We start from the raw sequence: 57,671 nt of genomic DNA on the forward strand, positions 1-57,671 counted from the left end.
GGGGGGGGGGGTCGTCAGACCCCTCGCGTAGCTGAGCAAAATCCCGCCTCTTTCCCCAGCAGTGCATCAAATACTCAACTTCCCTCGCCATCGCCTCTGACAACAGCATCGCCGTTAAGCACCGCAACAGCAAGCCCAAATGCTCCCTCATCGCCGACGGGCAGTACAGGCAGCGGCGAATCGGCTCCGGCCAAATCAACAGAAACAACGGATGCTCAGGCCGCGCACGTGGTGCGTTTCGACCCGGCCGACGGGAGCAAACCAACACAGGCGAGCGTGAAGAATGGGATTCTCGCCTCGCCTCCGGAACGGAATCCGCAGCGTGAGGGCTTCCGGTTCGACGGGTGGACGCATGACGGCCAGCCGTTCGACTTGCAAACCCCCATCCTCCAGGACACGACCCTGAAAGCCCAGTGGACCAAAGTCACAGACTGGACGCTGAGCCCGGACCACGGGCCCGCCTCCGGCACCCGCCTGACCATCAACCCGCCCGACAAGCAAGAACCACGTTTCAGCAATATCCACGCCGCAGGCGAGCAGACTGTCAGCCTGACCGGCGACGGCAGCATCTACACATGGACGAAAGACAGCCCGCCCAAGCAGGTTCCCTTCCCCGCCCAGGCTCCCAGCGGGTTCCATTATCTGCAGGCCGCAGCCGGCAGCCGGTGGCAGGCGGCCCTCGGCTCCGACCAGCGGATCTACATCTGGAACAGCGGACAGACTGAACCCGTAATCCTCAACACCGACCGGAACACCGGGTTCACCAGCATCAGCACGGACAATGACCTGCTTCTGGCGGTGGACCGGCAGGGACAGGTCCACGCCTACCAGGCCGGCAGCCAGGACCAGACGGAATTCACCCAGCAGGCCGCAACCGGCCTGCCCGGGCAGACGCAGGCCGTCACCGCCGCCGCCTCCGACAAGCGGATCCTCATCCTGGACGCGGACGGGCAAACCTGGACCTGGAAAACGGCCTCGGGAAACGCCAGGCCTTCACGCATCGAACAGGAACCGGGCATGCGCATCATCCAAGCCCAAGCCCTCAACAAGGGGTTCCTCCTCCTGGATGCGGACGGGCAGACCCAGTACCTAAACGACAGCTCGACCAAAATAACAGCCGCCAGCCTGCCGGAAAGCATGAAAGCCCGATCAATCACCACCAACGGCAGCCAGGCCATCATCAACGGCACGGACGGCCAAGTCTGGACCTGGAAGCCCGGCAACAAACCCGAGCGGGCGGACGACGGCAGCCAGACCTACATGCAAGCCTCCGAAGCCGACGGCAGAATCACCGCCATCAGCAGACAAGGCAGCCTATACCAGTGGAAACTTGATGAGCAGGGCCAGCCTGACAAACCAAAAAGAACCATCATCACACAGGCACCAACACTGGAAACAGCCAGCCTGGACGGCCAGACACTCACACTCAGCAAGACCGGCGACGCCTGGCAGACGGACATGCCTGCCCGCAAGCCCGGACCAGCCTCAATCACCATCACCGGCAAACAATACGGCCAGCCCTTCACCAGGAGCCTCAACTACACGGTCGACCAGACCCTGACCAGAGACACCACTCCGGACACCACCCACACAGTCACCTTCGACATGGGCGAAGAAGGCACCAAGCCTGAAGACCAGAGTGTCCCCTACCCGTACGGCAGGGCCAAACGACCCTCCCCCGACCCGGTACGCAACGGCTACCAGTTCGACGGATGGTTCACCGGGCAGGTCGCCTACGACTTCAGCAAACCCGTCACCCAAAACCTCACCCTCACCGCCAAATGGACCCTCAAAGACCCCAACAACACCTGGAAAATCAACCCCGACAAAGGCAGCCAGACAGGAGGACAACAGACCACGATTACTCCGCCAGCGGCTGCCAACAGCACTAAATTCAACCAAGTCAGCAGCTCAGGCACCAACAACTTCTCCTTGGCTGTGGGCAGCGACGGCAATGCCTACGCCTGGGGATTCAACAACTACGGCCAGCTCGGCAACGGAAATACCAGCAACCGAAATACACCAGTCATAGTGAAGAAGCCTGCAGGCGTGTCGGCTGACTTCACCTACGTGCAGGTCAGCGCCGGAACCGATCATTCACTGGCCGTGGGCAGCGACGGATACGCTTACGCCTGGGGAAACAACAACAACGGCCAGCTCGGCAACAACACAACAAGCTTTTCGTCCGTCCCCGTGCGCGTATGCGATCCTTCCACAGGATCCAACGTTGATACGGGGCTGAAAGCCATACAGGTGAGCGCCGGAAGGTTGTTTTCGCTGGCAATCGACCAAGATGGGAACATATGGGCATGGGGATACAACGACAACGGCCAACTCGGCAACGGAAAAACCAGCGGCACTAACACCCCCCAGTCGGTGCTGCTCGATCCCAAGCATGCGAGCACGGTGCTCAAAGCTGTCCAAGTCAGCGCCGGGGATTTCCATTCGCTGGCAATCGACCAAGATGGGAACACATGGGCATGGGGACGCAACGACTATGGCCAACTCGGCAACGGAAAAACCAGCGGCACTAACGCGAATCCTACTCCCAGCTCGGTGCTGCTCGATCCCAAGCATGCGAGCACGGTGCTCAAAGCTGTCCAAGTCAGCGCCGGAGGCTCTCTTTCGCTGGCAATCGACCAAGATGGGAACACATGGGCATGGGGGCACAACGACTATGGCCAACTCGGCAACGGCAGCACAAGCAGCCTAAGGAATCCTGTCCCCAGTTCGGTGCTTCTCAACCCAAAGGATACAAGTACAGTGCTGAAGGCTGTGCAAGTGAGCGCCGGATGGGCTCATTCGCTGGCTGTCGACACGGATGGAAACGCCTGGGCGTGGGGACAAAACAACTATGGGAAGCTCGGCAACAACACCACGAGCGATCAACATTCCCCCGTGAAGGTGTTCGCTTCCGATCAATCTACAAGCAAGGCCGGCCCCTGGCTGAGCACAGCGCAAATCAGCGCCGGAGGGAATCATTCGCTGGCAATCGGCAAAGACGGTAACACAAGTGCATGGGGATTCAACCGGTACGGTCAGCTTGGCAACGGCACCACCAGCGGCAACGACGCGAATCGTGTTCCGGTGCCGGTGACGTTTGACCTATCTCCAGTAATCACCGGTGTCAGCTTCGACGGCATAGCCATCAAGAATATCTCTAAAAGCCAGGACGATGGCAGCGTCACCGTGACCACGCCCCCTCATGAACCGGGCGAGGTCACGGTCAGCGTGGACTACACGCTGGGCGGCACAGGAAGCACCCTGGCCTACGACTCCCTCAGATACACGTACACACCCTTGGGTGTGTTGCCTAAAGCCGGCGGTGAAGGCGTCCTGCTCGTCCTCGCCACCGGCATGACCAGCATGGGCGGGGTGCTGGCCTCCCGCCGCCATCTGAGAGAACAGAGACAGCTGCTACTAACTTTGCACGAGTAAGAAAGGCCGGGACGGATCAATCCCCCCGCCCCGACTTACAAGGGGCGCACGGAGGAATGTCATACAAGGCTCAACCCCAAGTGAGCCGACACGCCTCCCGCGCCCCACCACACTATTGTCAATTGCTGCCGACAAAAGTCGAGCGACTACCCAAGCGCAAGATAGGAAGCAACTCCTCTTTACACGCTCGGACGGTCGCCTACAACTGTTCTACTGCTGGTCTGCAGTCGTAGCGTAGATGGTCTTTTTGCAGATCAAATACACAACCAGACCCAGCAAGGACACAGCAGCCCCGATCAGCAGCAGGTTGCTGTAGTTGGCGGCCGGCCCGGTGGCACCCATGATGCTGAAGCCCTCCAGGCTGGGCTTGCCCATCAGACCGCCGATGATGGCGATGCCGATGGAGCCGGTCACGTTCATAACCAGATCGTTCATGCCCACGCCGCGGCCCGACTGGTCCTGAGGCAGGGTGTCAAGCACCGTGGAGACGATGGGCGAATACATCAGTCCGACCCCGGCATAGTAGACGCAGGCTGTCAGCGTCAGGGACAGCAGGCCGGAATTGACCACCAGTGCGGACCCTGCGAAGCCCAGAATCATCAGGCAGGCGGCGATGATGATGGCGGGCTTGCGGCCGATCCTGTCCACGATGGCGCCCGAAGTGGTGCCCAGCACAGCGGCCACCAGGAAGGCCCAGACCACATGCAGGGAGACCGTGGTGGTCGACACCTTGTAGACGTCACGCCCGATAGCGTTGAAGATGGGCGACATGCAGTAGTTCATGAAGTAGAAGATCAGGATCAACCCGATGCCCATCAGCCAGCGCTTGTTGCGGAAGAAGTCTGGAGTGATGAAGGGGCTCCGGGCCCGGCTGATGTACAGGGCGAAGATCAGGTAGCAGACAGCGGAGGCCGCCAGCAGCCACCATGCCGTGTAAGAGAAGAAGAGGGTCAGCAGGGCCGTGGCCAGTCCGAAGATGACGAAGCCCAGCCAGTCCACCTTCTCACCGTTGCCGCCGCCGGTTGGCAGGCTCTTGAGCAGGATGGGCAGGAAGATGATGGTGACCGCGGGAATCAGGAAGAGGTACTGCCAGGCTATGGAGCTGAGCAGGCCGGCGGCGAAGATGCCGATGGCTGCAGACACCTGGTAGCCTGCCGTGAAGATGCCGAAGAAGATCACCTTCAGGGAGGGCTTGAGGTACTTGGTGGCCACGACCAGGTAAGCTGAGCCAGCCACCTGCTCACCCGCAGTCTGCAGCAGCCGGGCCGCAATCACATTCCAGATGTTGGGGGCCATGATCGTGTTGGCCACGTACCCATACACGGACCCGACGAACAGTATGCACAGGCCGAAGGTGACCAACTTGCGCAGGGATACGAAGTCGCCCAGGGACCCGTAGATGAAGCAGACGATGCCCAGGACGATGCTGGGCAGGGCCGTAATCAGCGAGGCCTGGTCGGGAGCGCCGGCGTCCTTGCCGACCTGCTGGAAGACCAGGTTGAAGCCTTGCAGGCACAGGGTGCCCAGGACGAAGGTGATCAGCAGCAGGATCAGCGATCGTACGGCTGTCGAATCCTCGGTGGATTGCTTTTCGGACATGATGTCTTCAATTCTCTTTCTCTTGCGTGAACTTGCCGGGGATGGCGGACCTCAGTCAGCCCTGGAGGCCAGCTTCGTGATGCGGGTCATGAACTCGTCCAGGAAACGGGGCACGTCCACGCCGACGGCCACGCGCATGGTCTTATTCGGATCGTTGAGCCGCTGCTCGTCACCGATGGTGCGCCCGCGAGTGGCCCCTTCGGTCTCCACCTTCATGTTCATGGGCAGGGTGGTCACCAGGGTCGGATCCACGGCCACGCCCACGGCCAGTGGATCGTGCAGGCCGCAGCCACCCAGGTGCGGCGAGGTGGTCTCGTAGGCCTTGATGTAGAAGTCGGTCATATCCGCCAGGAAGGTGCCTGCAGCAGTACCCAGCTGCCGCCAGCGGGCGGTCTCCTTGTAGGTGAGCAGGGTCTGTAGCGTCACGTCCAGGCCGACCATGGTCACGGGCGCACCGGAGCGGAAGAGCACGTCGGCCGCGTCCGGATCCTGGGAGATATTGGCCTCTTGCCAGGCATCAACATTGCCCGGCACGGTCAGAGCCCCGCCCATGAGCACGATGGAGCCGATGCGCTGGGCAATATCAGGCTCCTTGGCCAGGGCGGCGGCGATGTTGGTCATGGGGCCGGTGGGCACGTAGACCAGATCCTTGCCGTAGGTATTGACCGCTTCGATGATGAAGTCCACGGCCGACTGCGTCTCCGCCTTGCGGTCGGAGTCAGGTATGGCTACGTCGCCGATGCCGTTCTCTCCGTGGATAAAGGCGGAGACAGGCAGCACCTCGAAAGAGTCCGCCTTGGATGCGTGGGACAGACCCGGATAGACCTTGACCTCGGGGTGGCCCAGCAGATCGGTGATGGCCAGATCGTTGCGGATGCCCTGCTCCAGCAGCACGTTGCCATAGGTGCCCGTTATGCCGATCAGCTCAACTTCGGGGCTGCCCAAGGCATAGGAGATGGCCAGAGTGTCGTCGACACCAGTGTCCAGATCGAGAATCAGCTTACGCATACAATGTTTCCTTTCATTGCCATGGCTGTATGGAACCATGGCCTTATACATCCACGATGTCCTTGTGGTGGATGCTTGTTTATCATATGCGAAATTGAGCAGTTTCGCTGCCCATGACAGGCGCAAGTCGTGGACAATATCCTCAATGTTCATGCAGCCGTCAACCAGGGCCTGGATAACGGATCCAGAAGCTGGTTTTTCGGACGATTCCCCGATTGACAATGGCGAGCCGGACCGACAGGCTACTCCCCCAAATGCCTATGATTACGCTGATCTTGCCCGGATGATCTGGCGAAAGGGGAACCCGAAGCCGCAATTCGAGGACGACGACACAATCTGCAACTGATGACCGCCCTGGCCCTGCTGGCCTGCTTCCTGCATGACAGCCCGGCCCATCTGATCCGCCACGGCCAACCGAACCAGGCAGAGGCCCGGGCCCGGGCATGAGACCAGACATAAGAAGAGGGCGGAACTGGATACCGGCCCGCCCTCATGGAATCTGATACCTCAGATTTTGATGCTTCAGATGTTGAAGACCTGCTTGGCCAGCTTGGCGATGGTGTCGCCGCCCAGCTGTGCGACATCATTCTTGCACTGGTTGATCCTGCCGAAGAGCTGGTCCGCGTCGTTGTATGACAGGGGCTGGCCGATTTCCTTGGACAGGTCAACCAGCTGGTCGATGGTCTCCAGGTTGCTCAGCTTCTCTACCAAGGTCTTCTCGTCCATGAATCACTCCTCTATAAGCGGCTGTGCAGACACCGGGGGCCTTGCGCCATCGATGCCCACCTTTCTCTTCCCATCATAGCCAGCGATTGGATGAACCGGGCGCGCAAAGAGGCTCAAATCAGGTCGTATGAGAAATCGCGAATCTGGTCCAGGGCCTGTCCGCTCTCCTCCAGCCAGGTCATGGCCACTGGATAGACGTGTCCCAGGGTCTGCAGGCGGTTGGGCCTCGGGTCGTGCAGCTCGAAGTCGCGGCCCTTCCTGCACAGGATCTGGGCCAGCTTCAGAGCATCGCCCTGCAGAAAATCGTCGGCACTGGTGTTCAGGAAGACCGGCGGCAGGTGGACCATGTCGACCATGGTCGTCAGGTCGGCCGCCTGGTCGCCCCCAGCATGCACAAAGCTTCTGAAGAAGGATGGAGCAACCATGGCCAGGTCATCGGTGGGTGAACTGGTTGGTTGGCCGTCTTCCGTATCCACTGATACGTAAGGAGCCAGATCGAAAAGCCCTGAAACGAAGGCAGCGCCCCGAGGCCGCAGACCGGCAGGTTTCAGCCCCAGCATCTGCGCGAATTGGTCATCGGACTCCACTGCCAGCGTATAGAGGGCCAGCGTGCCTCCGGCCGAGTCTCCCGTCAGAAAGATCCGATCAGGCGAAACCGGATACTCGTCCAGGTGGTTCTTTATCCAGGTCAGGGCCGTCAGCACGTCACCCAGCTGGCCCATGAAGTCCGTACTGGGAATCAGCCGGTAGTTGACCGAGAAGACCGCAAAGCCGCGCTGGGCCAGGTGGGTGCAGAAGTTCCGGTTGAGTTCCTTGTAGCCGTACATGAACCCGCCGCCGTGGATGTCGATGTAGACCGGGGTCACCTTGCCGTAGCGCAGCAGGGCATCATGAGGAAGGTACAGATCCAGCTTGTGGGCGCGCAGACCATCGTCCACATAGGCGATGTCGTTCAGGCAGTCCACCCCCTCGGGTACCTGCCAGTGACGGGAGCGGGGAGCATCCACGCGCCCGCTGGCCAGCCGGGAGCCCAGAACGACCTGAGCCACATCCGGACTGCAGCCATCAAGATCGCCATCGACCTCGGTCCAGCCCTCTAAAAGTTCGCGTTCCTTATCGGTTACAGTCATCTTTGCATCTTTGCTCATCATTCAGCCCTCATCATTCCAACCCACAGATCTTGCGCATGTCTGCAGCTCGTTCAGCTCCCGCATCCGCTCTTCCGGGTTTACAGCTAATATACATGCCGGCAAACGGACACTCTTGCCCCTGATCGCGCTCCTGCCGGTAGAATGACGGCAACAGCGACAGAAAGGCCAAGGATGACAATCGCAACCTACGAAGGCGTATCCGCGCTCTCCCTGGGCCTGCCGCCCACCACCGCCATTCCAGCAGCCAAAGGTGAACTGCCCATAAGGGCCTTCACCACGCGACCGCCCGTCTCCTCACGGCTGCGTCAGCACTTCTCCACCAGCGTCGACAAGATCGTCATGCTGGCCCTGCTGCGGCCCGGAACCATTCCTGTGACGGACGGCGCACACTGCCATGAGGTGCTGGTCATGGCCATCGGGCTGAAGACCCCCGATGTACCGGAGGACGTGCTGGAACATATCGCCGCCATGCGCTCCTCAGGCATGGTTTTCATCACCATTCACCAGGGTGAAAAGGGGCTCGTCTGCACGCCGGCCGTCCGCCGGGCCCTGCCCACCAAAGCCGGTCATGAGACCAGGCATGCGCTCCACCTGGGCAGACCCCGTCCTGCTGATCAGACCAACCTGGCCCTGGCCGGCGACGATATGGACCAGCTCTGGGACAGCCTCTGTGCCCAGGTGACCCTGGACCAGACTGACGGCAAAGATCTGGACAGCCGACTCGCCATCCGCGAGCGCATCGACCTGCTCAAGGCCCAGGAAGCCAAGTTGACCGGAGACCACGGCCGGGCCAAAACCACCCAGGACCGCAACACAGCCTTCGCCAAACTCCAGAAAGTCCGCGCCGAACTGAAGCAGCTTTCCGCAGATAATCAGACGGCAGAGGATTAGAACACAGAGTCTAGTCGGGCCTAGTTCGGCCTAGTTCATCCACCAAACTGACCAGGGGTCTCAGTATTGCCACTCAACTCGGCGCTTTCGTCGGGAATATCCTTGTAGGCCAGGTATTTGCGAAGTTCGAAGGCCGTGGCCAGGATGGGATAATCGCTCAGGCGACGGGGGTTGTAGCCTGTCTCTCTGGCCAGGGCATCCAACCGGTTCTGCATGGTGTTCTTGTGGATGAAAAGCTCTTGGGCGGCGTGGGTGATGCTGCCATTGTGACGGGTATAGGCGCTGAAAACACTCTCAAACCGATCGACACGATCCGGCGCCAGACCCGCAAAGACCTGCTCCACAAAGGCCCGGCATTGCTCGGTGGACAGTGAGGTGATCAGTAGCCCCGCGCCCATCTGTTCGTACCGATACCGCTGGTCATCGGCAGTGAACCCGGCCCAGCGCGCAGCGACGCAGGCCTGCCGGTAGCTGTGCCAGTACTGGCCCGGATTCGCCTGAATCATTCCCGCACCCAGCACCACCTTGGAGCCTACTGCCTGACCAAGGGCCTTGCGCAGAGCAGTCACGAATTCATCAAGCTCGGCATCCCCCATCCGCGGCGCATAGATGCGAAAGTCCCTTGGACTCACAGCGAAGAGGGGAACCCCGAAAGACAGACATGTCTGGCAGAGCCTCTCGTAGAGTCGATCCTGGTTGAGCCTTTCCAGCCGGATGCCTGGCGCCCGGCCGACCAGAGCCAGCCGTGGACCCGACAGATTCAGGTCGAGGGCCAGGGCCAGAGCGTTCATCAATTCGTCGTCCTTGTGCTCCAGGGTCAGCAGGTTGACCAGGTTGGTGGTCATGATCCGCCGGTTGAATCGGGCGATCTGCTCCATGCTGGCGCAGAGCATGAGCTCGGTCATGCGCTCGATGATCCCGCCCAGAGCGCCCACCTTGTTCACTGGTCCAGTGATTCCGATGACCGCCACCACCGCATCGTTGAGCACCACCGGCACGTTGACACCGTCACGGGCTCCCTGATAAGGATGCCGACGATCCACGGCAACGGTCTGGCAGTCAACGGCCGCCTGACGGGCCGCGTCATGGAAGCTGCCTATGCGCGAAGCATCAGTGCTGGCCACCATAGTTCCTTCGGTGTCGAAAAAGTTGATGTTGTACTCGATTACATCCTTGAGATTGTCGACGATTGTCTGCGCCGTCGCAGGATCTATGGTCATGGCTTGCCTCCCTACGGACATGGTACATGAACCATTTTTGCCAACGCCATCCATCCCTTTTCGAGTATGGGAGCCCTGGCAAAAAGAGCAAAACAGAGCCACAATGGAAGTGAGAAAAATCATGGGACTGTTACTGGTCTGGCAGCTACGACGATGCCAACCCTGGTCCCTGGCACAAGTTACGGATCAAAGGAACTGACATGGACATTACCCTGTCATGGTGGGCCGCCCTGCTGGGCCTGGCCCTGGCCATTATCCTCATTCTCAAGAAGCTAAACACCACCTACGCACTCATGCTGGGAGCCATCGTAGGATGCCTGATCGGTGGCGCCTCCCTGGGCCAGACCGTCAACATCGTGGTGGCCGGCTCCCAGAGCGTCATGGGCACGGTTATCCGGGTTCTGGCTGCTGGAGTGCTGGCGGGAGTCATGATGGAGTCCGGCGCGGCCAACCGGATAGCTCGAGCCATAGTGGACGGCCTGGGCGAGCGCATGGCCATCCTCTCCCTGGCCCTGGCCACCATGATCATCTGCGCCGTCGGGGTCTTCATCCCCGTGGCCGTTCTGATTGTGGCACCCATCGCCATCGAGGTCGGCAGCCGACTCAAGATCTCCAAGCTGGCTTTGCTGATCGCCCTGTCTGGCGGAGGCAAGGCCGGCAACATCATCTCCCCCAATCCCAACACCATCGCGGTGGCCTCAGGGTTCCACATACAGCCCTCGGCAGTCATGATCGGCAGCTTCATCCCGGCCCTATGCGGACTGGCCATGGCCGTCCTGCTGGCCACCATCATGCAGCATCGCGGGCGGATCGTCACCATGGACGACCTGGGCGAGGATGCGGCTAAAGCCTCCAAGGACAAGGACCTGCCCTCCTTGGGACGCTCACTGGTGGCTCCCATCACCGCCGTGGTCCTGCTCCTGCTCAACCCCGTGGGTTCCATTCTGCACATCGGCCTGCTGGAGCGGTTCCAAGTGGATGCCATGTACATCCTGCCCCTGGCATCCATCCTGGGCCTGCTGGCCATGGGACAGGGCGGCAAAATCCTCACATACACCAGCGCCGGTCTGCAGCGCATGGTTGATGTGGTTCTCATCCTGATCGGAGCTGGAGCCCTGGGCGGGCTGATCACCAGCTCCGACCTGCCCAAGCAGATCGTCAACCTCATCCATGCCATGGGCGTGCCCGGATCCATGCTGGCCCCCATCGCCGGCATCCTCATGGCCGCCGCCACGGCCTCCACATCCACGGGCGTCATCCTGGGCAGCAGCTCATTCGGCAAGTCCATCCTGGCCTTTGGCACCTCGGGGGTGGCTGCCGCCGTCACCATGCAGGCGGGCGCCACGGTCATCGACCAGCTGCCCCACGGCAACTACTTCCACGTCACCGCCAAGTCCATCAACATGACCCTGGGCGAGCGGATGAAGGTCGTCCCCTTTGAGTTCCTGGTAGGCCTGACCATGACCCTGGTGGCCATGCTGGTCTATCTGGTCTTCTGAGTCGACGAGTCAGGAAAGGTAACAACCATGAAAATCATCATTGCACCCGACTCCTTCAAGGGCAGCCTGACCGCCAAGGAGGCTGCAAAAGCCATCGAACACGGATTGCAACGCAGCCTCCTCAAGGCCGAAATGGTCCTTGTGCCCATGGCCGACGGCGGCGAGGGCACAGTCCAGTCCCTGGTCGATGCCACCGGAGGCCATATGATCCAGACCCAAGTCACCGGACCCCTGGGCCAGACCGTGGACGCCAGCTACGGCATCCTGGGCGACGGACGGACGGCCGCCATCGAGATGGCTGCGGCCAGCGGCATCCAGTTCGTCGACGAACAGACCCGAGATCCACAGGTCACCACCACCTACGGTACGGGCGAGCTGATCAGCAAAGCACTGGACCAGGGCGCACAGGAGATCATCGTCGGCCTCGGTGGTTCGGCCACCAACGACGGCGGTGCCGGCATGGCCCAGGCCCTGGGTGCCCGGCTGCTGGATGCTGACGGACGGGAATTGAGTCAGGGAGGAGCTGCACTGGCTCGACTGGACCGAATCGACGTCTCCGGGTTGGATCCCAGGCTTGCAAGCACCCGCATTCGTCTGGCCTCGGACGTGACCAACCCCCTGACCGGTCCCGAAGGAGCCTCTGCCGTCTTCGGGCCGCAAAAGGGGGCGGACCCATCCATGGTGGCCACCCTGGATGCGGCCCTGGGTCACTATGCAGCCGTCATCCGCAAGGACCTGCACCGGGAGGTGGAGACCAAACCGGGGGCAGGGGCCGCCGGAGGTCTGGGCGCAGGATTCCTGGCCTTCACCCCGGCCGTTATGGCCTCGGGCGTCAATATTGTCGTAGAGACCACCCGCCTTAAGGAGCTGGCCCGCGGCGCCGACCTCTGCTTCACCGGCGAGGGCGGCATCGACTTCCAGACCGGTTTCGGGAAGACCCCCATGGGCACAGCCCAGGCCGTCAAGGAGTCCTCCCCCGGCTGCAAGGTCATCGCCCTGGCAGGGAACGTGGGTGCAGGTACCGAAGAGCTCTACAAGGTGGGCATCGATGCCATCTTCAGCATCAGCCCTGGAGCCGTCAGCCTGGATGAGGCCATGGCCAAGGCCGCCGACAACCTTGCCGCAGTGGCCGAGAACATCGGCAGGCTCCTGGCCTGATCCGGCTCTCGGATTAGCAGAACACGAAAGGGGCTCCGGATGCCTTGCGCACCCGGAGCCCCTGGTAATCAGAACCCCTGTCAGAACTCCTGTTCGGCACAATCATCAGCAGTAATGCCGGACAGTTGGAAGGGATCAGTCGAATTCGGTGATGACCGAACGGATGACCTCGCCGTTGACCAGCTGCTTGTAGGCCTCGTCAATCTGGCTCAGCTTGATGTGCTGGCTGACGATGTCATGCATGTTCAGCCGCCCGTCCACAGCGAAGTCAGCGTACATGGGGATGTCGTGCTTGATGTTGGTGGAGCCCATCCACACACCCTTGAAGCCGCGCTGGTGGACCAGCAGGTCGGCCGGGTTGATCTCCAGGGAGACCGTGGCATCCGGCTTGGTCAGGCCGATCGGGTAAGCAGTGCCGCCCACGCCCAGCATGTCCCAGGCCTGCTTCATGGTAACGGGCAGGCCAATGGCCTCGAAGGCCTGGTCCACGCCGCCGTCAGTCAGCTCGCGCACCTTGGCCACAGGGTCCTCGTTCTTGGAGTTGATGACGTCGGTGGCGCCGAACTTGCGGGCGAACTCCAGCTTGTTGTCCAGCAGGTCGATGGCGATGATCCGCTTGGCGCCGCAAATCCGGGCTCCCGAAATGATGTTCAGGCCGATGCCGCCGGTGCCGATGACGGCCACGGTGTCGCCGGGACGCACATGGGCGGTGTTGATGGCCGCTCCGGCTCCGGTGATGGTGGCGCAACCGATGCAGGCGGCCTCATCCCACTTGACCTGGTTGTTGACCACAGCCAGCTGGTTCTCGTGAATCAGGGCCTTCTCGGCAAAGCCGCCGGTGCCGAAGGCCTGGGTGATGGGCCGGCCATCGGGGAAGGAAAGACGGGGCTTCTCGCCCGCGCCGCGCACGCACTCCTGCTGCTGGGTGCAGGATTGGGGCTGACCCTTGAGGCAGTTGGCGCAGTGTCCACAGACCTGCTCCAGGGAGGCCACCACGTGGTCGCCCACCTTGATGCCGGACACCTCGGGGCCCACGGCCTCGACGATGCCCGAGATCTCATGGCCGATCACAGCCGGGAAGGGGAAGAACTTGTCGTCATCCTCGACCAGATGCAGATCCGAATGGCACAGACCCGAGGCCTGCACGTCCACCAGGACCTCCGCGCCAATGGGGTCATCAATGATGATCTCCTCGGGCTGGGCAAACCCCTTGCCGATGCCATAGGCAATCGACGCCTTGATCTTCTGAGGCATAAACCATCTCCTAATCACCATGCCGCCGCCGGCCTCATGCCAGGCAGGGCAAAAACAACGTTGAATATTCCGCTGTGGCCACGGCCATCCTCAATGTATGCACCGCTGCCGCAGACCACCTTCATGCTAGCAGGAAAGAGGGGTCAATCAGCATTTAGACTGGCCCGGAAAAAGGCCTCCGGCGTTTCCTCGACGGGGACTCCAAGCATCCATAGAATGGGCTTCATGTGTGGACGATTCGCGGCTGATCTGGACTACTCAAGTCTGGCCCAACACTACGGTGCCCGGCAGGCTCCGGGACTGCCCGAGCCCTCTTGGAACATCAGCCCCGGGTCGGTCATAGCCCTGGTGGCCCAGGACCGACATGGGCAGCGGCACCTGCATCCGGCCCGCTGGAACCTGGTCCCCTCCTGGTCCGAAAGCGATCAGATGGCCTACCCCACCCACAACGCCCGGGTGGAAAGCGCCCTGACCAAGCGGACCTACGCGGACTCGGCCAAGAGTCAGAGGGCCATCATTCCGGCAAGCGGCTACTACGAGTGGACACCTAACCATCGGCCTTACTACTTCCAGGCCCCCGACGGCCACACCCTGAACATCGGCGGACTCTACTCCTGGTGGCGTGCCAGGCCTGGCCAGCCCTGGCTGCTGACGGCGACCATCCTAACGACGCAGGCCACGCCGGAGGCCGCGCGGGTGCACGATCGGATGCCTCTGCTGATCACTGATGAAAACCTGGACTCCTGGCTGGACCCAGGCATAGAGGGCACGGCGATCCTGCCCAAGGCCGTGGAGTTTGGCCGCCATGCCTCCGAAGCATTGACCATGCACCCGGTAGCGCCCTTGAAAGGGGACGGTCCGGAGCTGACAGAGGCTATGGCCCTGGACCAGAGGGTCAAGAGAATTTAGAGGGTTCGCAGGATTCAGATGGTGAAGCCCAGCTCCTCTGCCGCCTCGGTGGGGACCGGGTCGTAGGCCCAGTACTCGCTCAGGTTGTCGTCGGAGGACAGACTGCGAATCTCGGCCTTGTCGATGTAGACCTCGCCCGACAGATGGTCGGTCTCATGCTGGAAGATGCGGGCCGGCCAGCCGTGCATGCGCTGGCGGTGCTTGCGCCCGGAACGGTCCTCCCAGCTGGCCGTGATGTCCAGCCAGCGCCGCCGAACCGCCTGGAATCCTTCCAGGGACAGGCACCCCTCGTAGAAGGACGCAGTCTCCTGCCCGATAGGCTCATAGGAGGGGTTGATGATGACCCTGAAGGGCAGTTCGTCGATCTGACGCGGATCATCCTCGTCGTCGCGAATATGATCCTCTATGACGGCGATGGCCAGGCCCAGGCCCACCTGAGGTGCCGCCAGCCCCACGCCCGGTGCCTCAAGCATGGTGGCACGCATGGCCTTGAGCAGCCTGTTCAGGGTCTTGGCTGCCAGTTGGCCCTTGTAGGGCTGGGCCTGCTGACGAAGTACAGGCTCGCCCATCTGCACAATAGGCAAGAGCTCTTCTTTGCCGGCCTCGGCCAGCATGGATTCCACCCGGTGGTTGAGATCGGCGTCGAAGGCCACCTTTCTGCCGAACATGGATGATTCCGCCTTTCCTGGGTCGTCGGTTCAGATGGCCAGCTCGTCGGCCACGACTGAGGCCAGCCGCTGGCAGACCTGGTCGGCCTGCTCCTGGGTGGCCGCCTCGACCATGACCCTGACCAGAGGCTCGGTGCCCGAGGGCCGCAGCAGGACCCGGCCGGTGCTGCCCAGCATCCGCTCCTCCGCCTCGACCGCATCCTGGACCTTGGCATTGGTGCGGGCCGCGTTCTTGTCCACACCGGAGACGTTGATCAGCTGCTGGGGCAGCTGTGGGAAGTCGGCAGCCAGCTCCTTGAGGCTCTTGCCCGAGCGCACGACCTCCTTGGCCAGGGTCAAGGCAGTCAGGGTTCCGTCGCCCGTGGTGGCGAACTCGCGGTTGATGACGTGCCCGGACTGCTCGCCGCCCAGGGTATAGCCTCCGCGCAGCATCTCCTCAAGGACGTAGCGGTCTCCCACAGCCGTCTGGACGGTGACGATGCCCATCTGCTTCAGGGCCAACTTGAGTCCCAGGTTGCTCATGACGGTGACCACCAGGGTATCGTTGGCCAGCTTGCCCTCACGCTGCTTGGCGCGGGCCAGAATGCCCATGATCTGATCGCCGTTGACCATGGTTCCCTCTTCGTCCACGGCCAGACAGCGGTCGGCATCCCCGTCGAAGGCCACGCCCATGACCGCGTCCGAGGCCTTGACCATGGCCTGCAGCTGCTCGGGGTGGGTGGAACCGGCGTGTTTGTTGATGTTGTATCCGTCGGGCGAGGCATTGATGACCACCACGTCCGCCCCGGCCCGGCGCAGTGCCTCGGGGGCTACCACCGAGGTGGCTCCGTTGGCGCAGTCGGCCACGATTCGCAGACCGTCCAAAGGCTTGGTTTGGGTCTTGTCAGGGGCGACAGGGGCCACGGCCTCCACCAGATGGTCGATGTACATGTTGGTGGCGGTCACCGTGTCATGGGAGACGCGGCCCACGCCCTCTCCCACCGGGCGCTCCCAGTCCTGGCCCAGGACCGATTCGATGTCGTCCTCCTTGGAATCCTGGAGCTTGAACCCGCCCCGGGCGAAGAACTTGATGCCGTTGTCCGGCATGGGGTTGTGGGAGGCGGAGATGACCGCCCCCATCTCCACGTTGAGCACGCTGGTCAGGTAGGCGATGCCCGGAGTAGGAATGATGCCCACGTCGATCACGTCGAAGCCACCCGATGACATGCCGGCGGCCAAGGCCGAGGCCAGGAAGTCCCCGGAGACCCGGGTATCGCGGCCGATCAAGGCCCGTCGGCGGCCCGCGGACCGATCCGCGCCACGGCCCAGGACCCGGACAGCTGCATCGCCCAGATCAAGGGCCAGCTGTGCAGTCAGGTCCCTATTGGCTAAACCGCGTACACCATCGGTACCGAATAATCTGGGCATTTGCTCTCCTCCGAACGTACCATCCTGAATGCAGGCAACAGATTCATTATGGCCCCGCCCCTGACCCGTCGCCACTTGGGCCGGGGCGGGCAGAATACTCAGCGCAGACGCTCGTTGTATTCACGGACCTTGAGGATGCGCCTGGAGGACTCCGTGTTCTGGATGATCATCCCACGCAGGGCCTTGGGTGCCTCAGCATGGTCGGCCAGCCAGGCATCGCCCGCCTTGACCAGGGCGGCCGGGTCAGCCTTGGTCGGGTAGAGTCCGCCCGCCGACAGGGGGTTGAGCAGGGTCTCCGCGATGTGGAAGGTCTTCTGGGTCCAGACCTCGTCCACGGCTGCGAAGAAGCGGTCCACGTAGGGCGCGAAGAGCTCCTGGTTCCCTGAACCGGAGAAGCCGTCGGCCAAGGCCTCGATCTGCGAGTTGGTCAGATCCTCATTGTGCAGAGCCTGATCCCAGGCCCAGGCCTTGGCCTCGGAAGTCGGACGTGCAGCCCGGGCTCCCATGGCGAACTCGCGGTTCTCCGTGGTGTCTTTCGCGGCCAGCTCCCGGTCGATCTCGCCGTCAGCCAGCAGGTCGTGGGCAGACAAGGCGTGGATGATCAGCCAGCGGGTGTTGTTGTCGATGGTCAGCCCCTCCAGCTTCAGGTCGCCGCTCAGCAGACCCCGGGCGTGGTCCTCGAAGTCGGCGTCGTCTCCGTAGCCCAGGTAGGCGCGGACCAGCTGGAACTGCTCGTCCGAACCGGGTTGGGCCTTCATGGCCAGATCCCAGAGCGTGCTGGCCACCAGCTGCAGCATGGGCTGACGGCGACGGGAGGCGGTGAAGTGGTGGGCGGCCGTGGAGATCTGAGACAGGGCGTAGCGGAAGGTGGTGGACTGGTGCTCGGTGGCCAGTGCCTTCAAGCTCAGGCTGATGAAGCGCTCAGCAGGGAACTGCGCATCCCTGGTCATGTCCCAAAGGCTGAGCCAGACCACGGCCCGGGCCAGACGGTCCTCGATCCGGTACAGGTTCTGCGTGGCATACTCCAGAGAATCCTGATCCAGACGCAGCTTGACGTAGGTCAGGTCGTCGTCGTTGATCAGAATCAGGGCCGGACGCTTCTTGCCGACGACCTGGGGCACTTCGGCTCCCTGGCCGTCCAGATCCAGCTCGAACCGGTCTGTACGCACCACCTTGCCGGACTGGTCCTCGTCATAGAAGCCCACAGCCAGGCGGTGAGGACGCAGGACCGGATGCTCCTCGGGGGCGGTCTGGTCGATCCGCATGGCGGTGATGGTCCCCTGCTCGTCGGTCTGCACCTGGCTGGTCAGCGTGGTGATGCCGGCCTCCTCAAGCCAAAGACGGGACCAGTTGCCCAGGTCGCGGCCGCTGGTCTTCTCCAACTCGGTCAGCAGATCCTTCAGCGTGGCATTGCCGTGGGCATGGGCCGTCAGATAGTTGTGGATGCCCTGGAAGAAGCGATCACGGCCCACGTAGGCGACCAGCTGCTTCAGCACAGAACCGCCCTTGGCGTAGGTGATGCCATCGAAGTTGACTTCGGTGTCATGCAGGTCGCGGATGGGGGCCACCACGGGGTGGGTGGTGGGCAGCTGGTCCTCGGTCAGGGCCCAGCTCTTCTCCCCGGAGCAGAAGGTGGCCCAGTCGTCGGTCCACTCGGTGGCCTCGGCGGTGGCCAGGGTCGACATGAACTCGGCGAAGGACTCGTTCAGCCACAGGTCGTTCCACCACTTCATGGTCACCAGGTCGCCGAACCACATGTGGGCCAGCTCGTGCAGGACGGTCTCCACGCGGCGGTTGATCTGGGCCCCGGTGGCCTTGGACTCGAAGACGTAGGAATCACGGAAGGTGACCAGGCCGATGTTCTCCATGGCGCCCGCGTTGTATTCGGGCACGAAGATCTGGTCGTACTTAGCCCAGGGGAAGGGCAGGTCCCAGGTTTTGGCGTAGAAGGCGAAGCCCTTCTTGGTCACATCGAAGAGGTATTCGGCATCCCCGTCCAGGGAGTCCTTCAGCGCCTGGCGGCAGTACAGGCCCATAGGGATTGTCCGTCCGTCCTCGTTATGGTACTCGCTGGTCCATTGGGCGTAGGGTCCGGCGGCGAATGCGGTCAGGTAGGAGCTCATGACCGGGGTGGTCTGGAAGACCCAACGGGTCACGCCCTCGGTACGGCCGTTCTCCAGGGTTCCCTCGGCGGTGCGGCTGTCCAGGGCCTGATGGGAGGCGGGAGGCATGTTGGACAGAACCGTCCAGGATGCGGGGGCATCCACGGTGAAGTCGAAGACGGCCTTGATGTCCGGCTGGTCGAAGACCGCATAGACCCGGCGGGCGTCGGGTACCTCGAACTGGGAGTAGAGGTAGACGTTGCCATCCGAGGGGTCAACGCTGCGATGCAGACCCTCGCCTGTGCGCGAATACCGGCAGAGGGCCTCCACCCGCAGCTGGTTGTGCTCACGCAGGTCGTTAAGCTCAATCCGGTCGTCCCTGAAGGCCAGGGCCGGGTCCAGACGCCGGCCGTTCAGCTCAATCAGGCTGACCTGGTCGGCAATCAGATCCACAAAGGTGGACTCCCCCGGCCGGGCATCAAAGTCGATCAGGGCGGTAGAGGGGAAGGTTGCAGGCCCCTTGGTCAGGTCCAGATTGACCTTGTAGCTGACATTGGATACGACGACGGCTCGCTCTTCGGCTTCCACACGAGTCAGATTGGCTCCGGGCATGAATTTCCTTTCGCGCATGGATGTCGGTGCCCCCACCGGCATCGGCATAGGTCCTGTATGGATATGGCATGTCAAGTCTAATGCGGACACCAGCCGACGGGCCAGCGGGACGATTTCCCTCTTTTCTCACGGCGCAGTCCGGACGGGAATAGTCAGGCCTCCAGGCGGTTGTTCATGGTCCATGCCTTATGAGTCTGGCGGAAAGGGAGCGTCATGCAGGTCCGGACCGGGTTTACCACACAGCAGCTCAACATGCTCTGCCAGTACTCCTACGGGATCGGTCGAGGGGACGTCAAGACCCGGCCGGGCCTGCACTGGTTCGAGGATCCGACCCTGGGCAGCTACTGGGTGCTGCGCTCACGCTACTGCCCCGAAAACGGCTTCGAGGGGATGATCGCCGCCCAGAATATGGAGGAGGGTCCGGACTATGCCCATTTGGTCGTGGTCTATGCCGGCACCAATCTGCGCGACGACCCCCGCCACGACATCCATGCCGCGCTGACCTGCTTCCTGCCGCCGCTGAATGGGGAGCCGGGACAGACACAGCAGGCAGGCATCCTGGCCAGGCAGGCGCTTGACCTGGCCCGGCACAAGGCGGGAACCGACCGCGGGGTGCTTTTTACCGGACATAGTATGGGTGGAGGCCTGGCCCTGATCCAGGCGGCGGAGCAGGACCTGCCCGCCCGGGTCTTCTGCGCCGCCGACCCCTGGCGGGTGCTGGGCCAGGAGCAGCGTAAGCGGGTGGCCCGCCATTACGGGGACGGCAAGTTCCTGGACTACCGTCTGGGCAACGACAGGGTGACCGGAACTGCCAACCGTCTGCTGAGCGGACAGGCTGACCGCAGCGCCTGTGTGGTTTGGTGCGGCAAGGGACCCAGCAGGTTCGGACATTGGCTGGGCGACTTCGACTTCGACCAGGGCGGTGAGGTTCTGGCCGAAACTCCCACCACTTTGGCCGAATACCCGCGGTAACGTGGGAATTGGGCAGTCTCCAACGAAAGAGCGTCACCCGCCTGCAAGGTTGTCACGTTGGGTATTCGACTTCGTTCGTGCAGGGTCTTACACGCTTATCAGAGAGGATATGCAATCTGAAAGCATTGATGTACTACGGCAAGGAAGTTGTACGGCTGGAGGACGTGCCCGAGCCTGAGCGCAAGCCGGGAACCATCGAGATTCATCCCGCCTTCACCGGCATCTGCGGTTCCAATGTTCATCTGTACTATGACGGAGCGGTCAACGGGGGCAGGAACTCGCCCGACCATCCCCATCCGCAGATGGGAGAAACCTTACCGGTGGTCTTCAGCCATGAGATCTCGGGTACCGTCGAGGACATCGTGGATAAGGGCTACCGCCAGCTGCGTGAGGACACGGAAACCACGTCAAGGTCATCGTGAGCATATAAGCGCTGCTGTCTACTGATAACACCGAAGGCTCCGGCTGCCCACATGGACGGCCGGAGCCTTCGGTATCAGTTGCAGGAAACGATGGTCAGTCCTGTGACTGCACGTCGGTGGCGATATCGGCCACCACGGGCACGATCATGGGCCGACGGTGCAGCTTGCGTGAGATCCAGCCGCCCAGGGTGCGGCGCATCATCTGCTGGAGCTGGTAGGTGCCGGTGGTTCCCTTGGACATGGCATCCTCAAGCTGATCGACTATCTGGGCGTTGATGGACTTGAACTCGCTCTCGTCCTCGGCCACGGCGTTCAGGTAGAGCTTGGGGCCGGAAACGACCTTGCTGGTCTCGGTGTCGACCACGGCGAAGGCGGAGACGAAGCCCTCGGTGCCCAGAATCCGGCGCTGCTCAAGCTCGTCGTCGGTCAGCTGGCCCACGGAGTCGCCGTCCACATAGACGTAACCGCAGGGCACGGACCCGACCACGGCGGCCTGGCCATGGTAGAGGTCCACCACGTCTCCATCCTCGGCCAGGACCACATTCTGCGGATCCACGCCGGTCTTGACGGCGATCAGGCCGTTGGCCACCAGGTGCCGGTTCTCGCCGTGGATGGGCATGGCGCACTTGGGCTGCACGATGTTGTAGAAGTGCAGCAGCTCGCCCTCGTCGGAGTGGCCGGAGACGTGGATGGCCGCGTTGTCGCGGTTGACCACCTTGGCACCCAGACGCACCAGCTTGTTGATGACCTTGTAGACCTCGTGCTCGTTGCCGGGGATCAACGAACTGGCCAGGATGACCGTGTCGAACTCGTTGATGGTGATGTCGCGGTGGGTCCCATCGGCGATGCGGCCCAGAGCCGCCATGGGCTCGCCCTGGGATCCAGTGCACATGTAGACGATCTTCTCATCGGGGATGCTGTGGGCGTCCTTGAGGTCGACCACGGTGTCCTCGGGCAGGTGCAGGTAGCCCAGGTCGGAGGCAATGGACATGTTGCGGACCATGGACCGGCCAGCGAAGACCACCTTGCGGCCGAACTTGTGAGCGGCATCGACCACCTGCTGCACCCGGTGGACGTGACTGGAGAAGGAGGCCACGATGATCTTGCGCTGGGCCTCGGCGAAGGCCTTGTCCAGGGCGGGGGCGATGGAAATTTCGGGCTTGACGAAGCCGGGAACCTCGGCGTTGGTGGAATCGACCATGAGCAGGTCCACGCCGGACTCGCCGAGCTTGGCGAACTCGCGCAGATCGGTCAGACGGTGATCCAGAGGCAGCGGGTCGATCTTCATGTCGCCGGTGTCGATGATGTGGCCTGCCGGGGTGCGCACGGAGACGGCCAAGGCATCGGGAATGGAGTGGGTGACCGCCACGAACTCCAGGTTGAAGGGGCCTACCTTGAGCTTGTCGCGGCCCTTGACTTCAACCTTGGTGGGCTTGAGATGATGCTCCTCACACTTGGCATCGACGAATCCCAGGGTCAGCCTGGATCCGATCAGGGGGATGTCCGGACGCAGCTTGAGCAAGTAGGGCACGCCGCCGATATGGTCCTCATGCCCGTGGGTCAGCACCAGGGCATCCACCTGGTCCAGCTTGTCCTTGATGTAGCTGAAGTCAGGCAGAATCAGGTCTACGCCCGGCTGCTCCTCCTCGGGGAAGAGCACGCCGCAGTCGATCAGCAGGATGTGACCGTTGTACTCGATCACATTCATGTTGCGGCCGATTTCGCCCAGGCCACCCAGGGGAACGATGCGCATGGAGCCCTTGCGATACTTGGGGGGCGCTACCAGATGCTGCTCGGTCTGGGTGCCCTTGCCACGAGCGATGGCGCCGTTGCGACGGTTGCGGGATTCGCCCCGGGACCTGCTTGACCCCTGCTTGCCATTCTTGGAGGAGGACCGACGACTTCTGCTCTTGCCGGTCGTGTTTGATTCTTCTTGTTTTCTTGCCATAGTCACTTGTGTTTCTATCATCTGTGCCCCTGCCTATACAGGGGCGACGTCGCTTTCAGGACTGATTCAGATCAGCCCGGCAGCCTTCATGCCCTTGCGGGCAAGAGCCACCTGGTCCTCATCGGGGCCCAGATTGGGCAGCCTCATGGCCGTCTGGTCCAGTCTGCCGGCCGCTTTCAGAGCGGCCTTGGCCATGACGGCCTGCTGCCCCTGGCCGTTCAGAGCCTGGACCAGCGGGTCCAGACGCACGGCCAGATCCCTTGCGCCATCCAAGTCGCCAGCATCGAAGTCGTCAGCCAGACGCTTCATGGGTCCGGATGCCACATGGGCAATGACCGAGATGACGCCGACCGCGCCCAAGGCCAGGAAGGGCAGGTAGAGTCCGTCATCGCCTGAGTACCAGGTCAGGCCGGTCTCCTGGCGTTTGCGGGGCATGGAGGCCAAGTCGCCCGTGGCATCCTTGACGGCTGTGATCGCATCCATATCGCCCAGGCGCCGGTAGGTGTCCAGCTCGACGTGCAGCCCGGTCCGTCCGGGCACATCGTAAAGAATGATCGGTCGCTGAGCCGACTGGCATACCGAACGGAAGTGGGCCACCACCCCATCCTGGGAGGGCCGCGAGTAGTAGGGCATGACCACCAGCAGGGCATCGGCCCCGGCCTCCTGGGTCATCTCCACCATGCGTACCGTGTGCGCCGTGTCGTTGGATCCCGCTCCAGAGATGACGGGCACATCGACGGCATCCTTGACGGCCCTGACCAAGTTGACCTTCTCCTCCATGTGGGTGACGGGAGACTCGCCTGTTGTGCCGTTGACCAGGATGCCGTCGGCCCCATCGGCCACCAGGGTGCGGGCCAGATTGGCGGCAGCCTCATAATCCACGGATCCGTCCTTATTCATAGGCGTGATCATGGCGGGGATCACCCGTCCGAAGGGTGCAGGAGGAAGCAGATGGGTAACGGTCTCAGTCATATCTTCACGCTACTTGCAGATGGGGACGCTCTTGCGGATATCAGAATAGGTAGTGGTCCAGGCCCACGGTCAGTCCTGGAATGCTTCCAGCACGGCGCACGGCCAGGAGGACTCCGGGCATGAAAGAGACACGCTCGAAGCTGTCTGCGCGAATGGTCAGCTGCTCGCCGGGGTTGCCCATGAGCACCTCTTCATGCGCGTTGAGTCCCCGCAGCCGGACGGCATGGACGTGGACACCGTCAACCACCCGACCCCTAGATGCATCAGGCTGCTGGGTTGCGTCGGGCATGGGACCCATGCCAGCCTTGCGACGGGCTTCGGCAATGGCGGAAGCGGTCCCCAGGGCAGTGCCGGAGGGGGCGTCGACCTTATCGGGATGGTGCATCTCGATCACCTCTGCCGACTCGAAGTAGCGGGCCGCCATGGCTGCGAACCGGTCGGCCAGCACTGCAGAGATGGCGAAGTTGGGAGCGATGAAGACGCTGAGCCCGGGATGCTCGTCCAAGGCCTGCTTGACCTGGTCCAGACGCTCCTTGGTCCAGCCGGTGGTGCCGATGACGGAGTGGACCCCCTGCCCTATCAGGGTCAGGGTGTTGCCCAGGACTGCATCGGGGCTGGTGAAGTCGACCGCCACATCCGTGTTGCTCGGATTGATCGCCGCCGGATCGTCATCCGGGCCCAGCAGCAGGGCCGTCTGCATATCCTGCGCGTCATTCAGAGCACGCACCACCTCGGTTCCCATGCGTCCGCCTGCACCCAACACCGATACGCGAATCATCGGCTGCCTCCTTCTTCACCGTTCATTTCACTCAGCATTTTCGATCTTTTCCACGACCATACCCTCCCTGCGGCTCCTGGCCCAGCCCAGCAATGCCAGGGGGACAGCGCAGCAAGTAACCACCGCCGGGATGGTCATGCCGCCGTGCGGCCCGAACTGATCCAGGGCGACTCCGGCCAGTGTGGATCCGAGGGAAGTGCCGATGGACCCGCCGGTGGACAGCCAGGAGAGCCCCTCGGTCAGGGCCCGGGCATCCACGTTCTCACGCACAATCAGGTTGCCGGTGGCAAAGATGGGCGAGACGCACAGGCCAGTCAGCACCTCGGCCAGACCCAGCAGGACCAGGTTGTCCATGACCAGGCGAAAGACCACATAGCCCAGGGTCAGCAGCACCAGGAAGGTCGCCAGATAGCGCCAGCGGGATCCTTTGAGCCTGACCGAGCCGAAGATCAGCGCCCCGCACAGGGAGCCCAGGGCGAACAGGGCCAGCTGCAGGCCCACCGCCCCCTCGCGGCCCATGGACTTGGTCAGGGCCGTCACCGAGACGTCCACCGCAGAAAAGCTCATGTTGAAGACAACGAAGATCACCACCAGCAGGAGGATGCCCGGGTAGACCAGAGCCGAGCGAGATCCCTGGTGGCCTTCAGCATCGCTTGGCAGGACGTCCCCATGGGCATCCACCGGAGAATGATCCGCTGCCGACTGACTGACCGCCTCCATGCGAACTACGGCCGGAGGCTCGGTGGAACGCATGGCGAAGAAGGTCAGCCCGCCGACCAGCAGGGCCAGGGCAGGCAGGTAGAGCTGGGAGACCGGGCTGACCGAGGTGGCCAGGTAGGCGGAGAGGATGGGTCCCAGGATGAAGACGCACTCGTCCAGCCCCGACTCCAGGGCGTAGGCGGTGTTGAGCAGATTGGTCTTGTCGTCGCGCAACACCCAGGCCCAGCGGGTGCGCACCAGGGCTCCGAAGGCGAACTGGGTCAAGCCCATCAGAGCCGCCAGCACAAAGAGCACTCCCAGGGGAACCCGGCGCATGGCACCCACGGCGAAACCCAGAATGGCCAGAGCCTGCACGATCAGGGCGGTCACCCCGACCCGACGCTGACCGAACCTATCGAACAGACGGGCGTAGAAGGGGGTGACCAGGGCCGCGCAGAGCGTGTAGACGGCACTCATCAGCCCGGCCGAAGTCCAGTTGTCATAGATGTGGTTCAAGGCCAGCACGATGCCCAGACCCATCATGCCCAGGGGCAGACGGGCCAGAACGGCCGACAGGCAGAAACCGGCGGCGCCCGGGTAGGTGAACAGGCGCAGGAAGGGTGATTTAGCGGCCGCCATGATCACCATCCTTGCCCAGCTGGTCGCTCACACGGCCTCCGTAGATGAAGATGTCGTCAATACCCTCAAAGAACTGCGGATCGTCCGAGGGATCGCGCCCGGCGAAGGCCGCATGGTCCCGCCCCTTGAGCTCAGCCAGCCGCTCCATGCCCTGATGATCGTAGAAGCCCACGTCGCAGGAGGAGTCCGTATGCAGGTAGAAGCGCTCGATGCCCGCCTGGTCCAGGTGCTCCAGAGTGTCCCGCCACAGGGCACCACCCACACCGCGTCCCCGGGCACGGCTGGAGACCAGGAATAGCCTCAGTTCGGCCTGGGGCGGGACGGCCAGCCCGCACTGCTTTTCCAGCCTGACCTCGGTCAGCTGCCACTGACGGGCTCGGTCCAGGGTGTGGGCGCCCAAGGTCGTTGCAGACAGTTGCCGGTCCACTCGCTCCAGCTCCTCTTCAGCCTTGGGGAAGCAAAGTTCGCCACGCCCATCGGCCAGCAAAGTTACCCCTAGAAAGTCCTGCCCATCGACAGCTATCCGAGCCCTAGTGGTACCCACCAAATAATGCAGGATGAAATGCGCGGCGCTCAGCCGGGACACAGTTCCCTCGGGATCCTCCTGCACCTTCCAGGTGGCATCAAAGGTCCCCACCAGGTCGGGCATGTCCGCCCAGACCATGGGTCTTATTGCCACGCTCCCCCTCCGCCGGGAGGCCTGGTCGCGATTACTGGACGTAGTCATCTGTCTCATTGCTCCATTCGGGCGTGCGCGGCCCCACGACGGCCCTTGGCCGTCTGCCGATCGCCTGCTGTTCATGATTGCTGATGCGCGGCACCCATCGCCCTTGTCTGGCGGGGTCTGCCGCAGACTCAGTCCTCGTCCGACTGCTCGGGTATGCCCTCGGCCAGGGTTGCGAGAATTTCTTCTTCGGTCCTGGGACGGGCCCTGATGAGTCGGTCCTGGGGCTGGTCTTCGCTTACATAATAAAGGCAGGCGTCGATGGTCGACAGGCCGATACCCTCCAAGCGTGACAGGAGCAGCCGGTAGAAGTCCAGCTGGACCAGGCGGCGGTTGGTCGACTCCTCTCCATGCGGTCGGACTCCGGTCTTCCAGTCCACGATGGTGTAGCGCATATCCGTACGCTCAGGGTCCAGCCCACCAGCGAAGACCGCATCCAGCTTGCCCTTGACGATAGAGCCAGCCAGCACCGCCACGATGGGCCGTTCCACCCAGACAGGAGTGCGCTGGGCCCAGTCAGACCCAGCCAGCCGCCGCTCCCAGGTCAGCAGACGGGCCTGTACGGGATCGGCCTTGGAATCCAGGGACTCCCGCTCCTGGTCAAGCCCGGCCAGCATCCGGGCTCGCTCAGCCATGGCCCCGGGGCCCAGCGGACCATCGAGCAGGTTCGGTGCTTCTGCCTGATCAGGCAGGTCCACCAGTCCTTGAGGGGCGGAAATCTCGGGCAGGATGAAACGCCTGGCCCAATCATGGAAGCGGGTGCCCGCCTCGGCCTGCGGGGAGGCCACCTGGGGTATGGGTCTGACCAGCCCATGCCAGTAATCCCTCTCCATCTTGGGATCGCCCCCTGCCGAGCTGGCCTGGATGGCGGTGACGCTGCTAGCCCCATGTCCCAGGATCCGGCGGCCGGTGCGCCGCAGCAGATCTAGATCCGTGAGCAACTGGTCGTCAGCCACCCCCAGGCGGCCTGTGCTGACCTGCAGGACGCGGACCGCATTGGCGTAGAGCCCGTCATCGCCCTCATCAGGGATTTTGTGGTCGTCTGGTTCCCCGGCGCGCACCCAGGCGGCCGAGCGATCCAAGGCTTCACGGGTCCGAGCACTCAGAACAGGAGGCCAAAGCGCCTGCTCACGCTCACCGTCTCGGGCGGCGACCTGGCACACCTCTTCCAGGGCACGGTCGACGACAGCCTGGCGGTAGGACTGGGCGTTCTCACCGACAAAGAGCCCCAAGGGCGGCGTTGGCTCGCCCTCCTGTGCATCCTCTGCGTGCTCCAGCTTGACCGCATCGGGCTCTTCCTGGAAGAGCTCCACCAGTTCAGTCCAGAAGTTGGAAGCCTTGTCCGGGTCCGGTGCCGGCGTGTTCAGGGCCGCAGACTCCGCCTGGGAATCCTGGCTGAAGGTCAGCAGCAGGTCATGCCGGGCCCTGGTCGCCGCCACGTAGATCAGCCGCCGCTCGTCATCCAGCAGCCGTCGGCCATACTGCTCTCGCTGAGAGGGAGCAATGGCATCGGCACGCACCTGGCGGGCCTGATCGTCCAGCCCGCTCTCACGAGACAGGCCCATAGCCTCCTCCTCCAAGCCCGCCAGGTCCATCCGACCCAGCAGATCCTCAGGGTCGGCTCCCAGAGGGGCGTCGTGTGGAAAACGGGGCAGGATCATGGCATCAGCCCGCACCGGCACCGGCACAGACTGGGGATCGACCAGCCAAGTACGGGCCGTGCAGTTGTACTGGTAGACCGGGCCGTCCGGGGATTGGACCAGCGGCTGGTCCAAGGCGGGCTTGACCGTGAGCCGGTCGCCCTGGCTGCTAGGGAAGGCTCCACGCTTGAGCCCGACCACCGCCACGGCATCCCACTCCAGTCCCTTGGCCTGGTGGACGGTCATCAGGGCCACGTCGGCCTGTCGTGCATCCCCGTCAGCAGGCATTTCGGGACTCTGATCCAGTGAGGACAGCCAGGAGACGAACCCACGCAGGCTGGGCCCTAGGCCCTGGGGCAACTCGGACAGGTAGACATCCACCTGGTCCAGCAGGGCCTGGATGCCAGCCTTGGCCTGGCTGGGCTCCAGAGGCCGTTCAGGATTGGCCAGGGTACGGGCCAGCACCAGGTCCACGTCCAGATCCAGGGCACGGATGGCAGCGATGACCACCTGGCGCAGGGGGGCCGAGGACTCGGCCTGGACCTGGCAGATGACCCGGGCAGCCTCAGCGGCCAGGACCTGCCCCCTGGCGGAGAGCAGTGAGCTCTTCAAGAGGTCTGGCAGGTCGTCGCGCAGAAGCAGATCCACCAGGAAGACATCATTGGGGACCTGGTCACGGTAACGATGCAAATCCTCGCGACGGCGGCGCGGATCGGGGTCGGACTCGACCAGACCGGCCCGGACAAGAGCCCGGTATTGGCTGTCCTCATTGACCTTGGCGGCCAGGGAGGCCAGAGCGCTCAGATCGGCCGCGTCCATGCCGAACCGGGCCGAGGCCAACAGACGCATCAGGGAATCGCTGTCGGTGTGGTCGCAGACTAGAGAGAGCAGGGCTCTAAGGTCCATAACCTCGGGCCGGTCAAAGAGGGAGGAGTACCCGACGACCTGGCAGCTCAGCCCTGCAGCCTCCATGGCCTCGCGGTACCTGGGCAGGGCAGCCTTGGAGCGGAAGAGAACGGCCACGTGCGGCGCATCACCCTGATTGCCATAGAGATCGCGTGCTCTGAGGGCGAACCTGACCACGCCATCGATCTCCTGGCCGCCGGTGCTGTAGCCCAAGAGGCCCACGGTGCCCGGGTCGGCGTCCTCACGGGGACGGAGCCTGGCCACGTCCACCTCGCGCAGTTCCGCTTCCGACCGGCTCCCCTGGCCCCGATGGCGCAGGGGGACGGTCAGCTGGTTGGCGGCCCTGAGCACCCAGTTGGAGTTGCGGAAGGTGCGCGACAGGGTCAGCGGATCCTGGTCCTGCGAGCGCCCAAAGGCGGTCACACCAGACATGGGACCACTGCCGGAGGCGGGTCGGTCGGCCAACATGCCGAACTGAGCCTGGAAGGTACGGAAGGCCCCAGGACTGGCTCCGCGCCAAGCATAGATGGACTGGAAGGGGTCGCCCACGGCTGTCACAGCCGACCTGCCAGGAGCCTGATCCGCGCTCCTCTGATCCTCCTGCCGATTCTGCGGATGGAAGATGGCCGCCAGAAGCAGGGCCTGGGTGGTGGAGGTATCCTGGTATTCGTCCAGAAAAACGTGACTGTAGCGGCGTCGCAGCTGGGCACTGATGGAGGGGAAACGGTCGACCAGCTGAAAGGCGGCCAGGGTGAAGTCGCCGAACTCGGCCATGTTGGCCTGGCGCTTGGCCCTCTGGTAGTCCTGGACCAGGGTCAGCAGCTTCTCGCGTGTCAGAACCGCCCGTCGCATGGCATTTACCCGATAGAGGCGAATGCTCTGCCGCTTATCTTGGAAGTCCTTGATTTTGCCCTGATAGTGCTCGTCGGTCTCCTTCTTGGTTCGCTTGGGCGGCGTCTGGCTGACCCTGGGCTCATCATCCGGCACAGGCTGGTCGCCGATCAACTGGTCCGCACGATCCACAAAGGCGCGGTCCCAGGCGCGGATCCGCTCCACAGCCTGGTCGAAATCCGGGCAGTCGCTGCTGATCATTGAGGTGGTCACCGCCCCGGTCAGCCCCAGGACCCGGTTGACGGTGGTCGAGAAGGTCGCGGAGCCCAGGTCGTCGGAGTCTCCATCCTGTGCCGATGAACCGGCAGGAAAGATCAGATCCAGATGGTCGGCGACCACCTGAGAGGCCAGCTGGTAGGCCCCGGCCGAACTCAGGGGACGGGTGTCCTGGTCCATGCCCACCAGCAGGCCGTACTGGCGCACGATGGACTGAAAGAAGGCGTCATAGGTAGACACAGTCGGCTTCAGGAAGTTGCGTTCGGGGTCCACGCCCGAGGTGCCTCTGCCTTGGTCGCGTCGGATGACCGCCGCCCCAACCCTGGACTGGAGCTCGGAGGCGGCCTTGCGGGTGAAGGTCAACCCCAGAATCTGCTCTGAGGGCACTCCCCGACGGATCAGGGCGATGATTCGGCTGGTCATGGTCATGGTCTTGCCCGAGCCGGCACCGGCCACCACCAGAAGATCCTCGTTGACATCCGCATCGACGATGGCGGACTGTTCGGCAGTCTGCTTCATTCCTGATCCTCCAGTAGATTGGGCGCCACCAGTTGCCATGCCTGACATTCCTGGCCATTGCCGGCCCGACGGCAACGGGCAGGGTCGAAGACCGCGTCATCCTGGCCAGCCGTCAGCTTGACCCCGGCAGCGAAGAAGACCCTGGCTATCATGGTCAGCCCCCATACAGCCTGGGAGGAGACCCGGGCGGCTTGGACCATGGCCCACAGGTCCGCATCCACCCCAGGTGGAACCTGATCAGGCAGGTCCGCAGGCTCGGCCTTGGACTTGAGCGGGGAAGGCATGCCGGTTCTGGGCTGAGCAATAGTGACCAGCCTGTCACGCTCGAACAGTGGCGGCTGGTAGGCCATCTCCTCCCGGCGCAGCCCCGTTTGCGCATCCTTGGGCGGGGCCTGCAGCTGCAAGAGCAGGGACTGGCTCAGCTTCATCCCCTCGGTCCTCTCCAGGTCGGGGGCCTGCGGGAGGCTCCAGGCGGCAGCCGCCTCCGGACTGCTGCCGGACGTGGGCGGGAAAGCCAGTCCCAGCTGATAGCAGATCAGCTGTAGGTCGTTGAAGAGCTGCCCCTGGGTATAGGGGACTCTACCGGTCTTGTAGTCCACCAGCCGCAGACGGATGCCCTCGGGCAGGGACCTGACCTCCAGACGGTCGATACGGCCGGTCAGCCTGACCGTCGTCCTGGCATCCAGGGCTGCAGGGAAGCCGTCAACCAGGCCGGACATCAGGGCAAAGAGCCCGTCAGCATCCAAGGGCCTGTCAGGGAAGGTGGCCTTCCAAAGAGGGACCAGGTCCTCCACGGACAGGCTGACGTCGAAGGAACGCTCGCTCTGTACACCCAGCAGGTCGCCGACCGGGACCGGACTCTTGCCCCCCAAGCCGTATTCGGAATCCGAGGAGCGAACGAAATAAGAGGCCAGGTTGTCCAGGATGGACTCCACCCGGCTGCTGCGGCCGCGTTGGTCATAGAGTTCGTCGGGGGCCCGCAGGCGCTGTTCCTGAGGAGCCAGCTCCTGGTATATGTCCAGAAGCGCATCCCGCACCTGCTGCTGGCGAGCGTCCGGATCACCCTGGCCGGGACGATCCAGACCCTGGGCTGTGCCCTCGCTGGCCACCTTGTGGATCAGGGAGCCGAACTCGGTGGGCACCCTGGAGGGAGATGGGCCGGAGAACTGGTCTCCCAAAGCCCACTCCAGGGGGCAGTTCCAGATGGCATCGACCGCCGACGGCGAAAGGAGAACCACCTGGCGGCCGGACTGGTACTCATGGCGATGGTCACGGCGGTTGTCACGGTCGTGGGTTCGGCCTGCCTGTGTAGCTTGATTGAAGGAAGTAGACGAGGGCTGGGAAGCAGGATCCCATTCAACAACCGATGCGACACCTGAGGCTGCTGTCACGGCCCTTGACTCAGCGGCCTGCTCAACCGAAATCCCTCTATCCGGGACATGCTCATCCAGGGCTTGTCCAACCGTAGCTTGCTCGTCTGGGGCATGCCGGTCCGAAGCCGGCCCAACCGTGGACTGTCCGTCTGGAACATGCTGATTCAATGCCGACTGGTCATAGAGGAAGGGCCAATGCCTGGGATCGGCCGAATCCTGGCCCTGGTCGGCCAGCAACCGCAGGGTCTGCACGGCATCGTCCGCTCGGTCACGGTCGATCTGGTCCTGCGGAAGCAACGCCTGGACAGCCAGGATGGACCGGGCGGCCGCAGTCAGGCCCCTGGGAGACACCTCCAGCCCTCCGTAGCGCTCACTGCCGCCTGAGCCAGCGCCGACCATGCTGAACTCCGCCTGGCTCATATCGGCGGTGCGTGGATAGCGTTCGGGCAGATAGCCGTAAAGGAAGTCCGATGGAACCAGGTCATCGTTCCAGACCGCGCTGATGCGCACATGGGTCCGCGCCCGGGTCAGCGCCTCCAGAAAACCCTTCTTCTCGGCGTAGAGGATGGAGCGCAAGGCCGGATCGTGGCTGAGCGTGTCTGCCAAGGGGTCGCCGATGCGGTCATGCAGAACCAGGTCGGCCAGCTCTTCGGCCCCGAACATGGTGTCGCGGGGAATCAGGTTGGGCCAGACCCCGTCCTGAACGGCGGGCAGCCAGACCAAGGGCCAGTCAGTGGCCAAGGCGGCAGCGCCGGCAGGCGTCGTCAGAGTGACGGCATGCTCAATGGGCCCGATCCGCGCCAAGGAGTCGGCCTCGATTTGCATGGTGCGCACCTGGTCCATGAAGGCCTCAACCGTGGGGAAACGACGGGAGCCAGCAGCGTACTGGAAGAGCCGCATGAGCGCGTCCAGACGGTCGTTGGCCTCCTCCCCCTCCTGGGTGGCCATCAGGGCTCTTCGCTGCCAGTCATCGGCCAGGTCCAGGCTCCGCCAGGCCTCCCAGAGCACATATTGGGGCTGACGGTCCTCCAGGGCGCTGATGCGGTTGGCAGTCAGTCGCAGAACCTGCAGGGCCTTGTCCAGAACTTGAACGTCAGGATCCTCCCGGCGACCTCCGGCGATGGCGGTCATGGCCTCCAGGATGATTCCCGAGGATCGGCCATCCGGATCCAGAACCAGCAGGGTCTCCAGGGCCTGAACAGACAAAATGGCTGGCCGTTGGGCATCCCGATCGCCCAGATCCACTGGCTGGTCGGGGGCCAAAGCAGTCGAAAAGAGATCTGACCCGCCCCTTTCCTGGGAGGAATCATGCCTGGTCAGCAGGGAATCGTCGACGCTGATGCCGGATGAACGGTCCCGCTCAGCACGCCGCTGGGCCAGGTCCTCGACCCAATTCCGCCAGGCCTGTCCCAGGAGAGGCAGGTCGTCCAAGGAGCCCGATGAGTCCGCCCCGCTCCCCTGCTGACCGGACAAGGGGGCCAGGGCGGCCATGGTCTCCATGATGGACTCCAGGCGCTCCATTCTGACGGGACGCTCTGCACGAGCGGCAGTAGCAGGAACACGGAAGAGCGGTCCGGCCATCAGGGTGCGCAGGCGCGAACGGATCCAGGCGGCCACCTGGGCAGGGTCGTCCGGGGCGCTGCCGATGGTGTCAGGGGCCAGTACCGACTGGGCCAGCTCGACCAGGGCAAAGAGACCCTGGATGGCAGGCTCCTGGCTGAGCGGACGGGTCACTGAGGAGAAGCGCACCGGCACACCTTGGACGCGCAGCTTGCGGCCCAGGGTGCGCAGGGTTGTGTTGTCGTGAGCGATGACGGCCATGTCGTTCCAGTCACGCTTGTTGGCCAGGAACTCATGCTTAATCTGCCAGACCAGATCGTCGTCCTCCTGGTCGGGGGTATGGAAGAGCCTGGTCTGCACGCTGCCGTCACTGATAAGACTGTTGTCGGCAGTCAGGGGTGCCACCGGTCCGGCGCCGGGCCAGGCGGGCAGCTTGCCCGGTCTGTCAGGCAGGGGGGTGTCGCTCTCCTCAACCCCGGCGATGCCCAGGCTGACCCTGGCAGCCACCAGATCGGCGTAGGAACCTGGAGCCGCCGAATCGGAACCTTGGACGCTTTCGGTATGTTCTGCGGCCGCTTCAGGAACCACCATCCTTCGGGGTTTCAGGGTCACTTCGGCGGCATCCAGGCAGGCGAAGTCCTGAGCCAGAAGGGGGGCAGCGGCGCCTGGCATGGGCTTGGACAGGACGGTCAGGCGAGTGGCCAGAAATTCCGGATAGGAGCCGCGGAAGGACTGGACCGACTGGTCGGGATTGCCCACCAGAAGAAGTCGGCAGCCGGCCTGACTCAATCCCTGCAGCAGGCCCATCCCGGCCAGGGTGATGTCCTGCCAGTCGTCCACGACCAGCAGGTCAGGCAGATCGTCATCAGCCAGCCCATCCAGGCTGCGAGAGGCTTCGAGCATAAGCATGGAGGGGTCCAGACGGAACTCGTCCGGATAGCTCTCGGTAATGCTCTGGCGGTATTCATCTTCCAGGGCGAGGGCCAGCCTCCACTGCAGGCCCAGCCGGTCGCGGCGATCAGGGTCCATGGGCTGGACGGCCAGAGCATCCAGAAGCTGGTCCCGGTCCCCTTTGTCAAGGCCCAATTCCGTCATGCGGGCGAACATGTCCCGCAGCTGGGCGATGAACCTGTCGGCGACCCCTACGACTCGTCCCTGTCCGTCGCCGACCAGAACGGAGGACCAGCCCGCCCCGTTGCGAAAGTAGCGCTCCAGAAGTCGGCAGACCGCGCAGTCGTCACCGGCCTGGACATGCTCCAGATGGACGGTCATGACCTGCCTGAGCAGGGCATCCTCTTCAGCGCCGTTGAGCAGTCTGGGCAAGAGCGGATCGTGACCCCCTCGGGCCAGCCGAGACCTCGTCAGCAGACGAAAAGCCAGGGCCTGCAGTGTGCCCACAGGTCGGGTGCGGTCGGACCTGCCCCGCTCCAGAATGACCTGGCGGCTGACCTGGTCGGCCGCGGTACGACCTGATACAGCCATGCTGGCGCCGTCGCCGAAGCGTTCCATGCCTGTCAGGAGGGCACGAGTAGCCAACGTGGTCTTGCCGCTGCGGGGAGGACCAGCCACCACCAGGGCCCGGGTGGACCGATCCTCTTCGTTCTGGAGCCGATCGCCGATAAGGGCGCGGACCGGTTCCATGGCCTCTTGCGGATCCACCGGTGGCTGCTTGCTCATAGCTACAAGAATAGGGTCCGGCATGGTCCATCTGCAGGCCCTGGAACCCGCTGGTCCGGGACCGCCTGCAGGAGGCTCAAAGGAAGCCTGATCAGGAACGGCGTGCTGTTATCGTGGATAGCAGTCCTAGGAGGTGATGGCCCTTGCAGCAGAATGGTTCCCAGACCCAGCGGCCGGGTGCGGTTCCAGCCATGGACCAGGCTCCGGCGCTGCCCGGATTGCGGCCCCTTCGCCCCCTGGATCTTGGAGGCACCGCTGCCGTCTACCTGTATGAGCAGGAGGGGCTCAACCGACCTGTGGCAGTCAAGGTAGCCCTCCAAGGCAGCGTGGACCGGCAGACCCATCTGCTCTTTCTGCGGGAAGCCAAGGCACTGGCCAAGCTCTCCACCCACCCCTGCATCCTGAGCATCCACCAGGCCCTGATCAGCGATGACGGACGGGATTGCCTGGTGCTCGAATACGCTCCGGGCGGCAGCTGCAAGACCATCATGCTCAAGGGGGGCATGGACCAGGAAGGCGTGCTGGACCTGGGAGTGCGCATGGCCTCGGCCCTCTGCTGCGCTCATGAACGGGGAATCCTGCACCGGGACGTCAAACCCAGCAACTTCCTGATCACCGACCAGGGCCTGCCCGTCCTGGCCGACTTCGGCATCTCCTCAGGCATCTATGGAAGCGAACGGGCCGGCGGACTTTCCGTACCCTGGGCGGCCCCAGAGGTTCTGGCAAGCCGCTCGGGAGGATCCGAGGCCAGCGACATCTACTCCCTGGGTGCCTCGCTCTTCGGCATGCTGGCCGGCCGTTCCCCCTACGAGTACGCCTACCGGGCCCGGGATGAGAATCACCTGACGCAGCTGATCCTTACAGCGGAAACCCCGGTTCTGCATATGGGCGAGGCCTCCCCGATGCTGGCCGCCGTCCTGGAGAAGGCCATGGCCCATGACCGGGACGATCGCTACTACTCAGCACTGGAATTCGGTCGTGCCCTTCAGGAGGTCCAGCAGCAGCTCTACGGCCATGCGACACCCTTCATCGGCGAGGGAATCGACCCCTACCCCACGACGGATACACGCTCGCACGCCCAGACCGGAGCCATTGCAGGCCGAAGAGAAAATCGAACAGAAACCGGGGACTCCGGCCACTCTTGGACCGAGGCAGAGGCTGGTTCCCAACCGCGTCTGCGCCCAGGCAGGGAGGCGTCCGCTAACCATGAAGGCAGCCAGGCCAAGCGGTTTTTCAGCGGCCGCCGCCGTGTGATCCTGATGACACTGATTCTCGCTGCCGTCCTAGCTTTAGTCCTGGCCTGCGCCCTGGTTGTCGGCCTGCCGAACGGTTTCAGACGAGATTCACAGCAAACTACAGGTTCCTCCCAGACACAATCCCCACAGGTACAGTCCCCGGACCCGACGGATTCGAGCGACCCCCAGAATCTGCAGGAGGGACCGGTCCCCTCGCCCACCCAGGGTCAGGGCCGCTATCAGGGCACAACGGCCGTGTTCACTTGGACCAATCCCGACCCCAAACCGGCAGACAGCTATGTTTGGCATCCCCTGAACCAGGATGGCACCGGAGAGCGTGGACGCAGCGTGCAAACCCGACAGCCGACCGCCCGCATCGACAACCCACAGGGAAGCCAGACCTGCATCAGCGTCGCCCTGGTTCGAGCCGATCGGAGCATGTCCCAGGAACCGACCATCATCTGCGCTGTTCAGTGAACCCGCTGTGGATGAATTTGCACACTTGACCACCCCGACTTTCATAGAGCGCCAAGACCCTGCAAACCGGTTAAAATCAGTCGTCAGAGAAAGCAATGACGGCGGTCCGGGACAAGTTAAAACGCAAAAACATAGGTCAGGCATCATGGCCTATGCGGCAGGACAAGAAAGGAACCCAGGGGATTATGGACTTGCAGGGACGATTCCTGCGGATGCGCCGGGCCGGGCTGCATCTGCGGCATGCTCTGGCCGTCCGCGCCAAGAGCCCTGCCGCCATCCTGGCCGTCACGCTGACGGCGCTGGTCCTGCTCATCCTGGGCGCCTTGTTCATGCATGGGGTGGACCGCCGTGCCGTTCAGGTGGACGACGGCAGCATCTGGATCACCTCCCAGAACGAGCGCAAGGTCGCCAGGTTCAAGCCCGACATAGGAGAAGCAGACGTGGCTCTGTCGACGGGCACCGACCACTTCGACCTAGCCCAGAGCGGATACGCGGTCATCCTAGGCCATGAGGGAGGCATGGCTCCCATAGCGGCCTCCACCGCCACCCTGGGGGACACTACCCGGTCGGATGCCAAGGTCCAGCGGATGATCAACGGGCCCACACTGGTCCTCTTCCAGGCTCGGACCGGCAAGGTCTGGGTGGGTCAGGCCACTTCGCCTGGGGATTTGGATCCGCAGCACCGAGACCCTGTGCTGACCCTGGGCTCTGGGGCCGCCGTCACAGTGGATGCCTCCGGAGCTGTTTACGCCTACCGGCCCTCGGACGGGGTTGTGCTAAGGATCGACGGACCGGACTCCCGGGCCCACCGTGAACTGGACTCCCTGACGGACCACGCTCCCGTCCGGGCCACTGCATTTAGCGTCATTGGCGGAAGACCCGTCCTTCTGGCGGGCAATCGGCTTTACTGGCCCCAGGGAACCACCCGGATACCGCACCGGGGAGACCTGCAGCTTCAGTCCACTCCAGTGGATATGGACCGCCAGGGACCTTGGGTAGGCCTGACCGATCAGGAAAGCGTCCACCTGGTTCAACTGGATCACCCACGCAATCAGATCGAGACCGTACGTACCGGCGGCAGCGGCCAACCAGCCCAGCCGGTCTCCTCGGGTGGATGCCTTTGGACGGCTTGGGCCTCCTCAGGGCGGAATTTCCTGCGACTATGCGCAACAGGGTCAGCCGCGCCCAAGGTCCAACCGCTGCCGAGTCCCACCACCCTGGAGGCCATCAGCCCCACCTCGGACCTGGTCTTCCGGGCCAACCACCGGAGGGTCATCCTCAACGACGTGCTGACTGGCGATGTCTGGAATCCCAAATCATCTACCAAGGTGATCCGGCCACAGTGGCAGACCATGGAGGTCAAACACACGGACAGCAACGATCAGCGTCAGGACTCGGCCGACAACCGCCAGCGATTCGCGGCCACCTGTCGATCAGAATCACAACCCATCCAGGCCGAGGACGACAGTTTGGGCATTCGGGCCGGATCCAGGACCCTGCTGGATCCCTTGCGCAACGATCGCCAGACTGACTGCTCGGTTCTGCGAATCGAGGATGCCCGCAGCTCGCAGGGGAATCTGCGCCTGACTCCGGTCATGAACGGCCGCTACCTGCAGGTGGATGCCAGCGACGCACCTGCCGGCCGGACCCGAATCAACTACTCGATCACCGACGGACGCGGCCAGGTCTCCTCGGCTGGCATCGACCTCAACATCGCCCCGGCCAAGATGGACCGAGGCAACCAGGCGCCGGTCCAGAACGATACCCCGCCTGAGTACGAGGTGGAGCGGGGCGCTACGACCACCGTCAACGCCCTGGTCGGCTTCGAAGATCCAGACGGGGACCCGCTGACCCTGGTCGGCGCCGAATCGGTCAACTCCGATCGGATATCCTTGTCCACCAGGGCTGACGGACAGCTGACCATGAGTGCTGGGTCAGCCACCTCCGGACGAGTGGCGGTCAAAGTCACTGTCTCGGACGGAGTCATGAGCGGTCAGGGACTCATATACTTCACCGTCAGGCCCGCCAACACCCTGGCCCCACTGGTCGATCCGGTCATTCGCCAGGCCACTCCCGGCCGAGAGGTCACCGTTGACCTCAGCAGGAGTGTACATGCCAATGCCGTTCAGCCCCTCCGCCTGGTCCAGGTCGACAAGCCCGATGGAATCCGGGTGGAGGTCAACGCTGAGAGCTTTTCCTTCAACGCCACCGCAGCTAACCCGGGCACCTATTATGTGCCCTACCGGGTGGCCCAGGGTGACCAGGAGACCCAAGGTCTGGTCAGGCTGGAGGTGGAACACGATCATGGCCGATCCGCACCGCCGGTACCCGTCAACGACGTGGCCCTGCTGAAGGCCGACCAGACCGCAATCGTTGATCCGCTGGACAATGATCTGGATCCCATGGGTGGCGTGCTGGCCCTGACGGATGTACGCGTGGATCCGAACTCCGGCATCAAGGTCGGCATCGTGGACCACCGACGGGTCTACCTATCCGCCAGGAAAATCCCCACACGTCCGCTGAGTATTGCCTATACGGTCGCCAACGCCGAAGGCAGCGCAAAGGGGACCATCGTCCTTCAGCCCCCTTCCTTGAGCAGGGCAGCCTCGGCACCCAAGGCCCAGAATCTGACGGTTGGGGTCCGCTCATCGGGCCTGGTCACGGTTTCAGTCATGGACAAGGTCGCCCATGCTGACGGGACCAGCGTCACCCTGGACCAGCAGCTGACTACGGATCAGCAGACTTTTACGGGCCTGGCCTTCGTGTCCGGGGATACGGTCAGGTATCAGGCCAGCGAGCGCACCGGGGACTTCCCGGCAACCTATACGGTCAGGGACGATCTGGGCAATACGGCCTCTGGCACCATTACCTTCAGGGTCCATGCCTCCGACCCCGCCAGCAAGCCCGCACCCACCCCCAAGGATCTACGGGCCCAGGTGGCTGCCGGAACCAAGGTGCGCATTCCCGTCCCGCTGACCGGCATCGACCCCGATGGAGACTGCGACACCTTGTCAGGCTTGGGCAACCAGGCGCCAAAGCTGGGCAGGATTGTCAAAGCCGGAGCCGACTACTTGATCTACGAGGCCTATCCTGATTCGCACGGCACCGACGAGTTCACCTACGCTGTGGAAGACTGGGTTGGGCAGCGCGCCCAGGCGCGCGTCCGCATCGGCGTCTTCACCGACTCGTCAGTGGCCGGGGTCTTCGCCCGGGACGACAGGGTCAGGCTACGGCCTGGAACCGTTGCCGATGTGCCGGTCCTGCTCAACGACATCGCCGGGGATGACGATCCCCTGAGCCTGGACTCCCACCTGGAGCTCCAGGGCTTGGACCGGGCCAGCGTAGAGGACGGCATGATCCAGCTGACCGCCCCTTCGCAGCCAGGCACCTCCTATCTGGTCTACCGGACACACAACCGAGCAGGACTGAGTGATCAGGCCACCCTGACCGTGGTCTCGGATCCCCAAGCCCCTATACAGCCGCCCATAGCGCAGGATTACCAGGTGGCTCCGGAGGACACGGTGGACAAGCGCAGCGTGGAAGTTAATCTGGCCGACTCCATCAGCAATCCATCCGGCACCCTCGATGACCTGCACCTTGGGATACATCCCAGTGCCCGTGCCCATGCCAAAATCGTAGGCGAAGCCGGCTCCACCAAGTTGGTCATCGACCTGACCGACCAGGCCAGAGCCGTGCCCTACACCGTGACCAACACCCGGTACAAGATCACTTCTATGGCCTTTGTGAAGGTCCCCGCCTATGGGGTGTTCCCACCGGTGCTAAGACCCCGGGCTCCGGCCCTCAAAGTGCAGGCTGGGCAGAGCATCACCATCGACATCGCCGACCAGGTCAGAGTGGGTGCAGGCAAGACCGCGCAGATCGCCTCGCGGCAGTCTGTCTCGGCCACCAAGTCCGACGGATCCGATCCCTATGTGGACGAACACACCCTGAGGTTCACCGCAGCCAAGGATTATGCCGGTCCTGCCTCACTGACCTTTGCCGTCCGTGACGGGGATCCAAGCGGCCGGGCCATCGTCAACGAGTCGGTGCTCACCCTGCCCATCACCGTGGTAGGCGGCAAAGCATCACCGCCGATCCTTACGGCACCGGTCATCGATCTGGTGGCTGGGGAACCGGCGCAGACCATCTCCCTGCCCGCCATGACCCGCTGGCCCCAGGGAAGCGATCCGGCCGACAGCACCTTCTCCTCTGGGGACCCTCAGGGGCCGATTCATGCCAAGCTGAGTCCTCGGGGCCAGCTGAAAGTGGCCGCCGACAAGACCGCAACACCGGGCACCAAGGCCAGCCTGCCGGTGGCCATCACCAGTCAATCCGGCGATGTGCACACGGTCCTGGCCTTCCGCATCATCGCCACCACTCGACCTCTGGCTTCGGTCCCCTCGCGCCAGGTGGGGCTCAAGGCTGGACAGAGCCTGGAGCTGAACCTCTTCGAGGGTGCCCTCAACCCCTTCCCCGACACTCCGCTGCGCCTGGTCGGTCTGGTCAGCGATGACACCTCACGTCTGACAGCCACCAACCTGGGCGACGGAAAGATCACCATCAAAGCCGATCGCGACATCGGCGCCTCTACCAACACCATTATGGCCACGGTAGAGGATGGCAGCCAGGATCCGGGACGCCGGGTCAGCGCCACCATCACCGTGGGCATCATCGACCGCCCGCAGGCCCCCAGAATGCTGTCGGGCGCTGCTCAAGCAGGCGACGGAACAGTTCTCCTGGCCTGGGAGCCAGGCGCAGCCAACGGCAGCCCGGTGGACGAGTACCGGGTCTCCTACTCCTCATCGGCAGGCTCGGGGCAACACTCCTGCGGCACTGCTGCCACCTGCCGAATCGACGGGCTGGCCAACGGTCATGACTATTCCTTCACCGTTCAAGCCCACAACCAGGTAGGATGGTCCCCCGCCTCCTCGCCGGCCGCAGCCAGACCGGACGCGCTTCCCGGAGGCGTGCAGGCACTGACCGTGGATGGCGGCAGCAAGGAAACCTTGACCGTCACCTGGCGCCCGCCGGAGAATCACGGCTCGCCCATCCAGGGATATATGGTCCACGGCGAAGGTCCCGGCTGCGGTTCGCCACGATGGCGCGCACCCACCTCCACCAAGGCGGTCTTCGACGTAGGCCATGACGAAGCAGGAGGCATCTGCACAGTGAGCGTGACCCCAATTGATATGACCGGCTCGGGGCCCGAGGTCTCAGCCTCGGGCTCTACCTGGTCGCATCCGGATCCTCCCGCGTTCCTAGCCATTGAGTATCTGAGAAACAGTCGAGCCAAGCTGGTCCTGGCCCCCGGGGTCGAACACGGTCGACCTTGCGCAGACATCCAGGTGGGCATTGATGGCCTTGACCCTGACAAGGCCTCCTGGACCCTGCCCTGCAATCAGCCGGAAGTGAGTGAAGTCATCACCCTTCCCGCGCAATCTGCCAAGCCGGGCACCACCCTGAACTTCTGGGCGGTCGCTCGCATCCAGGGGGTAGGTTCCGAAGGCCACTCGCCCGTCGCCACCAAGAATTTGACCCTGCCCAAAGAGGCCGACAAGCCGCGCAATAAGACTCTCGCTCGTCAGGGGTCCTCTCAGCAGAAAAGGATGAACGATCATGGATGAACGAAACGCGCAGGAACCCCTCCAGCAGGACGGCACCATCCCGGATGACGCGACCAGAAGGAACAACCCCAAGTCCGCGCATAAGACGAACAGCGAAGGCCGCCAGACCCCTGCCGACCGATTGGATGTACTGAAGCGACAGCGCCAGGCCCTCATGGCAGGTCTGAGCCAGAAAGAATCCGCTTCGGCGGCGAGTGATGACCGGACCCTGCCCGGCCGCATCCCCGTGGCTGCCAAGCAAGGAACGAACCAGGAGTCCGGGGCGGAATCCGTCCCATCGGACAGCACCATGGTGGAAGACGTGACCGTCCGCGGCCGCCAGATGGTCCATGACCGGTTCGCCCGGTCCTCATCAGATACTGCACCTGACATCGTCAACCTCACCAATGAGTCCCGTCACCCCCGGCTGGAGCGAACCTCGGACCCCACTTACGAAGTCGGGACTAACGAACCTGGGGATGAGGAAAATACCAGGAAGGACCGATACTCTGCCTTCGAATCAGAGGATCAGGCAGTAGAGACCAAGCAGCAGAGGCGATCAAAACAGGCCGGAAGCAGCAGCCAGGCCGCAGTGGATGTATCTACCTTCGCCAGCCTCTTCCGCTCAATCGTCGACAACGTCGGCCAGGCGGTGCTGGGCAAGGAGGAAACCATCACCCTGTGTGTTACCGCCCTGATTGCAGGGGGCCATGTGCTCCTGGAAGACAATCCGGGCACCGGCAAGACCCAGCTGTCACGCGCTCTGGCTGCCTCCATCGCCGTGGACTGCAAGCGGATCCAGTTCACCCCCGACCTGCTGCCCTCCGATCTGCTGGGCGTGACCTTCTATGACCAGTCCCAAGGACGATTCTCCTTCCGGCCCGGTCCAGTCTTCGCATCCCTGGTTCTGGCCGATGAAATCAACAGAGCATCCCCCAAAACCCAATCGGCCCTGCTGGAGGTCATGGAGGAAGGCCGGGTAACTGTAGATGGCCGCACCTACCGTCTCCCCCTGCCGTTCATGGTTATAGCCACCCAGAATCCCATCGAGCAGCTGGGCACCTATGCCCTGCCCGAGGCACAGATGGATCGCTTTCTAATCCGCACCTCTCTAGGGGCACCGGGGCACGATGCCAGCATGCGCATCCTTGAAGAGGCCGACATCCGCGACCGGGCCGGCCTGGTCGAACCGGTGGTCGACGCCGCCCAGGTAGGAGCCATGGCCGCCTGTGCCTCCAAGGTCTTCTGTGATCCGTCCATCATGGAGTATGTCATCCACATCATCGAAGCCACACGGCACAGCCCCGCCATCCGGGTGGGCTCATCCATCAGAGGCGGACTGGCCTTGGTCCGTTGCGCCAGAATCCGGGCCTGCGCCGAGGGCCGCGACTACGTGATCCCTGACGATGTTAAACAACTGGTCGATCCCATCCTGGCCCACCGACTGATCCTGACGGCCCAGAGCAAGCTGGCGGACATGGATGAACACCAGGCGCTGGCCGAAGCCCTGGCCAAGGTCCCCGTCCCCACAGGAGAGCAGTGAGCCATGACCGCCTTCGCCCGCCGACCTGCCCCGGAGGCAAGACCGGCATCCTCGGCCGGATCCAGACAGGACATACGAGCCCAGACAGCTGACCTTTGGCAGTCGGTCACTGCCCTGGGCCGGGCTATGGCCTTGGCCGCACTCGTTTGTGCTCTGGCCTTCGTCCCGACTGGCTGGCGTGAACTGCTTGCGGGTGTTCTGCTGGGCGTAGGCATGCTGCTGCTGGGGCTACTGATGAGCCTGGGCAATCTGTCCTGTAGCGCTGAAACGAGTCTGGACCAGGGACATCTGGAGGTGGGTGGCCAGGCCGAGCTGGTCCTGGTTCTGACCAACCCGGGCAACCGCTCCACCCGCCGCGGCCGAATCGGTCTGGCTCTAGGCCAGGCAGCCGTCATGGCGCCTTTGCCTGCCCTGGCTCCCGGCCAGAGTCATCAGATCCGCTTGAAGCTGGAAGCCAGGTCCCGTGGCGTGATTGACCTGGGCCCGGTGACCATGGAGGCCGGGGATCCGCTGGGACTCATCCGCCGCCGTCGAATCCTGGCAGGCGCCCGAAAACTCTATATCCATCCCCGCACGGTTGCCTTGCCGCCCCTTGAAGCCGGACTTGAACGCGACCTGGAGGGGGATCCTGGTCCGGGCATTGTCGACGACGACCTGGAATTCCATGCCCTGCGTCCCTATGCTCCGGGCGATGACATGAAGCGGGTCCACTGGCTGTCCACTGCCCGGGCCGGCACCCTGATGGTCCGCCAGTATGAGCCCACCCTGCGTACTAGGACCGAACTGATCCTGGACGGCCAGGCCGCCTCCTACCGGAACGCGGATGAGTTCGAGCTGGCAGTTGAAATCTACGCCTCCTTGGGCTGCCAATGCCTGCTTGATGGCCGTCGGTTACAAGCGCTGGCCCCGGAACCTGATGATTCCGATGCCCATGGAACCACCCTGCCCACGGAAGATCCCCGCAGTTTTCTGGACGCCTGCAGTGCCATCCACCCCCGCCAAGGCGGCTATGACTCACTTGACCGGGCTGATGCTTCCGAGCGGACCAGCCTGACCATTCTGGTAACCGGTTCGATGGGCGACCGCCAACCCTCAGCGCTGATGGGCGAATCGGCTCAGAGCGCCTCCCCGGTCATGCTGCTGGCTGCCGACCTGGATGCTCATCCAAGCCTGCAGGCACAACCGGGCCTGGTCAACGCCGTTTTGGGTAGTATTCGGGACCTCCCCATCCTCTTGGAGAACCAGCCATGAGCACATCATCAGCATCATGGATGGAGCAAGCCCAGAGGGAGCCGATTCGTCTGATCGACCGGACTGATCTGCAATCCACAGTCGACCCCACCTGGCGCCGCTCCCCTATCATTCTGGTCGCCGCACTGGTTCCGCTCGATCTGATGGCCGGACTGCAGCTGTTGCCGGTCTACGGCAGCCTGTCCTTCTGGCTGACAGTGGGAGCCATAGCCTGCTTGGCCGGACTACTGATCGCCATGCTCCCCCACCGCAGTATTGCCACAGCCCTCCTCCAACCTCTGCTGCTGATTGCGGGCCAGTTCCTGCTGGGCCCCATCTTCGCTCTGAACGGCACAACACTGGCCCACGTCCTGCCCACCTGGGCAACCCTGGCACAAGGGTGGTCCGCTACCTTCGGTGCTTTCAAGACCCTGGCAGCCATCGACCCACCCCTTGGCCAGGAAGCCGGCGGATTGATGGCCCTGTGGACGCTGATGCTCTGGACCTGCTATCTGGCGGTGCTGCTGGCCCGCCATGGCCTGGGCCGCAATCTGGGACGGCCGACACACCCAGCGGCCGTCCTGGCAGCCACCTTGCCCATCCTGGCCACCATGATTGTGTCAGCAGCCCTAGGCACCAGCAGAGGCCTCTATCCGGCATTGACGGGCGGCATCCTCTGGCTGCTTCTGCTGATTTGGAGCGCAAGTGGACTGGGTCTGCTGCGTCTACAAGGACTCGCATCCACTCTCCTGACCCTGGCCCTAGCAGCCGGAATGATTTTCTCCGCTGGAATCTTGCCTGCTCCGACCCGGCAGGTCATCCGCGACCATTATCAGCCGCCCATGGACCCCTACCAGTTCACCAGCCCCTTGAGCGACTACCGTGCCTATATCAAGCGACACCGCGACGATACCCTGGTCACGGTACGCAACCTGCCCGCCGGCACGCCGGTCCGGATGGCAGTCATGGACCGCTATGACGGCAAGGTCTGGAATCTGTCCGACTCCTCAGGCGCAGGAGCCGCCGACTACCGGCGCATCGGCGCCCAGATCCGCACAGAAAGGCAGCAGGAGAAGACCAAGGACGGCGAACAAACCGGACAGCCCTTTACCGCGACCTTTCTAATTCGGGAAGGATTCGACCACGCCTGGCTGCCCTCCGCCGGACAGGTCGGCAGCATCGATCCGGACCAGGACCTGCAACGGAAAGACCTCTACTTCAACAAGGCTACGGACACTGCTCTGACCGATCAGGCCCTACAGGCAGGAGCCAGCTATACAGTGCACGGCGTGGCCCAAAACCGACCCGCAACGCGTCGCATAGCCGACAGCGATCCGGGAGATGCGCAGGTGCCTCCCCTGTCGGATGCCCCTGAAAGCCTGCCCAAAGCGGCTGCCTCCATGACCTCCATGCAGGTGCGCGGCGGCGCTAGGGCACTGGCCATCGAGGAACGGCTACACAAGGAGGGATGGTTCTCCCATGGTCTGGCCGGCGACTATCCCTCGCCCTCCGGCCATGGTGACTATCGAATCAACCAGCTCCTGCAGGGCCAGGCCATGGTGGGCGACAGTGAACAATACGCCTCGGCCATGGCACTCCTGGCCAGGCAGATGGGTCTGCCATCCCGGGTGGTCTTGGGATTTCTGCCCAAGAACCATGACGGTTCCATCAGCCGAGCACGGACCAGGACCCAGGCGGACGGGAGCACCCGAATCGACTTCACGGGACGTGACGCCCAGGCCTGGGTGGAGGTCAATCTGAAGGGACTCGGATGGGTTCCCTTCTACCCCACACCGCCAGAGACCAGGACCCCGGACAAATCCCTGGACTCCACACCGCCCGATCCGCGCACCCTGGTCCGCCAGCCACCGCCCCCGCTGGCCGACCCTCCCCACGACGACCACACCACCCAGGGCAGGACCACCGTCGGCGGGCAGGAAGCATCCCCGCAGTCTTCACCCTCCTTCTGGAAACGGCACGGACCCTTGATAGCCAAAATGACGCTCTGGACCATGCCGGTTTGGCTGCCGACTCTCCTAATCCTGCTCCTACTGGCCGTCAAGGCCTCGCTGCGCAGACGGGCACGGTCGACGGGTGACCCAAAGACACGTATCCGCGCCGGCTGGCGACAGATCGGCAACCTGGGCAGGCAGACCGGTCTGTCCCTGGACGGCACCCGTAGCGAGCAAGCGGCTCTGATTGCCCAGACGCTTCTGACCGACCCCCCAGGGTCCTCGTCGGCCGGACTGCGCGGGGATCTGGATCGACTGCGCAGCATGGCCGATCAGGCCTCTTTCGACCGGCACCCCTCCGATGAACAGGAAGCCGAAGACTGCTGGCAGCTGGTGGACAAGCTCCGATCCGACATCCTGGCATCCCTGCCACGAACCCGACGCTGGCGCACCCTGCTTTCCCCCAGACACCTGCACTGACCCGCTCCTCATGACTGGACCCGCCATGACATCTCCTTCCTGCCCAGACAGTGATATCGCATGGAAGAGAGCGTGTTCTACGATCGAGCTTCAAGAATCAAGACCCTACCAACCCACTGATGCAGGGCTTACACGCAAAGTTATGGCCAACCAGCTGCGCCCATGGACAACAGGTGTAGACACGGTCACCGGACAGTCGTTGTTTGCCACTGTCCTCCGATAACCTGGACCGCAGAGGAAAACAAAACAAGGGCCTTTACGATCGCTGGGATTGTAAAGGCCCTCATCTTTTATCGCATGTCCTGCAACCGAATCCACGACTACCAGTTGCTCAGTTATTCAGACGCTCAGACGCTCCTGATTGGAATGCTAGTCCTGGCAGGAGGAGAATGTGGCATCGCCGGACTGCTGCGGTGGCTGCTGAGCTGAGTCGTTACCATCGAGTTCCAGAACCAGAAGACGCAGCGCTGGCGCCATCACCCCGGCAGGGTCCGGGACATGCCCGCTGGGAGGATCGATACCAGCATGGCATGGTAGGCATCCACATTGAACTCCTTGCTTGTTTGCGCGAACGCCTCAACCGACCGAGACCACTCCGGATGCCCAAAAGCACCAGTATCAACCTTGCTGAGTCTGAAAAGCAGGAACCAGTATCATCCGTGGAACCTTGTCATCACCGGCAAAGTACGGATAATCCTGTTGCCAGAGCACCTCTGTAGAACCGCGCGCTCCTCTGCGCGCACCAGCGCTGCATCCCCTATGGCCTGCAAAACCCCGGCATACAGGTCAGCGGCCATGCCAGGCATTTCGCCTCGTGGGGGTTTACCGCCAGCGTGCATGCTCCGGAAGCACGGTCACGCCTGACCCTGCACTTCGTCCTAGGCAATCCTTATCTTCGACAGCTGCTCTTGGGCAAAGCGAAGGAAACCGTCCGAACCCGCCATGGCATACTTCAGCAGGCGATCGAACTGGTCATCATCCATCCCGCCCTGGCAATTCACCACGAACAACGTGTGGAAGACCAGGCCTTTTTCGGAACTCTGCAAATAGGCAGCCGGCCCCTCATAGTACCGGTTCCAGGCATTGCAGCAATCCTCAAGCAAATCATGCTGGCCATTCGGATGACTGCCCTGCTCAGTCCCATGAACCACCAGATACTCATCATGCTCGCCACGTACACTGAAATCGAGCACAATATTCCCCCATAAACCGATCCAGGCCTGCTCATGATACTCGACACGGTATCCTTGGGCATCCAGCCACTGCCGTATTCTCTTCCCGTCAACCACGGTTTTCATCGGCTGTTCCATTTGTTCATGCCCCTCTTCCGTACGGTGCGTTCGGTATGCGTATGGGATCCGGGCACTGATCATTCACCCAAGCATAAAGATTCTGTATCAGATAGATGGAATCATCGAGACGCTGTCCCAGTACCTCATCCCGCTCGTCGCACATAATCTGCCCGACTCCCGCTATCCTGACGGCCTGGTTCTGCTCTAAGGAAGGTTCGGTGGCATAGGCCTTGAGATATCCAACTGATCGGTTCCATTCAGTACAGACATTCACCGCATCCCGATACCTGGCGGAGCTGAATCCCCGGCTCCACAGACTTGTGAAACCAATGGAATCCAGACTTTTGCTCATTACAAAAGTAATGCCGCAGTCGACCAACGGCACCAGTACAGGACCGCCGCTGGCATTGACGTACGAGGGTATCCCCCGCTGAGCGAGCAGTCGTATTATGCGGGCAATGGGAGTTGGAAGGCCTTGCAATAATTGCTCATCCACACTCATCCCAGCGGTTCCCTGGCCTTCCACATCCGCAGCAGTATCAGTCATCCCAGTCTCCTTATATAAATCCACCCGTGCAGGCTAGTCAGTCAAGGTCGGGTCGTACCCGACTGGTTCACTCCCGCCCCTATTGTCACGTTGTCGATTACTCCGTTGTCAATTGCCCCGTTGTCAAAGGACAGACGGCGATGACGGGAAGGCGTGCACATGATGACCAGCTGAATCACTATCGCCACGAGCAGCGGGATGACAGCCAAAAGCAAAGGACCGCCACCTATGGTCAACATTCGAGATTTCACCAGACCAATCGTGGCTATAACCATAAGACCGTACGGAATCAAAGTCAGCCATCCCGGCAGCAATAAATCATGCAGACGCCGCACCTCCAGAGCATACTCTGGCACCACCATGATCAGGTCAAAGACCAGGGAGATGAGAGCCCAGGATCCCCCGCCGCATACCTTACTCAGGCCCTGCTCTACAATTGATAGAACGATGAAGAACACCCATATCTCCTTGCGGCACGATCTCCCCCGCCCCCGGGCAAACAGGTAGAACGGCCGCTGCAGACATTCTCGAAATGTAGCGTCATACATGGGTTCGAAACCCTTCATCTCTGCCACACGAGGCGGTCTATTTTCGAACAAGGCAACAGCCACGGTCCCCTTCCTTCCATGCAACTCGAGCGGCCAGCCAGAACAGATTCCGCCGCAACCAACTTCATTGTCGACAACCAGCGTGGATTGCATTACGGCTGTAGATATCGTTTACGTAAGGCCTGAAGCCCAGTAAAGGCCTGGACGATTCCTTACCAGTAACGCCCTCATTGATCCTGTGCGGCGGTGCTGCCGCGTGCCAGGGCGGCCACCAGGGTCATCAGGTCGAAGATCAGCGCCCAAGCCGCCAGCCACTCGAAGGAGGCGTCACGGTCGTCGCCCGCACAATAGTCGATCGCCCACAGGTCCTGCAGAAACCACAAGGCACCCGTTGCTCCCACCGCCACGCACCAGGGCAGGCACGACAAAGGGGAACCCCCGAACAACAGGCACACCATCCACGACGGCACCACGCACGACGCAGCAGAAGCAGCCCACGCCGCCACACGGCCACGCACCAGATCCGACACAAACCGCAGCCAGGTTATCCCGGCCACCACCAGCACAGCCACCGACACGAACACCCAACGCATCACACCCGGATACGCGCCGGTAATCGCGCCGAACGCCACCCCCCAGCAGGGCATCAGCGGCATCGTCAGCGCCAGGCACCAGAACCCCGGACGCCCCCCACGGCTCTCGAACCGGCCCAAAAACCACCACATCGCAAAAACCGAAAACAGACCCACCAGAAGAAACAGGATGCAACGGTCGCGCACCCACTGCTCCTCCTGGTCGTACAGGAACGCCCAGCCCGGTACAAACCCCGCCAGGAAGGCCGCCCCGCACACCGCCAGCTTGCGCACCACGCCGGCACGGGAAAAGGCACGCTCCCCCGCAGGCGCATGACGCGCACACCCCGCCACCCGCGACATGACCGAAGACGCGCTCTGCAGCCAGGACCTCCCCACAGGAAGCCGCAAGGAACCAGAAACACTATCAGCCATCACACACCATCCTCCTGCTCAAAGCCCCCGAATCCGCCGCCTGACCCGCCAAGCCGTCGATTCCGGTCTTGCATCAGTGCCGTTCATGCAGGTCTCTTTCCATCCCGCATCGTCGAGGTTCACCCTTTCCTGTTACAGCAGAGGGGTCACTGTCCGTTCGGGTTCCCTGGATACTGTGCCGTACCAGTGCGACTCACACTGAGGCTTCCGTTATCGACAACTGGATGACGATGACGCGAGGGAACGCACATGATGGCCAGCCGGACTACTACAGCCAGAAGGAGGATGATGACCCCCAGGGGCGAAGGGGCGGACGGATCCAATCCTTCCAAGGTATCCGACACCATCGGACCGACAATAAGACCCACGCCCACCACCTCCAGCACATAGGGGACGAGCGCCAACCACCCCGACAAAGCTAGATCATGCAGACGCCGCACCATCAGGGCATACATAGGCACCAGCACCGCCAGGGAGAACAACCCCGGTATGACGGCCAAGAGACCCGAAGAGAACAAGCGGGTCAGGAAGGTGTCCAAGACCCAGACGAACGCGGCAAAAACCCATATCTCCTTGCGGCAGGAACGTCCCTTCCCTCTCGCATACAGGTAGAAGGGCCGTTGCATGCACTCCTGCATGGTCGCATCGTACATGGGCTCGTACCCCTTCATCACATCCACACGAGGCGGCCTCTTCGATAACAAGGCACTGGCCATAATCCTCACCTTCACTTTCTTCATAAACCCATCCCGACGGATTGTCGGGACGGAACATCCAATATCGACATCAACGCAAACACACCCATGGCGCAACCCACCGTCCGGCGTCACCGGCCGGCATCGTCGTCATCATTGGAGGTTCCCAGGAGGGAAGCGATCAGCAGGATCAGATCGAACACCAGTGCCCAGGCCGCCAACCACTCAAAAGCCGCATCACGATGCGTGCTCGCGCATTTCTCGATCGCCCACATGTCCAGCACGAACCACAAGGCGCCGACGATGCCCACCACGCAGCACCAGAACGAGGACGCGCCAGCCGACCCCGTCACCTTGGCCAGCATCCAGGACGGCACCACACACAACACCACCATCGCCGCCCACCACACGAACCCGTTGCGCACCAGCCGCATCACCACCGGAAATACCAACACCCCAACAGCCACCAACACAGCCACCGACACCAGAATCCACCGGATCACGCCACCGGAATAGCGGGCGCCAGAACCCAATATGATGCCGAACCCTGGAGCGCACGGAAGCGACAACATCACAAACCAGGGCCCCGGGCGCCCCTTCCCATCCTCATACCGCCCCAACAGGATCAGAACAGCAAATCCGGAAAGCACAGCAAGCAAAACAGCTTGACCTATCCGCATGCGGATCCAATCCTGGTCCTGGTCAAACAGGAGGAACCAGCCGCAGGCGAACCCGGCTAAATAGGTCATTCCGTACAGCACCGTCTTCCACAGGACCCCGCCCAGAGAGAACTCACGGGCACCAGGCCGCGCATGCGGGATGCTCCCCACCACACGCGACATGATCGACGACAGGACAAACGCATCAACCCGATCATCAACGCCATCCGACACCCCGCCGGCACCAACGCGCCCACCGGTCGACACAGACATCACCACCACTCACCCTTCGCCCTACACCTGCGCAAGCACGGAACCCAAAGAACCGGCTAACGGCGAGAAAGGCTTCAAATAACCAAGGCTCTCAGACACCGACGTCTTCCACCCGATACCGCCTTTATCTTGATTATAGACCTGACGCTTCAAGGCCTCGACCCCGTCTTTGACAACAGAGGAGGCGGACGGGTCCAGCCTGCCATCCGGCTTCAGCGGACGGGAGCACTCGAATCGACTTGACGGGACGTGATGCCCAGGCCTGGGTGGAGGTCAGTCTGAAGGGACTCGGATGGATCCCCTTCTACCCCACACCACCAGAGACCAAGACCCCGGACAAATCCCTGGACCCCACACCACCCGACCCACGCACCCTGGTCCGCCAGCCACCACCCCCGCTGGCCGACCCTCCCCACGACGACCACACCACCCAAGGCAGAACCACCGTCGGCAGGCAGGAAGCATCCCCCCAGTCTCCACCCTCCTCCTGGAAACAGCACGGACCCCTGATAACAAAAACGACACTCTGGACCATACCGGTCTGGCTACCCGCCCTCACGATCCTGCTCCTACTAGGCATCAAAACCCGGCTACGCAGACCTGCCTACATGACTGGACCCACAATGACATTTCCTTCCTGCTGAGATTTAGTCACCAAATAACCGTTATCTACAGCCATCGTCGTCACTGTCTGCCTGCAATCTTGACCACAAGAAAAACAAGATGAGGGCCCGTGCGATCGCTATGATCGTACGGGCCCTCATCCTTTATCACATATCCTGCAGCCGAATCCGCGAGGCCGGATCATCCGGCCCGAACAGATCTGCGGCTACTGGCCGTGCAGGCACTCACTGGTTGGAGTGCTGGTCCTCCGAAGAGGAGAAGGTGGCCGAACCAGGCTGCTGCGACGGCTTCTGATCGGAGTCACTGCCATCGGCGGCATCCGAGGATCCCGTGCCTGCGGCAGCCGTTTGATCGCCGGACTCAGCCGACGGATCCTGCACGTTGGGGGTGTCCAGATGGCTCTGGCCGCCCTGGTCGTTGAGGAAGTCGTCCGGGTTGAAGTCGTCGCCCAGCTTCAGGTCTCCGAAGTCGATGTTGGAGAAGTCCACATCGTTCAGGTCGGCATCGCTCAGGTCCACGTCGCCGCCACCCAGGCCGAAGTTGGGGTAGATGGTGTCGCGGATGGCCTTGTCGGGCTCCACGGTGGCGTTGCGGTACCTGGCCAGGCCGGTGCCGGCAGGGATCAGCTTGCCGATGATCACGTTCTCCTTGAGACCCTTCAGGTCGTCGACCTTCTGGTTCAGGGCGGCCTCGGTGAGCACGCGGGTCGTCTCCTGGAAGGAGGCGGCCGACAGCCAGGAGTCGGTGGCCAGGGAGGCCTTGGTGATGCCCATGAGTTCGGGACGTCCCGCGGCCGGCTTGCCTCCGGCCTTGACGGCCTTCATGTTGGCGGCCTTGAACTTGGCCTGGTCGACCAGCTCGCCGGGCAGCAGGTCGGTGTCCCCCGAATCGATGACCGTCACGCGGCGAAGCATCTGGTGGACGATGACCTCGATGTGCTTGTCGTGGATGTCCACGCCCTGGGAGCGGTAGACCGTGTGCACCTCGTTGACGATGTTCACCTGGGCGGCGCGCGGGCCGAGGATGCGCAGGATCTTCTTGGGATCCACGGAGCCCTCGATCAGCTGGGTGCCGGCCTCGACGTGCTGTCCGTCCTTGACCATCATGGGCGCACGGCGGGTGACCGGGTAGGTCAGCGCCTCCACAGAGGTGTCGTCCGGGGTCAGGGTCACCTGACGGCCGCGGTCGGTGTCCTCCACCTTGACGGTTCCGGGGAACTCCGCGATAGGAGCCTCGCCCTTGGGGGTGCGGGCCTCGAAGAGCTCGGTGACACGAGGAAGACCCTGGGTGATGTCGGAGGCCGAAGCCACACCGCCGGAGTGGAAGGAACGCAGTGTCAGCTGGGTGCCGGGCTCGCCGATGGACTGGGCGGCCACAATGCCCACGGCCTCGCCGACGTCCACCAGCTTGTTGGTGGCCAGGGACCAGCCGTAGCACTTGGCGCACACCCCGCGTGTGGACTCGCAGGTCAGGACCGAGCGGGCCTTGACCTCCTCCACACCGTGGGCGACCATGTCGCGCAGGACGTCCATGGACAGGGCGTCGCCGCGCTTGTAGAGCACGGTCTTGCCGTCCTTGGGGTCAATGACGTCAGCGGCCAGGAGCCTGGAGTAGGGTCCGCCGTCGGCGGCCTTGACCAGGACCAGGTTGCCCTGCTCGTCGCGCTCGGCCACCTTCATGGTCAGACCGCGCATGGTGCCGCAGTCCTCCTCGCGCACGATCACGTCCTGGGAGACGTCGACCAGACGACGGGTCAGGTAGCCCGACTCGGCGGTACGCAGTGCGGTGTCGGCCAGACCCTTGCGGGCGCCGTGTTGGGAGATGAAGTACTCCAGCACCGACAGGCCGTCGTGGTAGTTGGACTTGACCGGTCGAGGAATGATCTCGCCCTTGGGGTTGGCCACCAGGCCTCGCATACCGGCGATCTGGCGGATCTGCATCCAGTTGCCTCGTGCCCCGGACTGGACCATGATGTTCACGTTGTTGTCCGGAGTGAAGTGCTTCTGCATGGCATCAGCCACCTTGTCGGTGCACTCGGTCCACAGGTTGATCAGCTCCTGACGGCGCTCCTCGTCAGTCAGCAGACCCATGTCGTACTGGGAGTTGACCTTGGCGGCCTGCCCCTGGTACTCATTGACGATCTCGCCGCGCTCGGGCGGCACCACGATGTCGGAGAAGGCCATGGTCACGCCGGACCACTGGGCCCGGGTGAAGCCCAGATCCTTCAGGGCATCAAGGGTCGCCGCAACCTGTGCGGTCGAGTACCGAGTGGCGATGTCGTCCACGATGCCGGACAGCTTGCCCTTGGGCACCTGCTCGTTGATGAAGGGGTAGTCCACAGGCAACGTCCGGTTGAACAGGACCCGCCCGTAGTTTGTGGCGAAGAGCCTGGAGCCGTCCTTGAAGACCTCCTCCTTGACCACGTCAGGGCTGCCGGGCTCGGGGTCGATGACCTTGAGGTCGCCGGGCTTCCAGTCCTTGGGCATGACGAAGTCGGCGGGCACCCGCAGCAGGATCTTGGCCTGCATGTCGATCTCGCCCAGGTCCAGGGCCATCCGGGCCTCGGCCAGGCTGGAGAAGATCCGGCCCTGGCCCTTGGCGCCGTCAACCACGGTGGTCAGGTAATACAGACCCAGAATCATATCCTGGGAGGGCATGGTGACCGTGTGGCCGTCAGCGGGCTTGAGGATGTTGTCGGAGGCCAGCATGAGCGAACGTGCCTCGGCCTGGGCCTCTGCCGACAGAGGCAGGTGGACTGCCATCTGGTCGCCGTCAAAGTCGGCGTTGAAGGCCGCGCAGGCCAGCGGGGGCAGGTGGATGGCCTTGCCCTCGACCAGGATGGGCTCAAAGGCCTGGATGCCCAGACGGTGCAGCGTAGGCGCACGGTTGAGCAGGACGGGATGCTCGGAGATGACCTCCTCCAGCACGCCCCAGACTTCGGGATCGCCACGGTCGACCAGGCGCTTGGCGCTCTTCATGTTCTGCGCGTAGTTGAGGTCCACCAGCCGCTTGATGACGAAGGGCTTGAAGAGCTCCAGGGCCATGGGCTTGGGCAGGCCGCACTGGTGCATGCGCAGGGAGGGCCCGACCACAATCACGGAACGGCCGGAGTAGTCCACACGCTTGCCCAGCAGGTTCTGGCGGAAGCGGCCCTGCTTGCCCTTGAGCATGTCTGCCAGGGACTTCAGGGGACGGTTGGAGGCTCCGGTGACGGGACGCCCACGGCGGCCGTTGTCGAAGAGGGAGTCCACTGCCTCCTGGAGCATGCGCTTCTCATTGTTGAGCATGATCTCGGGGGCGCCCAGCTCGATCAGGCGCTTGAGCCTGTTGTTGCGGTTGATGACGCGCCGGTAGAGGTCGTTCAGGTCGGAGGTGGCGAAGCGGCCGCCGTCCAGCTGCACCATGGGGCGCAGGTCGGGCGGGATGACCGGGACGACATCCAAAACCATGGCCTCGGGCTTGTTGCCGGTGTTCAGGAAGGCGGAGACCACCTTGAGCCGCTTGAGGGCACGGGCCTTGCGCTGACCGGAGCCAGTGTCAATCTCGTGACGGAGCTCCTTGGCGGCACCCTCCAGGTCGAAGTCCTGCAGACGCTTCTTGATGGCCTCGGCGCCCATGCAGCCCTCGAAGTAGTCACCGTAGCGGTCCTGCATCTCCCGCCACAGATCAACGTCACCCTCCATGTCGCCGGGCTTCAGGGTCTTGAAGCGGTCGAAGACGGCGGTGATCCGCTGAATCTGGTCATCATAGCGCTTGCGGATGGCGGTCATGTCCCGCTCGGCTCCGTTGCGCAGACGGGCCTTCATTGAACTTTTGACCTCGTCGGTCTTCTCCAGCTCGGCCAGGTCCTCCTCCAGCTTCTTGGCGCGCTTGTCGATCTCCAGGTCGCGCTTCTTCTCCAGCTGGGAGATTTCATTGTCGAACTCGT

At 63.0% G+C, this 57,671-nt stretch carries 35 protein-coding genes and 1 pseudogene (1 of these 36 running past the window's edge); 13 read left to right on the plus strand and 23 right to left on the minus strand.

Translation table 11 applies throughout. The features are described from left to right. The first annotated feature begins 231 nt into the window (after positions 1-231). Positions 232-3,438, plus strand: coding sequence for an RCC1 domain-containing protein (locus H3T93_RS08480; protein WP_198214754.1), 3,207 nt, complete (start codon positions 232-234; stop codon positions 3,436-3,438). A 210-nt stretch (positions 3,439-3,648) separates the two neighbouring features. On the opposite strand, the gene H3T93_RS08485 is transcribed toward H3T93_RS08480, so the two are convergent. The 4 genes from H3T93_RS08485 to H3T93_RS08500 form a co-directional block, all read right to left on the minus strand. Then, the gene (locus H3T93_RS08485) at positions 3,649-5,037 is read right to left on the minus strand and encodes an MFS transporter (RefSeq protein ID WP_144176717.1); all 1,389 of its coding nucleotides are present in this window, start codon (positions 5,035-5,037) and stop codon (positions 3,649-3,651) included. A 51-nt stretch (positions 5,038-5,088) separates the two neighbouring features. Next, positions 5,089-6,045: a nucleoside hydrolase gene (locus H3T93_RS08490; RefSeq protein ID WP_144176715.1), complete on the minus strand. Its 957-nt coding sequence runs from the start codon at positions 6,043-6,045 to the stop codon at positions 5,089-5,091. A gap of 522 nt (positions 6,046-6,567) precedes the next feature. Then, positions 6,568-6,771, minus strand: coding sequence for a hypothetical protein (locus H3T93_RS08495; RefSeq protein WP_015021464.1), 204 nt, complete (start codon positions 6,769-6,771; stop codon positions 6,568-6,570). Between the two features lie 113 nt (positions 6,772-6,884). Beyond that, positions 6,885-7,901, minus strand: coding sequence for an alpha/beta hydrolase (locus H3T93_RS08500; protein WP_232348786.1), 1,017 nt, complete (start codon positions 7,899-7,901; stop codon positions 6,885-6,887). 192 nt (positions 7,902-8,093) lie between these two features. Between H3T93_RS08500 and H3T93_RS08505 the strand changes: the two genes are divergently transcribed. Further along, the gene (locus H3T93_RS08505) at positions 8,094-8,813 is read left to right on the plus strand and encodes a DUF4391 domain-containing protein (RefSeq protein WP_186363852.1); all 720 of its coding nucleotides are present in this window, start codon (positions 8,094-8,096) and stop codon (positions 8,811-8,813) included. Between the two features lie 35 nt (positions 8,814-8,848). On the opposite strand, the gene H3T93_RS08510 is transcribed toward H3T93_RS08505, so the two are convergent. Then, positions 8,849-10,033: a CdaR family transcriptional regulator gene (locus H3T93_RS08510; RefSeq protein ID WP_186363851.1), complete on the minus strand. Its 1,185-nt coding sequence runs from the start codon at positions 10,031-10,033 to the stop codon at positions 8,849-8,851. Between the two features lie 200 nt (positions 10,034-10,233). Here H3T93_RS08510 and H3T93_RS08515 point away from each other — a divergent pair, with 200 nt between their 5' ends. Beyond that, on the plus strand, positions 10,234-11,532 hold the full coding sequence (locus tag H3T93_RS08515; RefSeq protein ID WP_110424965.1) for a GntP family permease: 1,299 nt from the start codon (positions 10,234-10,236) through the stop codon (positions 11,530-11,532). Between the two features lie 27 nt (positions 11,533-11,559). Next, the gene (locus tag H3T93_RS08520) at positions 11,560-12,690 is read left to right on the plus strand and encodes a glycerate kinase (protein WP_144176711.1); all 1,131 of its coding nucleotides are present in this window, start codon (positions 11,560-11,562) and stop codon (positions 12,688-12,690) included. Between the two features lie 135 nt (positions 12,691-12,825). Here the strand turns inward: H3T93_RS08520 and H3T93_RS09250 are convergent, their stop codons facing one another. Further along, positions 12,826-13,944: a zinc-binding dehydrogenase gene (locus H3T93_RS09250; RefSeq protein ID WP_052323105.1), complete on the minus strand. Its 1,119-nt coding sequence runs from the start codon at positions 13,942-13,944 to the stop codon at positions 12,826-12,828. A gap of 225 nt (positions 13,945-14,169) precedes the next feature. On the opposite strand from H3T93_RS09250, the gene H3T93_RS08530 reads away from it, so the two are divergent. After that, a complete protein-coding gene (locus tag H3T93_RS08530; RefSeq protein ID WP_144176710.1) occupies positions 14,170-14,853 on the plus strand; it encodes an SOS response-associated peptidase in 684 nt (227 codons plus the stop codon). Positions 14,854-14,867: 14 nt separating this feature from the next. Here the strand turns inward: H3T93_RS08530 and H3T93_RS08535 are convergent, their stop codons facing one another. The 3 genes from H3T93_RS08535 to pepN form a co-directional block, all read right to left on the minus strand. Continuing rightward, positions 14,868-15,521: a peptide deformylase gene (locus H3T93_RS08535; protein WP_144176709.1), complete on the minus strand. Its 654-nt coding sequence runs from the start codon at positions 15,519-15,521 to the stop codon at positions 14,868-14,870. 30 nt (positions 15,522-15,551) lie between these two features. Further along, positions 15,552-16,928, minus strand: a complete 1,377-nt coding sequence (gene glmM, locus H3T93_RS08540) for a phosphoglucosamine mutase (protein WP_110424962.1) — start codon at positions 16,926-16,928, stop codon at positions 15,552-15,554. A gap of 98 nt (positions 16,929-17,026) precedes the next feature. Then, positions 17,027-19,642: an aminopeptidase N gene (pepN, locus tag H3T93_RS08545; RefSeq protein ID WP_144176707.1), complete on the minus strand. Its 2,616-nt coding sequence runs from the start codon at positions 19,640-19,642 to the stop codon at positions 17,027-17,029. A 213-nt stretch (positions 19,643-19,855) separates the two neighbouring features. Here pepN and H3T93_RS08550 point away from each other — a divergent pair, with 213 nt between their 5' ends. Both H3T93_RS08550 and H3T93_RS08555 read left to right on the plus strand, forming a co-directional pair. Further along, positions 19,856-20,614 carry a hypothetical protein gene (locus H3T93_RS08550; protein WP_144176705.1) on the plus strand — a complete coding sequence of 253 codons (759 nt, stop codon included), beginning with the start codon at positions 19,856-19,858 and terminating at the stop codon, positions 20,612-20,614. A 128-nt stretch (positions 20,615-20,742) separates the two neighbouring features. After that, positions 20,743-21,036 (plus strand): alcohol dehydrogenase catalytic domain-containing protein, encoded by a 294-nt coding sequence (locus H3T93_RS08555; protein ID WP_232346805.1) that lies wholly within the window; start codon positions 20,743-20,745, stop codon positions 21,034-21,036. Positions 21,037-21,130: 94 nt separating this feature from the next. Here the strand turns inward: H3T93_RS08555 and H3T93_RS08560 are convergent, their stop codons facing one another. The 7 genes from H3T93_RS08560 to H3T93_RS08590 all read right to left on the minus strand — a co-directional run bounded on the left by H3T93_RS08560 (position 21,131) and on the right by H3T93_RS08590 (position 35,578). Next, entirely contained in the window at positions 21,131-22,984 is a 1,854-nt protein-coding gene (locus H3T93_RS08560; protein WP_144177539.1) for a ribonuclease J, read from the minus strand. Between the two features lie 66 nt (positions 22,985-23,050). Further along, the gene (gene dapA / locus H3T93_RS08565) at positions 23,051-23,956 is read right to left on the minus strand and encodes a 4-hydroxy-tetrahydrodipicolinate synthase (protein ID WP_144176703.1); all 906 of its coding nucleotides are present in this window, start codon (positions 23,954-23,956) and stop codon (positions 23,051-23,053) included. A 40-nt stretch (positions 23,957-23,996) separates the two neighbouring features. Next, on the minus strand, positions 23,997-24,734 hold the full coding sequence (gene dapB, locus H3T93_RS08570; RefSeq protein WP_046322560.1) for a 4-hydroxy-tetrahydrodipicolinate reductase: 738 nt from the start codon (positions 24,732-24,734) through the stop codon (positions 23,997-23,999). Between the two features lie 27 nt (positions 24,735-24,761). After that, on the minus strand, positions 24,762-26,072 hold the full coding sequence (locus H3T93_RS08575; RefSeq protein WP_144176701.1) for an MFS transporter: 1,311 nt from the start codon (positions 26,070-26,072) through the stop codon (positions 24,762-24,764). Next, positions 26,059-26,799, minus strand: coding sequence for a GNAT family N-acetyltransferase (locus H3T93_RS08580; protein WP_186363850.1), 741 nt, complete (start codon positions 26,797-26,799; stop codon positions 26,059-26,061). The genes H3T93_RS08575 and H3T93_RS08580 overlap by 14 nt, the downstream gene beginning before the upstream one ends. Before the next feature lie 128 nt (positions 26,800-26,927). Next, entirely contained in the window at positions 26,928-30,968 is a 4,041-nt protein-coding gene (locus H3T93_RS08585) for an ATP-dependent DNA helicase (RefSeq protein ID WP_144176697.1), read from the minus strand. Continuing rightward, on the minus strand, positions 30,965-35,578 hold the full coding sequence (locus H3T93_RS08590) for a PD-(D/E)XK nuclease family protein (RefSeq protein WP_186363849.1): 4,614 nt from the start codon (positions 35,576-35,578) through the stop codon (positions 30,965-30,967). Before H3T93_RS08590 ends, H3T93_RS08585 begins: the two co-directional genes overlap by 4 nt. 143 nt (positions 35,579-35,721) lie before the next feature. Between H3T93_RS08590 and H3T93_RS08595 the strand changes: the two genes are divergently transcribed. From H3T93_RS08595 to H3T93_RS08615, 5 genes are all read left to right on the plus strand, one after another. Next, positions 35,722-37,290, plus strand: a complete 1,569-nt coding sequence (locus H3T93_RS08595) for a serine/threonine protein kinase (protein WP_144176693.1) — start codon at positions 35,722-35,724, stop codon at positions 37,288-37,290. Between the two features lie 152 nt (positions 37,291-37,442). Next, positions 37,443-42,914: an Ig-like domain-containing protein gene (locus H3T93_RS08600; protein ID WP_232348787.1), complete on the plus strand. Its 5,472-nt coding sequence runs from the start codon at positions 37,443-37,445 to the stop codon at positions 42,912-42,914. Next, a complete protein-coding gene (locus H3T93_RS08605) occupies positions 42,907-44,436 on the plus strand; it encodes an AAA family ATPase (protein WP_232348788.1) in 1,530 nt (509 codons plus the stop codon). Before H3T93_RS08600 ends, H3T93_RS08605 begins: the two co-directional genes overlap by 8 nt. Positions 44,437-44,439: 3 nt before the next feature. After that, the gene (locus H3T93_RS08610; RefSeq protein ID WP_144176691.1) at positions 44,440-45,687 is read left to right on the plus strand and encodes a DUF58 domain-containing protein; all 1,248 of its coding nucleotides are present in this window, start codon (positions 44,440-44,442) and stop codon (positions 45,685-45,687) included. Continuing rightward, a complete protein-coding gene (locus H3T93_RS08615) occupies positions 45,684-48,098 on the plus strand; it encodes a transglutaminase-like domain-containing protein (RefSeq protein WP_144176689.1) in 2,415 nt (804 codons plus the stop codon). Before H3T93_RS08610 ends, H3T93_RS08615 begins: the two co-directional genes overlap by 4 nt. A gap of 878 nt (positions 48,099-48,976) precedes the next feature. On the opposite strand, the gene H3T93_RS08620 is transcribed toward H3T93_RS08615, so the two are convergent. The 6 genes from H3T93_RS08620 to H3T93_RS08645 form a co-directional block, all read right to left on the minus strand. Continuing rightward, entirely contained in the window at positions 48,977-49,396 is a 420-nt protein-coding gene (locus tag H3T93_RS08620; protein ID WP_186363848.1) for a YbjN domain-containing protein, read from the minus strand. Positions 49,397-49,412: 16 nt separating this feature from the next. Beyond that, complete coding sequence (locus H3T93_RS08625) at positions 49,413-49,937, minus strand: hypothetical protein (protein ID WP_144176685.1); 525 nt, start codon at positions 49,935-49,937, stop codon at positions 49,413-49,415. Between the two features lie 41 nt (positions 49,938-49,978). Then, positions 49,979-50,638, minus strand: coding sequence for a DUF805 domain-containing protein (locus tag H3T93_RS08630; RefSeq protein WP_144176684.1), 660 nt, complete (start codon positions 50,636-50,638; stop codon positions 49,979-49,981). A gap of 74 nt (positions 50,639-50,712) precedes the next feature. Continuing rightward, positions 50,713-51,420, minus strand: coding sequence for a hypothetical protein (locus tag H3T93_RS08635; protein WP_144176682.1), 708 nt, complete (start codon positions 51,418-51,420; stop codon positions 50,713-50,715). Positions 51,421-51,638: 218 nt separating this feature from the next. Further along, entirely contained in the window at positions 51,639-52,208 is a 570-nt protein-coding gene (locus H3T93_RS08640) for a DUF805 domain-containing protein (protein ID WP_232348789.1), read from the minus strand. A gap of 110 nt (positions 52,209-52,318) precedes the next feature. Next, entirely contained in the window at positions 52,319-53,119 is an 801-nt protein-coding gene (locus H3T93_RS08645; RefSeq protein WP_144176678.1) for a hypothetical protein, read from the minus strand. A gap of 233 nt (positions 53,120-53,352) precedes the next feature. Between H3T93_RS08645 and H3T93_RS09335 the strand changes: the two are divergent. Then, a pseudogene (locus H3T93_RS09335) lies at positions 53,353-53,539 on the plus strand (hypothetical protein); the annotation flags it as partial. Positions 53,540-53,967: 428 nt separating this feature from the next. Here the strand turns inward: H3T93_RS09335 and H3T93_RS08655 are convergent. Beyond that, positions 53,968-57,671, minus strand: partial view of a DNA-directed RNA polymerase subunit beta' gene (locus H3T93_RS08655; RefSeq protein WP_144176675.1) — the 3' portion only. The gene runs 457 nt beyond the window's last position; the window shows 3,704 of its 4,161 coding nt (coding positions 458-4,161); its start codon lies beyond the right edge, outside the window; its stop codon occupies positions 53,968-53,970.

Source organism: Bifidobacterium sp. M0404 (genome assembly GCF_016101415.1).
Taxonomy (GTDB): Bacteria; Actinomycetota; Actinomycetes; order Actinomycetales; family Bifidobacteriaceae; genus Bombiscardovia; species Bombiscardovia polysaccharolytica.

Bases quoted from the DNA above. Each gene is read 5' to 3' on its own strand.
- H3T93_RS08550 (WP_144176705.1), top strand. From the start codon at position 19,856: ATGCAGGTCCGGACCGGGTTTACCACACAGCAGCTCAACATGCTCTGC.
- H3T93_RS08495 (WP_015021464.1), bottom strand. From the start codon at position 6,771: ATGGACGAGAAGACCTTGGTAGAGAAGCTGAGCAACCTGGAGACCATC.
- pepN (WP_144176707.1), bottom strand. From the start codon at position 19,642: ATGCCCGGAGCCAATCTGACTCGTGTGGAAGCCGAAGAGCGAGCCGTC.
- H3T93_RS09250 (WP_052323105.1), bottom strand. From the start codon at position 13,944: ATGCCTCAGAAGATCAAGGCGTCGATTGCCTATGGCATCGGCAAGGGG.
- H3T93_RS08640 (WP_232348789.1), bottom strand. From the start codon at position 52,208: ATGGCCAGTGCCTTGTTATCGAAGAGGCCGCCTCGTGTGGATGTGATG.
- H3T93_RS08505 (WP_186363852.1), top strand. From the start codon at position 8,094: ATGACAATCGCAACCTACGAAGGCGTATCCGCGCTCTCCCTGGGCCTG.
- H3T93_RS08635 (WP_144176682.1), bottom strand. From the start codon at position 51,420: ATGTCGCGGGTGGCGGGGTGTGCGCGTCATGCGCCTGCGGGGGAGCGT.
- H3T93_RS08605 (WP_232348788.1), top strand. From the start codon at position 42,907: ATGGATGAACGAAACGCGCAGGAACCCCTCCAGCAGGACGGCACCATC.
- dapB (WP_046322560.1), bottom strand. From the start codon at position 24,734: ATGATTCGCGTATCGGTGTTGGGTGCAGGCGGACGCATGGGAACCGAG.
- H3T93_RS08500 (WP_232348786.1), bottom strand. From the start codon at position 7,901: ATGACTGTAACCGATAAGGAACGCGAACTTTTAGAGGGCTGGACCGAG.
- dapA (WP_144176703.1), bottom strand. From the start codon at position 23,956: ATGACTGAGACCGTTACCCATCTGCTTCCTCCTGCACCCTTCGGACGG.
- H3T93_RS08510 (WP_186363851.1), bottom strand. From the start codon at position 10,033: ATGACCATAGATCCTGCGACGGCGCAGACAATCGTCGACAATCTCAAG.
- H3T93_RS08585 (WP_144176697.1), bottom strand. From the start codon at position 30,968: ATGAAGCAGACTGCCGAACAGTCCGCCATCGTCGATGCGGATGTCAAC.
- H3T93_RS08615 (WP_144176689.1), top strand. From the start codon at position 45,684: ATGAGCACATCATCAGCATCATGGATGGAGCAAGCCCAGAGGGAGCCG.
- H3T93_RS08520 (WP_144176711.1), top strand. From the start codon at position 11,560: ATGAAAATCATCATTGCACCCGACTCCTTCAAGGGCAGCCTGACCGCC.
- H3T93_RS08490 (WP_144176715.1), bottom strand. From the start codon at position 6,045: ATGCGTAAGCTGATTCTCGATCTGGACACTGGTGTCGACGACACTCTG.
- H3T93_RS08600 (WP_232348787.1), top strand. From the start codon at position 37,443: ATGCGGCAGGACAAGAAAGGAACCCAGGGGATTATGGACTTGCAGGGA.
- H3T93_RS08610 (WP_144176691.1), top strand. From the start codon at position 44,440: ATGACCGCCTTCGCCCGCCGACCTGCCCCGGAGGCAAGACCGGCATCC.
- H3T93_RS08620 (WP_186363848.1), bottom strand. From the start codon at position 49,396: ATGAAAACCGTGGTTGACGGGAAGAGAATACGGCAGTGGCTGGATGCC.
- H3T93_RS08555 (WP_232346805.1), top strand. From the start codon at position 20,743: ATGTACTACGGCAAGGAAGTTGTACGGCTGGAGGACGTGCCCGAGCCT.
- H3T93_RS08575 (WP_144176701.1), bottom strand. From the start codon at position 26,072: ATGGCGGCCGCTAAATCACCCTTCCTGCGCCTGTTCACCTACCCGGGC.
- H3T93_RS08485 (WP_144176717.1), bottom strand. From the start codon at position 5,037: ATGTCCGAAAAGCAATCCACCGAGGATTCGACAGCCGTACGATCGCTG.
- H3T93_RS08590 (WP_186363849.1), bottom strand. From the start codon at position 35,578: ATGAGCAAGCAGCCACCGGTGGATCCGCAAGAGGCCATGGAACCGGTC.
- H3T93_RS08560 (WP_144177539.1), bottom strand. From the start codon at position 22,984: ATGGCAAGAAAACAAGAAGAATCAAACACGACCGGCAAGAGCAGAAGT.
- H3T93_RS08645 (WP_144176678.1), bottom strand. From the start codon at position 53,119: ATGTCTGTGTCGACCGGTGGGCGCGTTGGTGCCGGCGGGGTGTCGGAT.
- H3T93_RS08580 (WP_186363850.1), bottom strand. From the start codon at position 26,799: ATGACTACGTCCAGTAATCGCGACCAGGCCTCCCGGCGGAGGGGGAGC.
- H3T93_RS08535 (WP_144176709.1), bottom strand. From the start codon at position 15,521: ATGTTCGGCAGAAAGGTGGCCTTCGACGCCGATCTCAACCACCGGGTG.
- H3T93_RS08630 (WP_144176684.1), bottom strand. From the start codon at position 50,638: ATGCAATCCACGCTGGTTGTCGACAATGAAGTTGGTTGCGGCGGAATC.
- glmM (WP_110424962.1), bottom strand. From the start codon at position 16,928: ATGCCCAGATTATTCGGTACCGATGGTGTACGCGGTTTAGCCAATAGG.
- H3T93_RS08515 (WP_110424965.1), top strand. From the start codon at position 10,234: ATGGACATTACCCTGTCATGGTGGGCCGCCCTGCTGGGCCTGGCCCTG.
- H3T93_RS08530 (WP_144176710.1), top strand. From the start codon at position 14,170: ATGTGTGGACGATTCGCGGCTGATCTGGACTACTCAAGTCTGGCCCAA.
- H3T93_RS08625 (WP_144176685.1), bottom strand. From the start codon at position 49,937: ATGACTGATACTGCTGCGGATGTGGAAGGCCAGGGAACCGCTGGGATG.